Source organism: Herbaspirillum sp. GCM10030257 (assembly GCF_042666555.1).
In the GTDB taxonomy this organism is placed as follows: domain Bacteria; phylum Pseudomonadota; class Gammaproteobacteria; order Burkholderiales; family Burkholderiaceae_D; genus Noviherbaspirillum.
Window position 1 is genome coordinate 1 of record NZ_JBHTDH010000016.1, and the last position, 57,671, is coordinate 57,671.

Annotated in this window: 52 protein-coding genes and 1 rRNA gene (1 of these 53 running past the window's edge); 26 read left to right on the forward strand and 27 right to left on the reverse strand. The window is 56.4% G+C overall.

The window, feature by feature from the left end:
- Nucleotides 1-10: 10 nt before the first annotated feature.
- Nucleotides 11-123, forward strand: a 5S ribosomal RNA gene (gene rrf, locus ACFQUU_RS20615).
- Between the two features lie 279 nt (nt 124-402).
- Here rrf and ACFQUU_RS20620 read toward each other — a convergent pair.
- The 11 genes from ACFQUU_RS20620 to ACFQUU_RS20670 all read right to left on the reverse strand — a co-directional run bounded on the left by ACFQUU_RS20620 (nt 403) and on the right by ACFQUU_RS20670 (nt 10,865).
- A complete protein-coding gene (locus ACFQUU_RS20620; protein WP_382249999.1) occupies nt 403-987 on the reverse strand; it encodes a chromate transporter in 585 nt (194 codons plus the stop codon).
- Nucleotides 984-1,559: a chromate transporter gene (locus ACFQUU_RS20625; protein ID WP_382250000.1), complete on the reverse strand. Its 576-nt coding sequence runs from the start codon at nt 1,557-1,559 to the stop codon at nt 984-986. The genes ACFQUU_RS20620 and ACFQUU_RS20625 overlap by 4 nt, the downstream gene beginning before the upstream one ends.
- 389 nt (nt 1,560-1,948) lie before the next feature.
- The gene (locus ACFQUU_RS20630; protein WP_382250001.1) at nt 1,949-2,734 is read right to left on the reverse strand and encodes an SDR family NAD(P)-dependent oxidoreductase; all 786 of its coding nucleotides are present in this window, start codon (nt 2,732-2,734) and stop codon (nt 1,949-1,951) included.
- Between the two features lie 54 nt (nt 2,735-2,788).
- On the reverse strand, nt 2,789-4,447 hold the full coding sequence (locus ACFQUU_RS20635) for a long-chain fatty acid--CoA ligase (RefSeq protein WP_382250002.1): 1,659 nt from the start codon (nt 4,445-4,447) through the stop codon (nt 2,789-2,791).
- Between the two features lie 68 nt (nt 4,448-4,515).
- Complete coding sequence (locus tag ACFQUU_RS20640; RefSeq protein ID WP_382250080.1) at nt 4,516-5,289, reverse strand: SDR family oxidoreductase; 774 nt, start codon at nt 5,287-5,289, stop codon at nt 4,516-4,518.
- Nucleotides 5,290-5,652: 363 nt separating this feature from the next.
- A complete protein-coding gene (locus ACFQUU_RS20645) occupies nt 5,653-6,126 on the reverse strand; it encodes a VOC family protein (protein WP_382250003.1) in 474 nt (157 codons plus the stop codon).
- Nucleotides 6,127-6,198: 72 nt separating this feature from the next.
- Nucleotides 6,199-6,846, reverse strand: coding sequence for an SGNH/GDSL hydrolase family protein (locus ACFQUU_RS20650; protein WP_382250004.1), 648 nt, complete (start codon nt 6,844-6,846; stop codon nt 6,199-6,201).
- An 8-nt stretch (nt 6,847-6,854) separates the two neighbouring features.
- On the reverse strand, nt 6,855-7,907 hold the full coding sequence (locus ACFQUU_RS20655; RefSeq protein ID WP_382250005.1) for a VWA domain-containing protein: 1,053 nt from the start codon (nt 7,905-7,907) through the stop codon (nt 6,855-6,857).
- A complete protein-coding gene (locus tag ACFQUU_RS20660; protein WP_382250006.1) occupies nt 7,904-8,839 on the reverse strand; it encodes a DUF58 domain-containing protein in 936 nt (311 codons plus the stop codon). The genes ACFQUU_RS20655 and ACFQUU_RS20660 overlap by 4 nt, the downstream gene beginning before the upstream one ends.
- Nucleotides 8,814-9,830 carry an AAA family ATPase gene (locus ACFQUU_RS20665; protein ID WP_382250007.1) on the reverse strand — a complete coding sequence of 339 codons (1,017 nt, stop codon included), beginning with the start codon at nt 9,828-9,830 and terminating at the stop codon, nt 8,814-8,816. The genes ACFQUU_RS20660 and ACFQUU_RS20665 overlap by 26 nt, the downstream gene beginning before the upstream one ends.
- A gap of 39 nt (nt 9,831-9,869) precedes the next feature.
- Complete coding sequence (locus ACFQUU_RS20670) at nt 9,870-10,865, reverse strand: S1C family serine protease (RefSeq protein WP_382250081.1); 996 nt, start codon at nt 10,863-10,865, stop codon at nt 9,870-9,872.
- Between the two features lie 353 nt (nt 10,866-11,218).
- On the opposite strand from ACFQUU_RS20670, the gene ACFQUU_RS20675 reads away from it, so the two are divergent.
- Nucleotides 11,219-12,676 carry an aldehyde dehydrogenase family protein gene (locus tag ACFQUU_RS20675; RefSeq protein ID WP_382250008.1) on the forward strand — a complete coding sequence of 486 codons (1,458 nt, stop codon included), beginning with the start codon at nt 11,219-11,221 and terminating at the stop codon, nt 12,674-12,676.
- A 120-nt stretch (nt 12,677-12,796) separates the two neighbouring features.
- On the opposite strand, the gene ACFQUU_RS20680 is transcribed toward ACFQUU_RS20675, so the two are convergent.
- Together ACFQUU_RS20680 and ompR are read right to left on the reverse strand one after the other, a co-directional pair.
- Nucleotides 12,797-14,146 (reverse strand): ATP-binding protein, encoded by a 1,350-nt coding sequence (locus ACFQUU_RS20680; RefSeq protein ID WP_382250082.1) that lies wholly within the window; start codon nt 14,144-14,146, stop codon nt 12,797-12,799.
- Between the two features lie 12 nt (nt 14,147-14,158).
- Nucleotides 14,159-14,926 (reverse strand): two-component system response regulator OmpR, encoded by a 768-nt coding sequence (gene ompR, locus ACFQUU_RS20685; protein WP_382250009.1) that lies wholly within the window; start codon nt 14,924-14,926, stop codon nt 14,159-14,161.
- A gap of 192 nt (nt 14,927-15,118) precedes the next feature.
- Between ompR and ACFQUU_RS20690 the strand changes: the two genes are divergently transcribed.
- The gene (locus ACFQUU_RS20690; protein WP_382250010.1) at nt 15,119-15,478 is read left to right on the forward strand and encodes a hypothetical protein; all 360 of its coding nucleotides are present in this window, start codon (nt 15,119-15,121) and stop codon (nt 15,476-15,478) included.
- 259 nt (nt 15,479-15,737) lie between these two features.
- On the opposite strand, the gene ACFQUU_RS20695 is transcribed toward ACFQUU_RS20690, so the two are convergent.
- The 10 genes from ACFQUU_RS20695 to dapC form a co-directional block, all read right to left on the reverse strand.
- Nucleotides 15,738-16,577, reverse strand: a complete 840-nt coding sequence (locus ACFQUU_RS20695; RefSeq protein ID WP_382250011.1) for a Rossmann-like and DUF2520 domain-containing protein — start codon at nt 16,575-16,577, stop codon at nt 15,738-15,740.
- A complete protein-coding gene (locus ACFQUU_RS20700) occupies nt 16,577-17,158 on the reverse strand; it encodes a GNAT family N-acetyltransferase (RefSeq protein ID WP_382250012.1) in 582 nt (193 codons plus the stop codon). Before ACFQUU_RS20700 ends, ACFQUU_RS20695 begins: the two co-directional genes overlap by 1 nt.
- A gap of 19 nt (nt 17,159-17,177) precedes the next feature.
- Complete coding sequence (locus ACFQUU_RS20705) at nt 17,178-18,284, reverse strand: CaiB/BaiF CoA transferase family protein (protein WP_382250013.1); 1,107 nt, start codon at nt 18,282-18,284, stop codon at nt 17,178-17,180.
- A 95-nt stretch (nt 18,285-18,379) separates the two neighbouring features.
- On the reverse strand, nt 18,380-20,371 hold the full coding sequence (locus ACFQUU_RS20710; protein ID WP_382250014.1) for an ATP-binding cassette domain-containing protein: 1,992 nt from the start codon (nt 20,369-20,371) through the stop codon (nt 18,380-18,382).
- A complete protein-coding gene (gene prmB / locus ACFQUU_RS20715) occupies nt 20,368-21,258 on the reverse strand; it encodes a 50S ribosomal protein L3 N(5)-glutamine methyltransferase (RefSeq protein WP_382250015.1) in 891 nt (296 codons plus the stop codon). Before prmB ends, ACFQUU_RS20710 begins: the two co-directional genes overlap by 4 nt.
- Before the next feature lie 81 nt (nt 21,259-21,339).
- A complete protein-coding gene (gene dapE / locus ACFQUU_RS20720; RefSeq protein ID WP_382250016.1) occupies nt 21,340-22,467 on the reverse strand; it encodes a succinyl-diaminopimelate desuccinylase in 1,128 nt (375 codons plus the stop codon).
- Nucleotide 22,468: 1 nt separating this feature from the next.
- Nucleotides 22,469-22,825 carry an ArsC family reductase gene (locus ACFQUU_RS20725; RefSeq protein ID WP_382250017.1) on the reverse strand — a complete coding sequence of 119 codons (357 nt, stop codon included), beginning with the start codon at nt 22,823-22,825 and terminating at the stop codon, nt 22,469-22,471.
- Between the two features lie 27 nt (nt 22,826-22,852).
- Entirely contained in the window at nt 22,853-23,986 is a 1,134-nt protein-coding gene (locus tag ACFQUU_RS20730; RefSeq protein ID WP_382250018.1) for a PilT/PilU family type 4a pilus ATPase, read from the reverse strand.
- A 185-nt stretch (nt 23,987-24,171) separates the two neighbouring features.
- On the reverse strand, nt 24,172-24,999 hold the full coding sequence (gene dapD / locus ACFQUU_RS20735; RefSeq protein WP_382250019.1) for a 2,3,4,5-tetrahydropyridine-2,6-dicarboxylate N-succinyltransferase: 828 nt from the start codon (nt 24,997-24,999) through the stop codon (nt 24,172-24,174).
- 33 nt (nt 25,000-25,032) lie between these two features.
- Nucleotides 25,033-26,226 carry a succinyldiaminopimelate transaminase gene (gene dapC, locus ACFQUU_RS20740; protein ID WP_382250020.1) on the reverse strand — a complete coding sequence of 398 codons (1,194 nt, stop codon included), beginning with the start codon at nt 26,224-26,226 and terminating at the stop codon, nt 25,033-25,035.
- Between the two features lie 187 nt (nt 26,227-26,413).
- On the opposite strand from dapC, the gene smc reads away from it, so the two are divergent.
- Nucleotides 26,414-29,944, forward strand: a complete 3,531-nt coding sequence (gene smc, locus ACFQUU_RS20745; protein ID WP_382250021.1) for a chromosome segregation protein SMC — start codon at nt 26,414-26,416, stop codon at nt 29,942-29,944.
- A gap of 116 nt (nt 29,945-30,060) precedes the next feature.
- On the opposite strand, the gene ACFQUU_RS20750 is transcribed toward smc, so the two are convergent.
- Nucleotides 30,061-30,303, reverse strand: coding sequence for a hypothetical protein (locus ACFQUU_RS20750; protein WP_382250022.1), 243 nt, complete (start codon nt 30,301-30,303; stop codon nt 30,061-30,063).
- Nucleotides 30,304-30,883: 580 nt separating this feature from the next.
- Between ACFQUU_RS20750 and ACFQUU_RS20755 the strand changes: the two genes are divergently transcribed.
- The 6 genes from ACFQUU_RS20755 to ACFQUU_RS20780 all read left to right on the forward strand — a co-directional run bounded on the left by ACFQUU_RS20755 (nt 30,884) and on the right by ACFQUU_RS20780 (nt 37,497).
- The gene (locus tag ACFQUU_RS20755) at nt 30,884-31,999 is read left to right on the forward strand and encodes a cell division protein ZipA C-terminal FtsZ-binding domain-containing protein (protein WP_382250023.1); all 1,116 of its coding nucleotides are present in this window, start codon (nt 30,884-30,886) and stop codon (nt 31,997-31,999) included.
- Nucleotide 32,000: 1 nt separating this feature from the next.
- Nucleotides 32,001-34,103, forward strand: a complete 2,103-nt coding sequence (gene ligA, locus ACFQUU_RS20760) for an NAD-dependent DNA ligase LigA (protein WP_382250024.1) — start codon at nt 32,001-32,003, stop codon at nt 34,101-34,103.
- Between the two features lie 117 nt (nt 34,104-34,220).
- Nucleotides 34,221-34,757, forward strand: coding sequence for a peptide deformylase (gene def, locus ACFQUU_RS20765; RefSeq protein ID WP_382250025.1), 537 nt, complete (start codon nt 34,221-34,223; stop codon nt 34,755-34,757).
- 133 nt (nt 34,758-34,890) lie between these two features.
- On the forward strand, nt 34,891-35,508 hold the full coding sequence (locus tag ACFQUU_RS20770; RefSeq protein WP_382250026.1) for an NAD(P)H-dependent oxidoreductase: 618 nt from the start codon (nt 34,891-34,893) through the stop codon (nt 35,506-35,508).
- Complete coding sequence (kefC, locus tag ACFQUU_RS20775) at nt 35,498-37,300, forward strand: glutathione-regulated potassium-efflux system protein KefC (protein WP_382250027.1); 1,803 nt, start codon at nt 35,498-35,500, stop codon at nt 37,298-37,300. The genes ACFQUU_RS20770 and kefC overlap by 11 nt, the downstream gene beginning before the upstream one ends.
- Before the next feature lie 44 nt (nt 37,301-37,344).
- Nucleotides 37,345-37,497 carry a hypothetical protein gene (locus ACFQUU_RS20780; RefSeq protein ID WP_382250028.1) on the forward strand — a complete coding sequence of 51 codons (153 nt, stop codon included), beginning with the start codon at nt 37,345-37,347 and terminating at the stop codon, nt 37,495-37,497.
- Here ACFQUU_RS20780 and ACFQUU_RS20785 read toward each other — a convergent pair.
- Genes ACFQUU_RS20785 through map form a run of 3 tightly spaced genes read right to left on the reverse strand, consistent with a single transcriptional unit; the run spans nt 37,494 to nt 41,655 of the window.
- A complete protein-coding gene (locus ACFQUU_RS20785) occupies nt 37,494-38,240 on the reverse strand; it encodes a pseudouridine synthase (RefSeq protein ID WP_382250029.1) in 747 nt (248 codons plus the stop codon). The two genes, ACFQUU_RS20780 and ACFQUU_RS20785, sit on opposite strands and share 4 nt — an antisense overlap.
- Nucleotides 38,241-38,265: 25 nt before the next feature.
- Complete coding sequence (locus ACFQUU_RS20790) at nt 38,266-40,818, reverse strand: [protein-PII] uridylyltransferase (protein ID WP_382250030.1); 2,553 nt, start codon at nt 40,816-40,818, stop codon at nt 38,266-38,268.
- 3 nt (nt 40,819-40,821) lie between these two features.
- Nucleotides 40,822-41,655: a type I methionyl aminopeptidase gene (gene map, locus ACFQUU_RS20795; protein ID WP_382250031.1), complete on the reverse strand. Its 834-nt coding sequence runs from the start codon at nt 41,653-41,655 to the stop codon at nt 40,822-40,824.
- Nucleotides 41,656-41,926: 271 nt separating this feature from the next.
- On the opposite strand from map, the gene rpsB reads away from it, so the two are divergent.
- From rpsB to ACFQUU_RS20875, 16 genes are all read left to right on the forward strand, one after another.
- Complete coding sequence (rpsB, locus tag ACFQUU_RS20800) at nt 41,927-42,676, forward strand: 30S ribosomal protein S2 (protein ID WP_382250032.1); 750 nt, start codon at nt 41,927-41,929, stop codon at nt 42,674-42,676.
- Between the two features lie 126 nt (nt 42,677-42,802).
- Entirely contained in the window at nt 42,803-43,684 is an 882-nt protein-coding gene (gene tsf / locus ACFQUU_RS20805) for a translation elongation factor Ts (protein ID WP_382250033.1), read from the forward strand.
- Nucleotides 43,685-43,972: 288 nt separating this feature from the next.
- Nucleotides 43,973-44,689, forward strand: coding sequence for a UMP kinase (gene pyrH, locus ACFQUU_RS20810; protein WP_382250034.1), 717 nt, complete (start codon nt 43,973-43,975; stop codon nt 44,687-44,689).
- 42 nt (nt 44,690-44,731) lie between these two features.
- Nucleotides 44,732-45,292, forward strand: a complete 561-nt coding sequence (gene frr, locus ACFQUU_RS20815) for a ribosome recycling factor (protein ID WP_382250035.1) — start codon at nt 44,732-44,734, stop codon at nt 45,290-45,292.
- A 192-nt stretch (nt 45,293-45,484) separates the two neighbouring features.
- Nucleotides 45,485-46,243: a polyprenyl diphosphate synthase gene (uppS, locus tag ACFQUU_RS20820; protein ID WP_382250036.1), complete on the forward strand. Its 759-nt coding sequence runs from the start codon at nt 45,485-45,487 to the stop codon at nt 46,241-46,243.
- Nucleotides 46,243-47,061: a phosphatidate cytidylyltransferase gene (locus ACFQUU_RS20825; RefSeq protein ID WP_382250037.1), complete on the forward strand. Its 819-nt coding sequence runs from the start codon at nt 46,243-46,245 to the stop codon at nt 47,059-47,061. Before uppS ends, ACFQUU_RS20825 begins: the two co-directional genes overlap by 1 nt.
- 20 nt (nt 47,062-47,081) lie before the next feature.
- Nucleotides 47,082-48,251, forward strand: coding sequence for a 1-deoxy-D-xylulose-5-phosphate reductoisomerase (ispC, locus tag ACFQUU_RS20830; protein ID WP_382250038.1), 1,170 nt, complete (start codon nt 47,082-47,084; stop codon nt 48,249-48,251).
- Nucleotides 48,252-48,262: 11 nt separating this feature from the next.
- Nucleotides 48,263-49,633, forward strand: coding sequence for an RIP metalloprotease RseP (gene rseP, locus ACFQUU_RS20835; RefSeq protein WP_382250039.1), 1,371 nt, complete (start codon nt 48,263-48,265; stop codon nt 49,631-49,633).
- Between the two features lie 58 nt (nt 49,634-49,691).
- Nucleotides 49,692-52,031: an outer membrane protein assembly factor BamA gene (gene bamA / locus ACFQUU_RS20840; protein ID WP_382250040.1), complete on the forward strand. Its 2,340-nt coding sequence runs from the start codon at nt 49,692-49,694 to the stop codon at nt 52,029-52,031.
- 82 nt (nt 52,032-52,113) lie between these two features.
- Nucleotides 52,114-52,596 carry an OmpH family outer membrane protein gene (locus ACFQUU_RS20845; RefSeq protein WP_382250083.1) on the forward strand — a complete coding sequence of 161 codons (483 nt, stop codon included), beginning with the start codon at nt 52,114-52,116 and terminating at the stop codon, nt 52,594-52,596.
- 170 nt (nt 52,597-52,766) lie between these two features.
- The gene (gene lpxD, locus ACFQUU_RS20850) at nt 52,767-53,816 is read left to right on the forward strand and encodes a UDP-3-O-(3-hydroxymyristoyl)glucosamine N-acyltransferase (protein ID WP_382250041.1); all 1,050 of its coding nucleotides are present in this window, start codon (nt 52,767-52,769) and stop codon (nt 53,814-53,816) included.
- Nucleotides 53,816-54,286 carry a 3-hydroxyacyl-ACP dehydratase FabZ gene (gene fabZ, locus ACFQUU_RS20855; protein WP_382250042.1) on the forward strand — a complete coding sequence of 157 codons (471 nt, stop codon included), beginning with the start codon at nt 53,816-53,818 and terminating at the stop codon, nt 54,284-54,286. Before lpxD ends, fabZ begins: the two co-directional genes overlap by 1 nt.
- The gene (gene lpxA / locus ACFQUU_RS20860; protein ID WP_382250043.1) at nt 54,286-55,074 is read left to right on the forward strand and encodes an acyl-ACP--UDP-N-acetylglucosamine O-acyltransferase; all 789 of its coding nucleotides are present in this window, start codon (nt 54,286-54,288) and stop codon (nt 55,072-55,074) included. Before fabZ ends, lpxA begins: the two co-directional genes overlap by 1 nt.
- A 13-nt stretch (nt 55,075-55,087) precedes the next feature.
- Nucleotides 55,088-56,224 (forward strand): lipid-A-disaccharide synthase, encoded by a 1,137-nt coding sequence (gene lpxB / locus ACFQUU_RS20865; RefSeq protein ID WP_382250084.1) that lies wholly within the window; start codon nt 55,088-55,090, stop codon nt 56,222-56,224.
- Complete coding sequence (gene rnhB, locus ACFQUU_RS20870) at nt 56,221-56,844, forward strand: ribonuclease HII (RefSeq protein ID WP_382250044.1); 624 nt, start codon at nt 56,221-56,223, stop codon at nt 56,842-56,844. The genes lpxB and rnhB overlap by 4 nt, the downstream gene beginning before the upstream one ends.
- A 121-nt stretch (nt 56,845-56,965) precedes the next feature.
- A protein-coding gene (locus ACFQUU_RS20875) for a TrmH family RNA methyltransferase (protein ID WP_382250045.1) crosses the window boundary here: on the forward strand, nt 56,966-57,671 show its 5' portion. It continues 86 nt past the right edge of the window; 706 of the gene's 792 nt are visible here — the first part of the coding sequence; it begins with the start codon at nt 56,966-56,968; its stop codon lies off the right edge, out of view.

Below are 57,671 nucleotides of genomic sequence, written 5' to 3' on the forward strand. Positions count from 1 at the left end.
ACCAGTTATGCCTGATGACCATAGCGAGTTGGTCCCACCCCTTCCCATCCCGAACAGGACCGTGAAACGACTTCGCGCCGATGATAGTGCTGCAACCAGTGTGAAAGTAGGTAATCGTCAGGCTTGTGTTACCCAAAGCCCCAGCTCCAACGAGCTGGGGCTTTTTGCATTGCGCTTCAGCTTTTGCACTGCACCTTCGCAACTAGCTTTATCTCATTATCGCTTTTTCCCTTCTTCTTCCGCGTCTTTAGCCTAAAAAGATCTCTCATGTTCTCAGCGTTTGGCAGTTCGAACAAGGCGCAGTAATTCCAGCGAGGCAGAATCCGCCCATGGCAGGGCCGCACAACGCCCTACGGCAGCAAAGGCGGACAGCGGTGCATGTACGGAAAGTCCAAAGATGCTTCAAATAAAACCGAACCATCCAAGCAAAGCGCCGGCTGCTAGCAAGACGAGAAGATGAAGTCGCGTTTTCCAGATGATTAGCGCGGATACGAGCGAGACAATCCATAATTTCCACTGATCGTTACCTGCGCTATTTACACTGGCAAGCGTCCAGCTTGTTGCAAGTAGTAGTGCAATGACGATGGGAGCCATACCGGACTTAAACGCACGGACTGAACGGAGTTCGCGATTCCGATATCCCCATTGAGCTGCAAGGTAGGTCATCGTGGTACTCGGTAAAAGAATTCCTACCATGGTAATCACGACGCCTAGTAATGCAGTAGACAGCCCACCTGCATTCATACCGACATTCCAGCCCATCAATGCAACGAAAAGGACGTTTGGCCCAGGCGCTGCCTGCGCAATGGCAATCGATGCGTTGAACTGGCTAGCCGTAAGCCATTGATGTTCATCGACGAGAAAGCGATGCATTTCTGAAGTTGTGGAAATTGCTCCGCCAATCGACAGTAAGGACAAGAGCATGTACTGTCCAAACAGACTGAGCCAATCCATTAACTCAAGATGAAGTGATGGGGGCAAGTTCATGGATTCATCTTTCGATAGGTCAGAAAGCAGGTAAGACTTCCCAAGACAGGTAAAACGGCGACCAAGGGGAAGCGCAGTAAAGCAACGGCGATAAAGCCAAGGAGACAAAAAGCGATCACAAGCCCTCTGCCAAGAGGATGATTTTTAAGTGTGGTGGCCAGTTTTAGGCCGGTGGCGCCGATTAAACCAGCCGCTACGGCACCCATTCCACGTAGTGCGCCAGCAATCTCGGGATTGTCGGCGAACTGGTCATAAATGACTGCAAGAACTAGCAAAAGCAGAAGAGGGACAAGAATCATTCCGCCCAAGGCGGCGAGTGCGCCGCGTAAACCAAAATAGCGGCCACCGATCACGAGTGCGAGGTTGACGACGTTCGGTCCGGGCATGATCTGTGCGACTGCCCATTCCTCAATAAACTCCTCTCTCGTCAGCCAACGCTTGCGTTCCACAAGATTTTGTTGGATCACTGCCAATACTCCGCCAAACCCCTGTAATGCGATAAAGGTAAAGGAAAGGAAAAGGTCGGACGACGACTTGGGCTGATTGCGAGTCACAGAATCTTTTGGAGGCATGATGATGCGGCGAAGAGGCCGTAATTGCGAGTATCCTTCATTCTAATCAAACGTCGCTCCTCGCTCGAGCCTTCAATTTCCAACCGACGCTTTCAAAAGCGCCATATCCATTATGGCTCCGTTCTATTCTTAATCAGAAGCATCTATAAGAGTCGCAATCGCCGGTAGGATATCGAAAGAATGCCGATCGCAGTTAAGCGATAAGAGACACCGGTTCATGTGCTTCGGTATCTCGAAACACATTTATGATGTTGTTGCTTTGTTGCCCTACTGATTGGTTACGGAAGGTGGTGCATCATCGGCAGGCAATTACATACATCGACTGCCGATGACGCACCACAGTCATATCCAAAGATGGTGGAACTACGCTGAAGGCTGCAAGGCGTTAATCAGACTTTCATACCCGGCAAATTCAAGGAGGCGGTGTTCCCACCATCGACCGGCAGCGCTTGCCCGGTCACATAACTGGCATCGTCACTGGCGAGAAAAGCGATCACTGCCGCGACCTCTTCGGGGCGCCCATAACGACGCAGTTCGCAGCGAGAGCCTAACTTGTCTTCCTTGTTAACAGCGCGCGCCCGTTCAAACACAGGCGCAGTCATTCCTGTTTCGATCAGACCGGGACAAACCGCATTGACGCGTACATTCCATTGGCCGAGGTCGCAAGCGGTAGTCATCGTCAGGTTGATCACCGCTGCTTTCGATGCGCTGTATGCGTTGCCGCCAGCACCGGAGCGAACGCCTGCTACGGATGCCGTATTGACGATAGCGCCACCGCGCTGTTCACACATGATGCGCGCGGCGTATTTGGTGAAATGGACAGCGCCCATGACATTCACAGCAAGGATTTGCTGCCAGACGCTGGTATCGGTATCTGTAATTGCAGAGTAGTCACCGCCGGAAATGCCGGCGTTATTGCACATGGCATCAATGCGTCCGAAGCGGGTGAAAACATCGCTCACACAAGCCTGCACTTCTTTCTCGCGGGAGATGTCGAGCGCGCGCGACCAGACCTTTGACGTATCAGGCAGTTGAGCTGCCAATTCGGCAAGGCCGGCATCGTTGCGGTCGACCAGTGCTACACAGGCACCTTCACGCGCTAAACGGAGTGCGGTCGCGCGACCAATACCGCTTGCGGCACCGGTGATAATGGCTACCTTGTTTTCAAAACGCATGTTGTCTCCTGTCCCAGATGATTTTCTATTTACAGGCCTGTGAGTGATTTGTTTTCAGGCAGCATTTTCCTTCTCCTGCAATTCACGCCACTGAATCTTCCCCGTCGACGACTTGGGCAAGGATTCGGCAAACTGCACGATGCGCGGACTCTTGTAGGCGGCCATATTTTGATGTGCCCATTCGACAATGTCTTGCTCGCTCACCTTGCCACGGAAGGCTTCGCGCAAGACGATCACTGCTTTCACTGTCTCGCCACGTTTGGGATCGCGGGTGCCGATTACACAGGCCTCCTGTATCGCCGGGTGCTGATACATCAGGGCTTCAACTTCAGCAGGCCATACCTTGAAACCCGATGCATTGATCATGCGCTTGAGGCGGTCGACCATGAAGAAGTAACCGTCTTCATCGGTCATGGCCAGATCGCCGGTCCGCAGGAAACGCTTGCCGTCGATCTCGACGAAAGCCTCGCGCGTACCTTCCGGGTGATTCCAGTAACCCAGCATGACGTTGGGCGCATTGACGACGATTTCACCGACCTCGCCGGGCGGCAATTCATGAAAGTCCGATGGATCGACAACCCGTGCGTCAACATCGAAGAGCGGCACGCCGAGGCACTGCTTCTTCGGTCTCTGCGGCGGATTGATATGGGTTGCAGCAATCGTTTCCGACATGCCGTAACCTTCAACGTAAGGCACACCGAATATATCGTTTAATTTTTGTGCAACCGCCTCCGGCATTGCTGCACCTCCACCACGTACGCCTCTAATACTCGAAAGGTCGTATTCACCGATCTTTGGGTTGGCGAGCAAGTCAACCACCATGGTTGAAATCACTTGCAGCGAGGTCACGCGATAACGCTGTATGCATTCCGCCGCGACTTCCCGATCCCAGCGCGGCAGCAACACAATCGTGCTGCCGAGATAGAGTGGGCCGCTCATGCTTCCCTGCATACCGGTGACATGGAAAAACGGCAGTACGGATAGCAAAGTCGCGTCTTGTTGCGTGCCAAACCACTGCATGCTTGCCACCACGCTATACATGACGCTGCGATGTGTGTGCATGCAGCCTTTGGGATTGCCAGTGGTGCCCGATGTATAAGGCATGACGCACAGATCGTCCGGGCCAGTCGTCAGCGGACCAGGCCGCAGATTTTTTGCGAGCATATCCGACCAAAGCGTTACGCCTTTGCCAGTGATAGGTTCACGCGAGGCACTGACAAACTCCGGCATCCGCAGATCGGTAGGACGCTTCAGGTAATCGGAATAGGCGGCCAGGATAACTTGCTCTAGTCCGTCACCGAGCAGCGGAGCTATCTGTGCATACAGATCCTGAGGTACGATCGCCGTGGTTGCGCCGGTATCGGACACGTAGTGACGCAACTCGCTGGTACGATTCATGGGATTGACAGGAACAACGACGGCGTTCGCCCGCAAGATACCGTAGTAGGCAAGAATAAACTGTGGGCTGTTCTGCAGGTAGAGCAACACGCGATCGCCTTGCTTTACCTTGCACTCCTGCTGCAGGAAACCGGCAATGCGCTCCGTCTCATCGCGGAATTCCGCAAAGGTGATTGGCGTATCGTAAAACAGGATATATGGTTTATCGGGGAAACGTGTCGCAGACACTTCCACGTTATAGTAAAGATTGGTCTGCGGCACCGTCAGGTGTTTCGGCAGGGTGCTTGGCCAGAATGCCAGATGGCGGTCGGACATGGTGTTCTTCAATAAACAGTTAATGCGGCGTGATGCAGGATGGCGAGGCTCGGCGTGATCGCTTCCACTTACACCGCACTGATGCCGCCATCCACAGCAATGGCCTGGCCGGTGATATGGCGTGACGCTTCCGAGGCGAGAAATACGACGACGCCTTTCAGGTCTTCGTCACCGCCGATACGATGCAGGGGTGCTCGTGCAATGACGGACTCAGCAACCTTCTCCAGCAAGCCAGCCGACATCTTGGAAGGGAAAAAGCCAGGGCAGATCGCATTCACATTGATATTGTACTTTCCCCATTCGGACGCGAGAGAGCGAGTGAAGTTGACGACGGCACCTTTTGATGTGTGGTACGCGATCGTGTTGACGTTGACGGCGCTGCCACGTAATCCGGCGACAGAAGCAATGTTGAGTATCTTGCCGGACTTTCTCGGGATCATGCTGCGCTTCGCGACTTCACGTGCCACAAAAAACAAAGAATCGACATTCAACCCCAACACCTTGCGCCATGCTTCGTCGGGGTACTCTTCAGCAGGTGCGCTCCAGGTTGCGCCAGCATTGTTCACCAGGATGTCGATGGCGCCAAAACGCTGCATGACCTGATCCACCATGCCAGGAATCTGGCCGGAGTTAGACAAGTCGTTGACGACAGTCAGCACTTCATATCCCATCTGCTCAAGATGAGACTTTGCCTCGGCTAATTCATCCGCTTTGCGCGCTGTCAGAGCGAGCTTGCATCCCATTTCACCGAGCGCTTCAGCCATCTGCAATCCCAGCCCGCGAGAACCACCGGTAATCAAGGCGATACGACCTTCAAGGCTGAATAATTGCTTGACGCTCATCATGTGTCTCCTGGGAAATTTGCAAAACGTACTTTGTATGGAACATGGTGGTGCAATTGCGAACTGGCTGTGTTGTCACTACTCGTTCTTATACGTTTGTAGAACTAAGCAACTTAGGAAATACAGCAAGGGCTTACCATTAAACTGTTCTGCATAGCGAAACAATGTTCTGATTTTAATTATCGTAACAGCCCAGCTGGCGGCTGTAAAGAGAACCAATTGAGTTCCACTTGGCGCGGAAATGCCGAACTTTTCGCAGGAAAACCCCGATCTTTCCTAGACTAAATAAAAATGGAAACTACATGGTTTGATACCGAGCAACAGATCGGAACGAAGTTTCGCATATCGAAACCTTATCTCTAGCTAACCCTTTTCGATCGTTTTAGGTTCTTCCCTTTCAAGCAGTTTGTCCCAATTGTCATGGCGTTCACGGCGCTCCTGCCTGTAGTTGGTGATTTCAAGGCGCAGCCCATCCGGATCGGAGAAAAACGTCGCCCAATAATCAGGCGCATATTCCGGAAAGTGTTTTGCCGGATGTGCGTCCACTCCGGCTTCCTTCAACGCTTTAGCCGCATTGATAACATCGTCGATTGAATTAACACGCAGACAAAGATGATGTACACCGGGCGCGTAGTTATCATGTTTCCGTGCAGTCCGCGCCGGACGCAGCACATAGCCGAAATGTCGATTGAAATACTGAATGTGCGGATCACCTTTCAGCGTGAATGAGTTTTTATGGAAACCCAGCGTCGTCATTGCCCGGTCGTAAAACAGTTCTGAGCGCCGCAAGTCGGAAACAGCGATGTAGATATGGTCTAGTCCAGCAACCTCAAACATGGGCATTCCTCCTGAAGAATTGGCAAGCCATGATACCGTGACGGACAACGCAGTTTCTGGATGAACTTTCCTTCAAGCCGGTCCCTGGAGCGACGCCAGGAGTGGCGTAATGATCTGCGCCAGGTCGATCGCCATCACCTGGTACACATCCGCTGTCGGATGTACGCCATCTGGAATACTGGTACCCCCCTTTTCCCGTAGCAAACGCTGCACGAGACTGTATGCATCCGACAGCGGTAGCTGCAACTCATGGGCTACCTCACGGATGACGCGTGCACTGGCCGCCACTCCGCGATCAAGCTCAGTACCAGTAATAGTAGGGTTTGGTGTCTGCAGCACGACTGTCTTGCCGGCATGCAGAGCGGTGATCGTCAACTCTTGTAGTGCCTGCTTGAAGTCCGCCGGCGATTCCCCGTTGTACGGCTCGTTAATTCCACGGTTCAGTACGATGATGGATGCTCGGCTATTCTGCATCTGGCGACGCCACGGGTGCATATGCTTGCCGTCACTGCCTGTAAGCAATTGGCGCGCCGTGGTTGCCGGGACACCCTCATTGACAACGCAAGTATGAGGCAGCAGCCGCTGTAAAAAAGTAGGAATATCCTGTCCATAGGGCAAACCCCAGCCGGTCATGGTTGATTCGCCATAGGCCGCGATAACGATTACCCGAGCTGCAAAGGACTTCGCACCATGGTCGCGGAGTCCTTCGTCGTGCGGCATTGCAGGAGTCACAGAATGCGGTTAAACCACAGCATTGACAGCATCGCTGATAGTAACGCAAAGAATGCGGCGACCGCTGCAAACAGCGCCGTGATTTCGGTTTCCTTGCGCTCCAGCGTCAGCTTGGAGTTGAGCATTTTGTATACCTTGGCCAGGTCGTCCGCGGTGCCGGCATAGAAATATTCCGCTCCGGTCGAGGTGGCGATTTTTTTCAGTGAGTCTTCATCAAGCCGCACATGCATGGACCAGCCCTCGCCGGCAACGACTTCTCCTTCGATTGTGCCGATACCTACCGTAAACACACGAACACCGCGCTCCGCTGCCATCTTGGAGGATTCGATGGGATCCGGACCGGTCGTGGTCTGACCATCAGTCAACAGAATGATCGCCGCCGAGGTGTACGACCCTGGTTGGACGGGTTTGACGTCCGCGCGCCTTTCCTTTGATCTCTCACCAATGGCACGTGCCTCGCTGTAGTCTTTTTCTGCAGGACGTGGGTCGGACGAGTTGAGATTGAACTCGATCTCGGGAAAGATAGCTTTCAACGAGACCAAAATTCCACTGCCTATCGCGGTAGCACGTTGCAACTGGATGCGATCAATCGCGGCAAGAATGTCTTGCCGGTTTTCCGTGGGTGGTTGGGTCAATGCCGCAGTGCCGGCGAAGGTAACAACGCCTACTCGCGTATTGCGTGGCTGCTGCTCGACGAAGCCACGCACTGCAGCCTGTGCCGCTGCAATACGGGTTGGCGTCACATCGCTTGCACGCATGCTGCCCGATACATCAATGGCAAGAATGACGGTCTCATATTGCGACGGCAAGGTGACGAGGGCAGCCGGGCGTGCTACGGCTAGCAACATTACCGTCAAGGCGACCAAAAACAGCAAGGGTGGCAAATGGCGACGGAGCTGCTGCGAGCGTCCCATTGCTTCCTTGACGGTAGAGAGACCAGCATAACGTACCGCATGCTTCTTTTTCCTGCGAAGCATCAGCCAGTACGTAACTATGAGTAGTGGCACACATAACAGGAACCACAGGAAACCAGGCCAGATAAAAGTCATCTTCGCCCCATATGCATCGGCAGCGAGCCTCCCGCCATCAGGCGACTACGGCCCTTGCGCAGTTCGGAAAATCGGACTAGCGCGTCCACTACCATGTCTTCAGTCGACAGTTCAAGCACATCGACTCCGGCATTGGCAAATGCTTCATGCAAGGCTTCCTCGCGCCGTGTTACAGCAGCGCTGAAGCGTGAGCGGAAAGCGTGATCGTGCGTATCCACCAATAGCTGTTCATCGGTCTCCGAATCCTGCATGGTCAGCAGGCCGAGATCGGGTAACTCCATTTCGAGAGGATCGTACAAGCGCATGGCAAGTACGTCGTGCCGCTGCGTTAACATGGCCAGGGCTTTTTCCCAGCCAGGCTGGGAGATGAAGTCGGAAATCACAAACACCAGTGATCGCCTTTTCATGACTTGCGCCGATGTCTTCAGCAAATCCTCCAACCGCGTCGCTCCGGAATGCACCAGCCGGTCGCGTGCCATCATCCTGTGAAGGATTTGCAATACATGGCGTCTGCCGCTGCCGGACGGAATCACCGTGTCCACGCTGCCTCCATAAAACAGGGCGCCAACGCGGTTTCCATGCCTTGTCAACATGCTCGACAGCAAGCCCACCACTTCAGCCGCCTGCGAACGCTTGGTCACCTCTTGCGATCCGAAATCTTCGGAAGCGCTCAGATCGAGCAAAAACCAGGCGGTGACATCCCGTTCTTCATAATACTCCCGCACATAGGGAGTCTGCATGCGCGCGGTGACGTTCCAGTCTATATGTCTTACATCGTCTTCATAATGGTATTCGCGCAAGTCGGCCAGATCCATGCCGAGTCCACGAAACAGGGTGTGGTAATCCCCATGCAACATCCCGTCGAGCTGACGTAACACTGTCAACTCGATGCGGCGGAGAACGGCTTCAGGCGTTGGCGTCAACTCGGACATGGGTTTCAAGCATCCTTTCAGGAGCGGGTATGTGTTTCATGATGCGACGGATGATGTGATCAGGTGTAATCGCATCCGCCAGTGCTTCATAAGAAAGCGCAAGCCGATGGCGCAAGACATCCGGTACCAGGTCGCTGACGTCTTCAGGTCGTACATGGTTTCGGCCACGCAGGAGCGCAAGTGCACGTGCACCTTCAACCAGGTAGATCGATGCACGAGGGCTGGCGCCGCATGTCAGGTAGTGCGCCAGATTGGGAACGTTGTAGCGGTCCGGATCACGTGTGGCCGCGACCAGTCGCACGGCATAGTGAACCAGAGAAGGATCCACATAGCATTCGCGACATTGCTGCTGCAGGCGTGCCAGTTGCTCGGTGCTGGTCACCGCCGCAATGTCGGGGGCAGGGCCGGTCACGCGATTCACGATGACGAATTCTTCTTCCTCGGTTGGGTAGTCGACCAGCACTTTCATCATGAAGCGGTCGACCTGGGCCTCTGGAAGTGGATAAGTACCTTCTGTTTCGATTGGGTTCTGCGTTGCCATGACCAGGAAAGGCATCGGCACCCTATGCGTATCGCCGGCGATCGTTACCTGTCCTTCCTGCATGACTTCCAGCAATGCGCTCTGTACCTTGGCTGGCGCACGATTGATTTCGTCGGCAAGGATCAGGTTGGCAAAAACCGGTCCGAGCGATGTCGTGAATTCGCCGGATTTCTGATTGTAGATACGGGTGCCAATCAGGTCCGCAGGCACCAGGTCCGGGGTGAACTGAATACGCTTGAAGCTCCCCTGTATGGTGCGCGCCAGCGTTTTGACGGTCAGCGTCTTGGCTAGTCCAGGCACACCTTCCACTAGCAGATGGCCGCGTGCAAGAATTGCCACCAGTACCCGTTCCAGAAAATGATCCTGGCCGACCACAATGCGCTTGACCTCGTAGAGCACCTGCTCCATCTGGCGTGATACTTCGGTACTGACCTTGTCTCTGTCTTCCATGAGCTCCTGCCTGTTCAATATGAATGGTTCGTTACGGTTTCAGAATGGTGCTTCACCTGCAGCAGCTGCGGCGGTTTCAATCGGGACAGCGAAACCGATCCCAATAAACGACCCTTGTGGGTTCGGGCTCAAGATTGCGGTAACGATACCGACCACCTCGCCATTCATGGTGATCAGCGGGCCACCCGAGTTGCCCGGATTGGCCGCTGCATCGAACTGAATCAGGTTCGCAAGCACCCGTTTTTCGTCTTCGGAGTGATAACTGCGCTTGAGACCCGAAACAATGCCGGACGATGCGGACGGACCGATGTTGAATGGAAATCCCACCGCAACCACCTTGTCGCCCACGGCAAGCCCTTGTGTCGAGCGCAAGGTTGCAGGAATTAAATCGTCAGGTATGGTGGTGGCCTGCAATACTGCAAGATCGTTTTCAGGTTGCCTTTGTAAAATCACGGCATCGGACTTGGTGCCGTCAGCAAAGTCGATCTGGATTTTATTATCGCCTTCCACCACATGCAGATTGGTCAGGATGATGCCGCGGTCAACGATAACGACTCCTGTACCTACCCCCAGGGCTTTAGCCGGCGTCGTTTCCTTTTGACTTCCGCCAACTTGCGTGATACGCACCACAGAGGGGCGTATGCGTGCAAAGGCTTTTGCTTCTGGTGATGGCAGAATGTTCCGGTCCAGCGTGTGCATGACGGCAGCGTCGATGTCTTTCTGTGTCAGCTTCCGCTCGACCGGACGCAGTTCGGTGTACCCGTAAAACAGCAGGGCGCTTAGCAAAACAGAGGTGAATACCAGTAACAGCCGCTCATGTCTGCTGGCTAGCATGCGAATTCTGTTAAAACGACGCGGGCGCATTGCAGAATCGGAGGCGGTCGAAGCCGCCGGTGAAACAGGCGGATGCGCCTGGTCCGAAGACGGAGGCGCTTGTGAATGCAATTGCGATGCAGGACGGCCCGGTGCGGCGGACGCGGCCGTATCGACGCGACGAGTCCGGGATGACTTGCTGTAAAGGGGATTCTTTTTCATCTGGTGCCCATCGCCTGCGGCCACCTTCTCCTGGACTGGCATGTCGCACGCCACGACGGCGGACAACAGCAGACTGTGTGTAACCGTGTTTCGTAGACGCCGGCACGGGGAATTTGTTTCGTCGTGACGGCACTTGTAACGAATTTATACCGGCGAAAAATACATCATTTGTCTCAACGCAAAAGAACCGGTCGGATACATATCGAACAAAGCCGATTGCGAAATCGATGCCATAGGGAACTGAGAGGAATCGACCAACGCGAAACCACTCCGCCACCTGCAAGCTGCGGCATCCCATGTAACAATAAGCCCGACGAACGTAGCGTGTCATATAAATCAAATGGAGACGGATCATGCAAGAGTGGAATAATTTTTATATCAATGGCAAATGGACTGCCCCATCCGGCAAGGGAAAAATCGACGTCATCAATGCATCGACCGAAGAGGTAATGGCGACTATTCCTGAAGGCGACGAGCACGACGCCGATGCAGCAGTCACTGCAGCGCGGGCAGCGTTCGATCACTGGAGCAATACGCCACCCGCTGAACGCGGCGCCTTGCTGAAAAAAGTGCAGGAAGGCATGAAGGCGCGTAGCGATGAACTTGCGAAAGTCATTGCCGCGGAAGTCGGCATGCCGCTCAAGCTGGCCGGGCTGATACAGGTTGGATCACCGATTGCGAACTTTGGCTATTACGCCAAAATGGCCAGCGAATTCCAATGGTCGGAAACCACCGGCAACTCGCGCGTGGTACGCGAGCCGGTCGGGGTGGTAGCTTGCATTACACCCTGGAACTATCCTCTCCATCAGATTGCAGCGAAAGTAGCCGCAGCCCTGGCTGCAGGGTGCACCGTGGTTCTCAAGCCCTCGGAAGTGGCACCCGTGAATGCTTTCATCCTGGCCGAAGTTATCGACGCCGCAGGTTTACCGCCCGGCGTTTTCAATTTGATTAGCGGTACCGGCCCGGTCGCGGGTGAAGCCCTGGTTCGCCACCCGGACGTCGATATGGTGTCGTTCACCGGGTCAACGCGGGCCGGCAAACGTATTTCCGAGGTCGCGGCGGCCACCGTCAAACGCGTCGCGCTGGAGCTCGGCGGGAAATCCGCCTCCGTGATCCTCGATGATGCGGACCTTCCCACGGCAGTGAAAGGAACCATCAATGCCTGCTTCCTTAATAGCGGCCAGACCTGTTCGGCCCACACGCGCATGCTGGTGCCGGAATCGCGGTATGAAGAAGTGGCAAAGCTTGCTGTGGAAGCGGCATCGGCGTTTACCGTTGGCGATCCGTTTGGCGGCAGCGCAAAACTGGGGCCACTGATTTCCGAAGCGCAGCGCGAACGCGTACGCAATTACATTCGCAAGGGAATGGAAGAGGGAGCGGAATTGCTGTGCGGCGGCCCCGATGCACCGGCAGATCTACCGAAGGGATATTACGTCAAGCCGACTGTATTCGGCCGCGTGAAACCCGACAGTACGATCGCACAGGAGGAAATCTTCGGACCGGTCTTGTCGATCATTACCTACCGCGACGAAGAAGAGGCGGTGCGTATCGCCAACGGAACTCCATATGGCCTGGCTGGGGGCGTATGGGCGGGGTCGGACGAGCGCGCCCAGCAGTTGGCGAAGCGCTTACGTACCGGCCAGGTCGATATCAACGGTGGCGGCTTTAACCTGTTCGCTCCTTTTGGCGGGTACAAGCAATCTGGACGCGGACGTGAAATGGGGCCATACGGCATGGAAGAATTTCTGGAATACAAATCGCTGCAGTTCAAGCCTAACGCACCGGCCTTGGCCCCGACGGCGCCTTACTGAAATGGTAAGCGGTGCGCATCATTCGTACCGATGCACACCGCATTCGTCATTTCCAGGCGTTGAGGGCTAAGGGCTGACAGCGAAGGCCAGGCGAATCACCTTGGCCTCACTTCGACGACATCATAGTATCCCGGTGACCGGAATCGTTATGCGGATCCGAAGGCCGCCAGTCGGATTGTTCGAGAGCTTCATGAGCCCATGATGGCGTCGTACGATACGGTCCACAATCGCCAGCCCAAGCCCGGCACCGTTGGCTTGCCCGCGCGCAGTGTCAAGTCGCGTAAACGGGCGCAGCAGCCTTTCCATTTCCTCTTCGGGCACTCCCGGCCCACGGTCGGCAATTTCGATGACAGCCATGCTTGCCTGGGCCTTGCAGGCGATGTCAATGCACGTCAGGTCGCTCTCCGGTGTCTTGCCATAGCGTCGGGCGTTTTCGATCAGGTTGTTGACGACCCGGCGCAGGTCAGTCACGTTGCCGAAAACATTGACGTCATCGGCAATGCTGGATGTCACCTTCACGTCGGGTAGGCGTTCGGCTTCATGTGCGCAATCGCGCAGGAGCGCGCTCAGGTCCACGCTTGCGACGGGAGACTTGTCGGAGGGCTTGGCATACTCAAGAAACTGGCCAATGATCTCGTCCATCTGTGCGAGATCCGACTGCATGCCCTGGCGGGCATCATCCGGTAATTTTGCCATTTCCAGTTCGAGCTGCATGCGTGCCAGCGGTGTGCGGAGATCATGCGAAATACCTGCCAGGATTACCGCGCGATCCGATTCGACACGGTCAAGATCGGCCACCATCTGATTGAAGCTGCGATTGGCCTCGCGGATTTCCGCCGGGCCTCTTTCGGGGAGGGGGAGCGGCTTCTGTCCTTTCGCAATATAGCGTGTTGCGGTGGTGATACGCGCCAGTGGCTGATTGATCAGCCTCGAGATGAATACCGCACCAAACAGTGACAGCACCAGCGTCGTGGTGCCCAATCCGAGCCATTGGACGCTCGACACGCCTTCGATGCGCTCCCGGTCCAGGCGCAGCCAGTATTCATCCTCGTCGATCTTGAAGCTCACCCAGAAGCCTGCGACATCATTGACCCTGCCGGCAAACTTAGTGTCCTTGCCTAATCTCGCCTTGACACTTTCTTCCAGCACCGGCATCAGGCCACTATCAGGCGGCGGCTTGACCACATCAGTTTCTTCCAGCGGGTAAATCCGGATGCCTTCGTTGCTGGCGAGATCGAATAGCAATTCGCGACGCAAGTCCGGGGCAGAGTGGGTCAGGGCGGCACGGGTGATCGTTACGATGGAAATCACCTGTGCCGCCATTTGCTGAGCACGTGGCGTGCGTTCGACAATACGAAAGCTCGCCACCCAGGCCATGATGCTGACGGCAATCAGGAAAGCGAGCAGGAAGAAGGTACGCCAGAACAGGCCGCTTCTAAGCCAGTTAAGGCGGTTTCCGATAAGGGGAATCAAGGTCGGACGTTAGCGGGGTTGGCCTTCAGGAATGAAGACGTAACCCAGCCCCCAGACTGTCTGGATATAGATGGGATTGGAAGGATCGGGTTCGATCAACTTGCGCAGGCGCGAAATCTGTACGTCCAGGCTGCGGTCGAAGACCTCATATTCGCGGCCACGGGCCAGTTCCATCAACTTTTCCCGTGACAGTGGCTGGCGAGCATGGCGTGCAAACACCTTGAGCACGGAGAACTCGCCGGTCGTCAGCGAAATGGTTTCGCCGTTCTTCTTGAGGGTGCGCGTGCCCAGATCGAGGATGAAATCGCCGAACGTAAAGGTCTGCGGTGTTTCGGACGGCGCACCGGGAATTTCGTCCGGTCCCTTGCGACGCAGGACGGCATTGATGCGGGCCACCAGCTCGCGCGGATTGAATGGTTTGGGTAGATAGTCGTCGGCGCCCATCTCTAGTCCTACGATGCGGTCGACGTCTTCGCCTTTGGCTGTCAGCATGATGATCGGTGTCTGGTCTCCGGCACCACGCAGGCGGCGGCAGATCGAAAGTCCGTCTTCGCCTGGCAGCATCAGGTCGAGTACCAGAAGGTCATAGCGTTCGCGGATCCATAGCTTGTTCATCGCCTGGGCATTTTCCGCAGTGACGACATTAAAGCCCTGCTCAGCGAGATAGCGTCGCAGCAGGTCTCGCAAACGCAGGTCGTCATCGACCACAAGTATCTTGCCTTGATGGCCGTTGGGCATATGCCCGGGCGGATTCGTTGTCAGATTTGTCGTATTCATGGCGCTATGGTAACGTCAGAAAAAAAAGCGGGAATATGTCTGGCGCAAACCATTACAAAGTGTTACAAACTTTACCTTACATGGATTATCGCGCCGCACAAACAAGCATACACTGGGTTCATGGTTGCTAGCAGTGTATCCCGGATTGTGGGGTAACTTCTGCCAGTAACGATGACTAATCGGTTATCGACAATGCGACTCAAACTCCTTGGCACATTTCTTCTGTTGGCACTCGGCGCCGCGATCGCAATCGCCTCGCCCTCTGACAGTTGGCGCTCGGGACGCGAGATCGTGCGCGCTTTTCAGGTGCAGGGCGTGACGCAAGAACGCGGTGACTTTCGTCATCAGCAGGAGCAGGCCCAGCCCGATCGGCGCCGGAGCCGTGACGTCGCCGGCCAGGAAAGCAGCGGCTACGGCGGTCCTGCTGAAGGACGCGCTGGTGATGCCGCCGAAAACGCTCGCCGGCAAGGTCGGCTTAGTGCTGACGAGCGGCGTGCGCTGCGCCGTCAGATTGACGAGGTTGGTCACGATATTTACGGCCCAAAGCGCTAAGGCAAATTTTTTCGCTGTGGTCCACCTTGGTACACGCATTGCCTGCAACCCGCCTGCCTGAATCACTTCAATCTCCTCCCCAAGGTTTTGACCGCAGGGCAGCGCTGGCAACGATTGCCACGCAAGCCGTGACGGTCGCAAAAACAGAGCAGCTGGCGTTCTTGAGTAATTGAGTCACTGAATAATTGTTTTACGTGCATATCGCGTTCGGCTGTTTCGCGCAAGCAGGCGAATTCTTTTACTGCTCCAGGCGCCGGATTCAGGCTTTGTTGCGGCGTCGTGCGGCGATGTCGGCAGTCAGCTTTCCAAGTTGCTTGTAGAGAACGCCGTGTCGTTCGTCCCAAGCGTTGACGCTCCGGAATTGCCTGACGGCCGTTGCAATGTCTCCGCGTGCGATGGGGCCGGTGAGGGCTTGCGTCGTGCCGAGCCGAAATACCCCGTCGACCGTGCCGCGTACCAGCGGCTCCATCAATTGCAATGCGGTCTCTTCAGCGATGCCCGCTTTCACATATGCCTGCACGGCAACGTCGAGCACAGTGACCAGATAATTTGACGCAAATACCGCCGCAGCGTGATAAAGCGTTTTGAATTCCGGATCGATATGGACAATTTGTGCGCCAATGGATGTAAACGCCGCATTGAGAAGCTCCAGCGCTGCCATGTCCCCTTCGGCACCGCAATAGGTTCCCGTAAAGCTTTGCACGACTTCTGCCGGATCGGCAAAACTGCGGATAGGATGTAGGCTGGCAACCAACGCGCCGCACGCCGAGGCTGCCGCAAGGGCAGAGGAAGAAAGGGCACCGCTGCAGTGAAAAACAATATCGCCGTGGCGCAAAAGACCACTGGCGGCTAGGCTTTCACAAGCGGCTGCAATGTCGTCATCGGGCGTCCCGATCAGCCACACGTCTGCGGCCTGCAGTTCAGTTATCGCGGCAATCGGCACGCCGCCATGCATGAAGCTTGTCGCCTGGGCCGCACTGTGATGGCTGCGATTGAGCACTTGGCCAATCGTGAATGCGCCACAGTCATTCCAAAGCCGGCCAAGGGTCATGCCCAGCTTGCCGCAGCCGATGATATTTATGGTAGGTAAGATAGGCATTACAAGGCACTTCCATCGGCCATCACTCGCCGAACTACGGACCAATCCGTTTCCAGCAGCGAGTAGCAATTCAGGTCATGGAAACGGTTGCCCCAATAAGCCTGCTCGCGATGAATGCCTTCAAAGCGAAAACCCAGCCTTGTCGCAAGTCCGATCGATGACACATTGTCGGGGTGTGTTTCCGCCTGAACCCGGTGCAGACGCATCATGCTAAAGCCGTAGTCCAGCATGGCGGTAAGCGCTTCACGCATATATCCCTGGCGCTGGCAGTCGCGGGCGATCTCATAGCCAATGACACAATTCCGCCAGCTGCGATTCCAGCGGAATAGCCCGCAGGTGCCGATCAAGCGCCGGTCCTCGACGCGTTCGAGAGCCCAGCGAAAGCCGGTGCCGGCATCGTACCAGCTAGCAAACAGCTCTGCCAATTGCACTGCTTCGGCCGGCTCCTTGACCGGATCGACGCCATACCAGCGCATCCATTCCTGGTCTGAGTGAATCGCGAAGAGTGCAGGAGCGTCTGCCGGCGATATCTGCCGCAGACGCAGACGGTCAGTCAGCAATTCCGGAAAGAGTGTCAGCATGCGCACGGTTTTATCCCTGTCATGAATGGAATTTGACTGCAGGGCCAGTCGCCCAGTATTCACCTTCGGTCGGATGCTTGCTGCGTAACGCCATGCCACGTGCCTCGAACAGCGGATGCGACAAGGCCTCGTCGGTGCGCAGGACCGGGGTCACGCAACAGTCAGACTTGCTGAAACGCTCGGTCCAGGTGGCAAACGTTTCCTGAGAAAAGATGGCATCCAGTTCCTTGCGCACAGCCAGTGCATCAGCACCGCCAACTTCCTGTCCGAGGCTCCAATGACGGGACTTCAGATCCGGGCGGCCAAGTACCTCGCAGCAGCCTTCCCAGAATTTCAGTTCCAGCGCACCCACCGCCATGAAGCGGCCGTCGCTGGTGCGGTAAACGTTATAGCAAGGCACGCCGCCCGTGAGCAGATCCAGACCTGGATCCGCTGGTTTCCCGAAATTATTCACTGCGACTAAAGGCATGATGTTGTGCGCAAATACCGCGTCGGTCATCGACACGTCGACGAATCGTCCGGTCCCGCCACATTTAACGCCAACCAGTGCGGCCAGAATGCCCTGCACCGCGGCTTGCGCGCCGCCCAGCAAGTCGCCGACCTGGAGATTGCCCAAAGCGGGAAACCCGTCGCGCCCTACATTTTGTTCAAGGATGCCAGCCATGCCGATATAGTTGATGTCATGCCCGGCCAACTGTGCAAACGGGCCGTCTTTGCCGTAACCGGAAATTGCACACATGATCAGTCTGGGATTACGCTCCTTCAGGACATGCCATCCCACACCAAGCTTGTCCATCACGCCGGGCCGAAAGCTTTCGACCACCACGTCGGCTGTGGCGACCATGTCCAGGAACGCGGCACGGTCCTCTGCATTTTTCAAATCGAGGCGCAAGGAATGCTTGCCGCGATTGACCGCGACAAAAAATTGCGACACTTCGTTGCGCACCGGCCCCATGGTACGCGCGTAGTCACCCATACCCAGGTCTTCAATCTTGATGACTTCCGCACCCATGTCGGCAAGATGCATGGTCGCCATCGGCCCCGGCAGCAAGCGCGTTAAGTCCAGAACACGAATCCCGTGCAGGGGCTTGTCAATCGGCTGGGCAGAATGGCGTGCTGGCGACATGTGTCTCTTTCCGTCCTTTGCGGTTCTTTTCCTGGCTTGACCCGGTGCCCGTTGTGACGATGCCTATCCTATCGCGTCGCCGAACGGGCGGCATGTTATGCGGATAGCTGTTCGAGTGCGTCCTGCTGTTCCAGCCACTCCGTTTCCAGTTGTTCCAGTTCCTTTGCCAGATAGGCCTGGTCAAGGATCAATGCTTTCAACTCTTCCTTCTTTGCATCGTCGTAGATTGACGGATCGGCCAGCTTCGCATCGACTTCCGTCTTGCGCGCATTGAGCTTAGCCATCTGTTCGTCCAGACGCTTGATGCGCGATTCGATCGGTTTTTTCAGCGAAGACAGGCGCTGCCTTTCCTCGGCTTCCAAGCGCCTGCGCTCTTGCCGGTCTTCGCGGGATTCACGCGACTCAGAGCCAGTGATGCCAGCTTGCGAATTCGTACCGTCCGTCTTAACCGTTGCCGGCAACGTTACATCGGCCTTGCCCAGCTTGGTCTTGAACAGCCAGTCCTTGTAATCGTCGAGGTCGCCGTCGAAAGGTTGCAGCTTACCATCCGCCACAATCATGAACTCATCGGTGGTGGCTCGCAATAGGTGGCGATCGTGTGATACGAGTACTAGCGTGCCTTCGAATTGCGCAAGCGCCATAGTCAGTGCCTCGCGTGTTTCTAGATCCAAATGGTTGGTTGGTTCATCGAGCAGCAACAGGTTGGGACGCTGCCAGACAATCAGCGCCAGTGCCAGTCTGGCCTTTTCACCGCCAGAAAATGGAGCGATCTTGCTTGTCACCATTTCGCCACCAAAATTGAATCCACCGAGGAAGTTGCGCAACTCCTGTTCACGCGTGGTCGGCGCGATCTTGGCCAGGTGCCATAAGGGTGATTCATCATGCCGCAGCATTTCGACCTGATGCTGGGCGAAGTAGCCGATCGACAAACCTTTGCCAAGACGTACGTCTCCCTCAAGCTGCTTCAGTTCGCCGGCAATGGTTTTTACCATGGTTGATTTGCCGGCGCCGTTTACGCCAAGCAGGCCGATGCGCTGACCAGTTTGCAGGGAAAAATTGACCCCTCGCACGATGGGCTTCTCTGTGACCTCGTTGTCATTCTCGATTCGGTAACCGGCGACGACGTCTTCCATCACCAGCAAAGGATTCGGCGCACTCAGTGGCTCGCGAAACTCAAAGGAAAATTCCGCCGCGGCGCGCAACGGCGCTACTTCTTCCATCTTCGCCAGCATTTTCATGCGACTTTGCGCCTGTCTTGCCTTGGTCGCTTTCGCCTTGAAGCGGTCGATGAAGGATTGCAGATGGGCGCGCTGCCGTGACTGCTTTTCAGCGGCAGCCTGGGTCAGTGCCATGTGTGCGGCACGCTGGCGTTCGAAGGAAGAGTAGTTGCCCGAATAGCGCTTGAGCTTGCGCTCATCGATATGAACGATCACATTGACCACGCCATCGAGGAAATCGCGATCGTGGGAAATGATGATGAGCGTGCCTTCGTAGCGCTTGAGCCAGTCTTCCAGCCAGATGATTGCATCAAGGTCAAGGTGGTTGGTCGGTTCGTCAAGCAGTAACAGTTCGGAAGGACACATCAGCGCCTGGGCGAGATTCAGACGCATGCGCCAGCCGCCTGAAAAACTGGCGACAGGCTGCTGCATCTGATCAATGCTGAAGCCGAGACCTGTCAGCAGCTGCTCTGCACGCGAGCGCACGGTGTAGGCGTCGGCATCAGCGAGCGCAGCATGCAGCTCGCCAATTCGTGTGCCATCGCCATGGCTTTCCGGGCCGTTTTCCAGAGCAGCAAGTTCGGCTTCCAGTCGACGCAGGTCGGCGTCGCCGTCAATTGCGTATTCCAGCGCAGGACGATCGAGTGCGGGCGTTTCCTGGGCGACATAGGCCATGCGCCATTTCGCGGGATAGTCGACTTCGCCAAGATCGGCATGGAGTTCACCGCGCAGCATGGCAAACAGGCTGGACTTGCCCGCGCCGTTGGCGCCGATCAGGCCGATCTTGTCGCCCGGGTTCAAGGTCAGGTCGACATCTTCAAGCAGCGGCTTGATGCCTCGTGTGAGGCTGACATGCTGAAAACGTATCATTGCTTCTTCAATTGGTCTGCGGTCAACAGGAATACCATGTCGTCGCCTGCGCTGGTCGATACCCAGGTAAGCTCAAGTTCGGGAAACGCGGCTTCCGCGAAAGCGCGCTCATTACCGATTTCGACGATCAGGACACCGTTCTGGGTCAGTCGCTCCGCCGCGCCAGCGACGATCTTGCGCACCAGATCCATGCCATCGTCTCCGCCTGCCAGCGCAATTTGTGGTTCACGGCGATACTCTTCCGGCAGCTTGGACATCGAGCCGGCATTGACATATGGCGGGTTGGTGACAATCAGGTCGTACTTCTTTTTCGGTACGCTGTCATACAAGTCGGACTGAATAAGGCTGATGCGGTCTTCCAGTGCATAGTCGGCGACATTGCGCCGCGCCACTTCCAGCGCATCGGCCGAAATGTCGACCGCATCGACCTGGGCATTGGGGAAGGCATCGGCCAGCATGATCGGCAGGCAACCGGAACCGGTGCACAGTTCGAGAATGCTGGTCACCGATTCCGCATCCTCAACCCACGGTGAGAATTGTTCCGGAATCAGTTCGGCGATGAATGAGCGCGGCACGATGACGCGCTCGTCGACATAGAAACGATAGTCGCCCAGCCAGGCTTCATTGGTCAGGTAAGCAGCCGGCACGCGCTCACTGGTGCGGCGCTCGATGACCTGCAACACCTGCGTTGTTTCATTCGGCAACAAGTGAGCATCAAGGAAAGGTTCAAGCTTGTCGAGCGGTAGTTTGAGCGTATGCAAAATCAGATAGGCGGCTTCGTCGAAGGCGTTATTGCTGCCGTGGCCGAAAAACAGATTGGCGGTGTTGAACCGGGTAACGGCGTAACGCAACAGATCGCGAACGGTAGTGAAATTATTGGGTGTCATGTAGAAAGGGGGTTGAAGTGTTCGGTCATCCCGACGGGTATCGGGTATCAAAAACGGGTGCGATGAATGTGGAAAAGTTTGCTACAGCAGCAGGTTTTCCAGCGTACGCCGGTAAATGTTTTTCAGTGGATCAATGAAGCGCAGCTCGATGTTCTCGTCGATCTTGTGAATACTTTCGTTGGGTGGTCCAAACTCGATCACCTGCGGACAGATCTGCGCAATGAAACGGCCGTCCGACGTGCCGCCGGTCGTCGACAAATCCGCATCGACACCGGTCTCGCTCTTGATCGCATGTGTAATGGCTTTGCTGAGTTCGCCGCGCGGCGTCAGGAAGGGAAGTCCGCTGATGGTCCACTTGATGTCGTAGCCAAAATCGTATTTGTTCAGTATCTCATGTACACGCTTTTGCAGTCCTTCGATGGTACTTGCCGTTGAAAAGCGGAAATTGAAGTCGACCACGACCTCGCCGGGAATCACGTTGCCTGCGCCCGTGCCGCCGTGAATATTTGATACCTGCCAGGACGTGGGCAGATAGTACTCATTGCCTTCATCCCATTTTTCGGCAACCAATTCAGCTAGCGCCGGGGCGGCGAGGTGAATCGGATTCTTTGCAAGTTGCGGATAGGCAATATGACCTTGCACGCCCTTGATGATCAGCCTGCCTGACATCGAGCCGCGCCTGCCGTTCTTGATCACGTCACCCAGCGTGTCGCTCGAGGTGGGTTCGCCGATAACGCAATAGTCAAGCTGCTCGCCACGTGCCTTCAGCATGTTGCAGACGACGACGGTGCCGTCGGTTGCCGGTCCTTCTTCATCGCTGGTCAGCAGGAAGGCGATGGAGCCGCGATGTCCGGGATGGGCCTGCACGAATTCTTCGACTGCAATCGCCATCGCTGCAATCGATGTCTTCATGTCGGCGGCGCCACGCCCGAACAATCTGCCGTCACGGCGTGTCGGCGAGAACGGATGCGAAGTCCATTGTTCTGCCGGTCCGGTTGGCACGACATCGGTGTGTCCGGCAAAGACGATCAGTGGCTGGACATTGCCTTTGCGCGCCCAGAGATTGGTGACATTGCCTGACCTGATGGTTTCGCAACGGAAGCCGAGCGGCTCCAGGTGTGAAATCAAACGCTGCTGGCAGCCGTTGTCTTCCGGTGTCACGGACGATAACGCAATCAGCTCCTCGGTCAGCGCAAGCGTACGGCTCATGTCATGACCCGGCGAAGTGTTGCTGGTAGAGCGCGTCGGAAAAGCCGACATGTGCCGACTTGTCGTCGACCAACACGGGTCGCTTGATCACTGAAGGCGTTTCCAGCATCAGTGCGACGGCACTTCGGGCATCGATAATTGCGGCTTTGCGTTCTTCGGGCAGGCCGCGCCAGGTCGTGCCTTTGCGATTGACCAGCGTTTCCCAGGGTACGTATTTAAGCCAGCTGTGTACGATGTCCGCGTTCAGCCCTGCCTTCTTGAAATCATGAAAGGTATAAGAAACGCCGTTCTGATCAAGCCAGGTGCGCGCCTTCTTGACGGTATCGCAGTTGGGAATGCCGTAGAGAGTAATTGCCATTGAGTTGAAGGGTGAAAAGGTCAGAGGTCAGACATTAAGGGTGAATTCCGTAAAGGTCGGGCCGTCGTCCTTCTTTGGTTCCGGTTCAGGTTCCGGCGCCTTGCCTTGCGCGTTATTGATCAGCCAGTACAGGTTGGTCGCGGAGTCCGCATTGGCCAGCGCCTCTTCCTGCGTAATCACATCGTCCTGGATCAACTGCATCAGTGCCTGTTCAAAAGTCTGCGATCCCGGCGACATGCTTTTTTCGATCGCTTCCTTGATCTGGCTGATGTCGCCCTGTTCAATCAGCTCGGCAATATGGCGCGTATTGAGCAGCACTTCGACCGCCGCGCGGCGACCGCCATCCTTGGCGAGCACGAGTCGCTGGGACACTACCGCCTTGATCGTTGCCGCAAGATCCGGTAGCAGCGAAGGACGGTTTTCCAGTGGGTAGAAATTGATGATACGCGTCAGCGCCTGATAGCTGTTGTTTGCATGCAGGGTGGCGACGACAAGGTGGCCTGACTGCGCATAGGCTAGCGCCGCAGCCATGGTTTCCTTGTCACGGATTTCGCCGATCAGGATGCAGTCGGGCGCCTGGCGTAGCGCATTTTTCAACGCAACTTTCAGGCTTTCGGCATCGGTGCCGATCTCGCGCTGGTTGACGATGGATTTCTTGTTGGTGAACAGGAATTCAATCGGGTCTTCCAGCGTCAGGATATGGCCAGTCTTCTGGATATTGCGATGATCCAGCATCGCCGCGATCGTGGTCGACTTTCCGGAACCTGTCGCCCCTACCACCAGGATCAAGCCGCGCTTTTCCATGATGATATCGGCCAGCACCGGAGGGACGCTGAGGTCGGCAAGGCGGGGGATATCGCCCGGAATGTAGCGAAATACCGCGGAGAAGGTACCGCGCTGCCGAAATGCGGAGAGGCGGAAGCTACCCAGTCCGGAAACGGGAATACCCATATTGAGTTCGTTACGGGCTTCCAGTTCCTGCAATTGCGCGGTGGAGACGACTTCTGCAAGCAGCGACTTGATTGTCGCGTTGTCCATCTTCTGCTGATTGACCGGAAGAAGATGCCCATTGATCTTGATATGGATTGGCGAATTCACCGTGATGAACAGGTCCGATGCCTTTTTGTCCTTCATTAACTGGAACAAGCGATCCATCGCCATGTCGGCCTCCGTGCGGGGTGTGCGGAATTTGCGGGACAGGCGACCCTGTCCGCTGTTAAAGCGTTGAATCTGGTATGGCTTCCCCAAGTTGAGGGAAGCCTTGTCCTGTCTAACGGAATAACAAAATAACGAAAGCGGAGTGGGCTAACGTGATGCTCCGCTTTCGTGGTAAATCACTCAGGCCATCAGGCTTCGCGCAGCAGTTCGTTGATACCGGTCTTGGCGCGGGTCTTCGCATCCACGCGCTTGACGATAACGGCGCAGTACAGGCTGTATTTACCATCAGCGGATGGCAGGCTGCCCGACACGACAACCGAGCCGGACGGAATGCGGCCGTAACTCACTTCGCCGGTGGCGCGATCGTAAATCTTGGTCGACTGTCCGATGTAGACGCCCATCGAAATCACGGAGTTTTCTTCGACGATCACGCCTTCGACGATTTCCGAACGCGCGCCGATGAAGCAGTTGTCTTCGATGATGGTGGGATTGGCCTGCATTGGCTCAAGCACGCCGCCAATGCCGACGCCGCCCGACAAGTGAACGTTCTTGCCGATCTGTGCGCAGGAGCCGACGGTAGCCCAGGTATCGACCATGGTGCCTTCATCGACATAGGCGCCGATGTTGACGTAGGAAGGCATCAGCACAACGTTCTTGCCGATGAAGCTGCCACGGCGTGCCACTGCCGGCGGAACCACGCGGAAACCACCTTTGGCGAAATCTTCAGCGGTGTAATTGGCAAACTTGGTCGGGACCTTGTCATAGAACTGCATGTCGCCCCCGGCCGGCATCGGCACATTGTCTTCGAGGCGGAAAGACAGCAGGACGGCTTTTTTGATCCACTGGTTGACGACCCAGTTGCCGCTGTCTTTTTGGGCGACGCGCAAAGTACCCTGATTCAGTTGTTCAAGCACGTGCGCCACGGCATCGCGGACTTCGGCGGGAGCGGATTTCGGCGAAAAGTCGGCGCGGTTTTCCCATGCCTGGTCGATGATCTGTTGGAGTTGTTGAGTCATTTGGATCGCTTTTTACGTAAGTGAATCAGGAAATCAGGAAAGTTTCTGGGTAAATTCGACAATGCGGCGCGCCGCTTCCAGGCATTCCGACACTTCAGCCACCAGTGCCATGCGTACCCGGTTCTGTCCGGGGTTAATGCCGTGGGCATCGCGCGCAAGATAACTACCGGGCAACACGGTCACATTATATTCGGCATGCAAGCGCTTCGCGAACTCCGTATCGGACAACCTGGGCACCTTGGCCCACAGGTAAAAGCCGGCGTCCGGCAGTTGTACATCGAGCACTTCCTGCAGCAGCGGCGTGACATCATTGAACTTGGAGATGTACTTGGCACGGTTTTCCGCCACATGTTGTTCATCATTCCATGCCGCAATAGACGCAGACTGAATCGATGGACTCATCGCGCTGCCATGGTAGGTACGATAAAGCAGGAATTTCTTCATGATTTCGGCATCGCCGGCAACAAAGCCGGAACGCATGCCGGGCACGTTCGAACGCTTGGATAGGCTGGAAAAAGCGATCAGGCGGCGGAAATCCGACCGTCCCAATTGCTGTGCCGCTTCGAGGCCGCCCAGGGGGGCAACCGATTTGAAGTAAATCTCCGAATAGCATTCGTCAGCGGCGATCACGAAACCGTAACGATCTGACAATCCGAACAGTTCCTTCCAGTCTTCCAGCGTCAGTACTGCGCCGGTCGGGTTCCCGGGTGAGCATAAATACAATAACTGCACCCGCTCCCATACGTCGGCCGGGACGCTGCGGTAATCGGGCGCAAAGTTGCGTGCCGGGTCGGAATTGACAAAGTAGGGCTCGGCGCCGGCGAGGTAGGCTGCGCCTTCGTAGATCTGGTAGAACGGATTGGGGCACATTACCAGCGCACCGGGACGCGGATCAATGATGGTCTGCGCCAGCGCGAACAATGCTTCGCGTGAACCGTTGACCGGCAATACCTGCGTGGCTGCATCGACCTTCGGTAGTCCATAGCGGCGTTCCAGCCAGCCAGCGATGGCAGCACGCAAGCCCTCTGCACCGGTAGTCGACGGATAGCTTGCCAATCCGCCAAGATTGTCCGCCAGTGCATTCTGGATGAACGCAGGTGTCGGATGCTTGGGCTCGCCGATGCCAAGGCTGATCGGAGAATATGCGGAATTGGGCTGAATGCCTGCGAAAAGCTCGCGCAGCTTTTCGAAAGGATAAGGTTGTAATTTATTTAAGAGCGGATTCACGTGGGAGAGCTCGGCAAGGGATAGGGAATGCTAAAAGAAACAACGCGGCATTATACCGCCCGCCGTGTACTGCGCGCCCGCCACACCGGATGGAAAATGATGATCTGCGGACTTGAAATGATATGATAGGGCCCTTTCACGGGGGCTAACTCCGTTCTGGTTTAACTCGTCTGGAACAGTCGACAACGTGCGCCTAACTTCTCTTAAATTATCAGGATTCAAGTCCTTCGTGGATCCCACCAACTTCCAGGTTCCCGGTCAGTTGGTCGGTGTCGTCGGCCCGAACGGCTGCGGCAAGTCCAATATCATGGATGCGGTACGCTGGGTGTTGGGCGAGTCCAAGGCCTCCGAACTGCGGGGCGAATCGATGCAGGACGTCATTTTCAACGGATCGACCAGCCGCAAGCCGGCCGGTCGCGCATCCGTTGAACTCGTATTCGACAACAGCGACGGCCGTGCCGCAGGGCAATGGAGCCAGTATGCGGAAATCGCCGTCAAGCGTACGCTGACCCGCGACGGTACCTCGACCTATTACATCAATAACCAGGCAGTGCGTCGCCGCGACATTCAGGATATCTTCCTCGGCACCGGCCTTGGACCGCGTGCTTACGCGATCATCGGCCAGGGCATGATTTCGCGAATCATTGAAGCGCGCCCCGAAGACCTGCGGATCTTTCTCGAGGAAGCGGCTGGCGTGTCGAAGTACAAGGAACGCCGTCGTGAAACTGAAAACCGCCTGCAGGACACACGCGAAAACCTGACACGCGTTGAAGATATCCTGCGCGAACTGAACACCAACCTCGAAAAACTGGAGGCACAGGCGGCCGTCGCTCAGCGGTTCCGCGAGCTGCAGGCCGACCAGGACGAAAAGCAAAAGCTGCTCTGGCTGTTGCGCAAGAACGAGGCAAAAACCGAACAGGAAAAGTTCTTTCGCGACATCGAGAAAGCACAGACCGATCTGGAAGAGCAGACTGCCAAGCTGCGGCACATCGAGACCGAGCTCGAGCACATGCGGCAGGCACACTACGCCGCCGGCGACCGCATGCATACCGCGCAGGGCAACCTGTACCAGACCAACTCTGAAATCGGCAGCCTGGAAGCACAGATCAAATTCGTGATCGAATCGCGCAACCGCCTGCAAACCCAGCTCAATTCCCTGACCGCCCAACGTGACCAGTGGCAGCGCCAGAGCCAGCGGCAACAGGAAGAGCTGGAAGAAGCCGAGATGCACCTCGAAGAACACGGCATGCGCGTCGAACAGGCGCAGCAGGCCGCGCACAGCCAGAACGATCTGATTCCCGCGCTCGAACAGTCGTGGCGCGAGCTTCAGCTCAAGACCACGGAGTCGCGCGGCAAGATCATGCAGATCCAGCAGCAGATCGAGCTGGAATCGACGCATCAGCGCAATGCTTCCAACATCCTTGCCAATCTCGCCACACGCCGTGAGCGCCTGTCGCAGGAAAAGAGCGGCATGTCGATGCCGGATACCGCGCACCTGAGCAATCTCCGGATGCAGCTGGAAGAAAAGCAGGCTGCGCTGGAAGAAGCGCGTGAACATCTGGAAGCCGCACAGGAGCAGCAGCCCAAGCTGGAAGAAGAACGTCGTGTCGCCCAGCAGCAGGTGAACACTGAAACCGCCAACAATGCCCAACTCGAAGCACGCCTGAGCGCACTGAAGCAATTGCAGGAAAACGTGCAAACGCAAGGCAAGGTTCAGCCATGGCTGAAAAAGCATGAGCTTGGTGACTTGCCCCGCCTGTGGCAAAAGCTGCATATCGACCAGGGTTGGGAAACCGCGCTGGAGTCGGTGCTGCGTGAACGCACTTCGGCACTCGAAGTGTCCAACCTGGATTGGGCCAAGGCATTCTTCAACGATGCGCCGCCAGCCAAGCTGGCCTTGTTCACTCCGAATGAAACCGCTCAGCCAGCAGTCGGTGAAGCACCTGCCGGCCTCAAGCCTTTCATCAACTTGCTCCAGCTGAACGATCCGGGCCTGCGCGCCTTGATGCAGGACTGGCTGAGTAATGTATTTGTCGCGGACGATTTCAATGCCGCCTTTGTCGATCGTGCCAAGCTCCCGGTCGGTGGCTATTTCGTCACCCGTCAGGGCCATGTCGTCGGCAAGTCCAGCGTGCGTTTCTACGCATCGGATTCCGAGCAGGATGGCATGCTTGCGCGCCAGCAGGAAATTGAAAACATCACCAAGCAGCTGCGTGCGCAGCAGATGCTGGCCGACGAAGCGAAGTCACGTGCGGTTCGCGCGGATGCCGCGGTTTCGCAGGCGACACAGCGACTGCAGGAACTGCGCCAGCGCGTCACCACGCTGACGCAGGCGGTCCATGGCTTGCAGATCGACGTGATGAAGTTGTCCGAAGTACAGGAACGCTTCAACCAGCGCAGCACCCAGATCGAAACCGATCTGGCAGAAATCGCCGCACAGGAAGGCGAGCAGCAACAGGCCAAGGCGGAATCGGAAGCCAAGTTTGAACAACTCGACGTTGAGTTGGCAGAGCTGCAGGAAAGCCATGAAGACGGCCAGACCGCCTACCTTGCCAAGGAACAGCAGCTTAACGATGCACGTCAGCGACTGCGCGAGCTGGAACGTGCGGCGCAAGAAGCCGAGTTCGCCGAAAAGGCGCACCGCAACAAGATCGAAGAACTCAAGCGCGGCATTTCGACCGCGCTGGAACAGTCAGCACAGCTCTTTGCCAGCATGCAGCAGGGGAGCCTGGAACTGGAAAGTCTGGACGACCAGGCCGCGCAGGCCGGCCTGCAATCGCTGCTGGACAAGCGATCCGACCAGGAACGCGCGCTGGCTGATGCCCGTCATGAACTCGACCAGCTGACCCAGAAACTGCGGCATTCCGAAGAAGCGCGCATGCAGGCCGAACGCAGCCTGCAACCGCAGCGTGATCGCATCATGGAACTGCAGCTGAAGGAACAGGCGGCACGGCTTAATCAGGAACAGTATGCGCAGCAGCTCATCGAGGCGCAGGCCGACGAAGCCGCGTTGGCGGAAAAGCTGAACGCCGATATGCGGCCCTCTTACCTGCAGGGCGAGGTTACCCGTCTGACCAACGCGATCGCGGCACTAGGCGCGGTCAACCTGGCGGCACTGGACGAGCTTGCGCAGGCTTCGGAACGCAAGAATTTCCTGGACGCGCAGCACGCCGACCTGACCGAGGCAATCAACACGCTGGAAGACGCCATCAACAAGATCGACCGTGAAACCCGCGACTTGCTGCAAGACACCTTTGACAAGGTCAACAAGCACTTTGGCGAGTTGTTCCCGATCCTGTTCGGCGGTGGCCAGGCCAAACTGATCATGACCGGTGAAGAGATTCTCGACTCCGGCGTGCAAGTCATGGCGCAGCCGCCCGGCAAGAAAAACGCGACGATTCACCTGCTGTCCGGTGGTGAAAAGGCATTGACGGCGACTGCGCTGGTGTTCTCGATGTTCCAGCTGAATCCGGCACCGTTCTGCCTGCTGGACGAGGTCGATGCGCCGCTGGACGATGCGAACACCGAACGTTTCTGTAATATGGTCAAGCGCATGTCCTCGCAGACGCAGTTCCTGTTCATTTCGCATAACAAGATCGCAATGGAAATGGCCCAGCAACTGATCGGCGTCACCATGCAGGAGCAGGGCGTATCGCGGATCGTGGCGGTGGACATGGAGTCGGCTGCGAACTTTGCCAGCGAGGCGGAGGCAGCCTAACAAAGCATGTGAATGATGTCGGTGGACGCAAATGATCCTGAAGATGGTCAAGACCGGTACATTCGAAGACCAGATTGGCAGCCTGAAGGAGGGCATCCTTCAGGCAAGGATGCCCATCAGTTACGCGCCGAACGTGCCAAGGCGGCGCGCTTCTGGTAGTAGGCGACGTTCATTTGCGCTTCTTTGGCGCGCTGCTGCTCGACGTCGGCGCAGATCAGGTAGTGACGCTCCGCGCGTTGCAGCCACCAATGCTGAAGCGAACGCAGGATGGGGCTCAGCGACATCATGGCCAACTCTTGCAGTCTGAAGTCCTTTGCGCCGGAAAGCTCAGGTTTCGATTTGATTGTCTGTGTATTCATCGTTGCTCCTCGAATGCTGGTTGTCCCGTTTTCAGTCCGTCCCGACGCGCTGCGAAACGGTCGTGACATCGTGCTTGCTCCATGATCAACGTTCATGCGGTTCTCCATAATCGAAAGGATCTTGGTATGCTTCGTTCCTTTGGTACGCCAGATGGTGCGACACTGCGTTACGACCGTTTGAAGCTCCCGAATATGTCGCGCCGGAATAATTGTTATTCTTTATTTCGCGCACCTGCCGGGTATTGACGAGGGTCAACGGAGTGAACCCAGCCATTCGGCAATGATCAATGCCTCACGTACATTTTTTCCTGGAAGCACCAAAAATGATGCTTTACGAACATTTCGACACCTGATTACCTGCCTTGACAACTTTATGAGCGGACACTACCCTCAGTTCCTGTTTGCAAGGCAAATCGGCAGTCTGCATCGCGTACGCAATAAATTTTGCTCGCAGGCAATGTACCGGTGAGGCCAACTACTTTTTGTTCTTTGAAATGACCGAAACCATCTCGCAACTTGGCATTCCCGCGCATTCGCGGCAATGCCGTAAATGCGTCAAACATAACAAGGGCCATTGCGCATGACCGACCTCCAAGCAAGCCTGATGGCAATCGGTGGCACGATAGTCGTAGGCGTTATCAGCTATAACAAATGGCAGGAATACAAAGCCAAGAAGACGGTGCAACGCGCCTTTGCGTCCGAGCACGACGATGTGCTGATGAATCCGGGCGCGGCGACCGACGGCAGCCCCGAGACACGGCACGAGCCCACGCTGGCATCCGACAACGTAGTAACTACACCGTCGCCTGCCGCAGAATCGGCGATTGCCTCTTCTGCGGCTGTAGATAGTGTGTCCGCACTTGCGGAAGCGCCAGCCGAAGTGCCGGCACGCCCGCCGCAAAAAGAATTGCCGGTCGACGAACTGATTGATTGCGCGATCGCACTCGAACTCGGTGGCCCGGTGCGTGGCGAAAAAATCCTTCCCAAGTTGCAAACCTTGCGTCATGTCGGCAACAAGCCCGTGCATTTCATTGGGCAGCGTGAAGATGGCAACTGGGAAACCGTGGCCCATGGTGTTTTGTATTACGGCTTGTTTGCCGGGGTCCAGCTCGCTAACCGCAGCAGCGCACTCAATGAAATTGAGTATTCGGAACTGATTACGCGTCTTCGACAGATCGCGGACGACATTGATGCCGAGCTGGATGTGCCCGACATGGGCGCGGTCATGGCAAGTGCCCGTTCCCTGCATCAGTTTGTCGCCGAATACGATGCCCAGCTGAGCGTCAATATCCAGGCCAAGGGTGCACCGTGGGCAATTAATACCTTGCTGGCTGCGCTGGAACGTCAAGGATTTGACTTGCGTCCGGATGGCCGTCTGGTGATGCCCGACGGCGACGGCGGTGTGCTGTTCTCGTTGTCTACCAATGTCAGTCTGGCAGCGGAAACGACGACTCGCCTGACGCTGTTGCTGGATGTCCCTCGCGTCACTCCTTCGCACGACGGATTCGGGGCCATGATCGCTTGCGCGCGCATGCTCGCCGCCCGTCTCGACGGCGTGGTGGTCGATGATGGCAACCAGCCGCTGACCGATGCCGCGCTCGCCGAGATTGCCGAGCAGGTCGCCGCCTTCTACACCCATATGGAAGAGTCGAATATTCCAGCCGGTTCCGTTCGGGCCACGCGTTTGTTCAGCTGACATGCAAAATGATTTTTTCCCTGATTCGCAAGCGGGAGGCGTACACAAGCCCGAAGTGAATCACTGGCAGGAACGCGCTGCCTGGCTGAAGGCAGAACTCAACCGTCACAGCCATGCTTATTACGTGCTGGATAATCCGACGATTCCGGATGCGGAATACGACAAGATGTTCCGCGAACTGGTCGAGCTGGAGCAGGACCATCCAGACCTGGTGACATCGGACTCTCCGACGCAGCGCGTCGGCGGCAAGCCTTTACCGCAATTCGAGCAGGTCAGGCATGCGTTGCCAATGTTGTCGCTGAACAATGCGTTTGGCGAGGAAGATATCGTCTCCTTCGACCGTCGCGTGCGCGAAGGACTCAACACGACCGAGGACATTACCTACTCGACCGAACTGAAGTTCGACGGGTTGGCAATCAGCCTGCGTTATGAAAACGGTCACCTGGTCCAGGCCGCAACCCGGGGTGATGGTACGACCGGTGAAAACGTCACCGCCAATATCCGCACCGTTCGTGCAGTGCCGCTACGCCTCAATACCGATACGCCGCCGGCTGTGCTGGACGTGCGCGGGGAAGTGCTGATGTTCAAGGCCGACTTCGCGCGTCTCAACGAAAGGCAGCGTGAAGCGGGGCAGAAAGAATTTGCCAATCCGCGTAACGCCGCTGCCGGCAGTTTGCGGCAGCTCGACTCGCGCATCACTGCGCAGCGCACACTACGCTTCTTTGCTTACGGCATCGGCGTGCTGGAAGGGGCCGAGATGCCGGGCTCGCATTCCGCACTGCTCGACTGGTATGCAGCGATGGGACTGCCGGTATGCCGCGAGCGTGCGGTAGTCAAAGGTGCAAAGGGTTTGCTGGACTTCTTCCATTCAATCGCGGAAAAGCGTTGCGGGCTCGCGTACGATATCGACGGCGTTGTGTACAAGGTAGACCGGCTTGAGCACCAGCAGCGGCTTGGTTTCGTATCGCGCGCCCCACGTTTTGCCATCGCCCATAAATTTCCCGCCGAAGAAGCCATGACGGTCGTGCAGGATATCGGCGTGCAGGTGGGCCGTACCGGTGCGATTACGCCGGTTGCGCGTCTGGCGCCCGTCTTCGTTGGCGGTGTCACCGTCACCAATGCTACCCTGCATAACGAGGACGAGGTTAACCGGAAGGATATCCAGATCGGCGACACCGTCATCGTGCGCCGTGCCGGCGATGTGATTCCGGAAGTGGTGGCCTACGTGCCCGAACTCCGTCCGGACAATGTGCGGCGTTTTGTGATGCCGGCGACTTGCCCGGTCTGTGGCTCGCCCATCGTGCGTCCCGAAGAAGAAGCGGTCGCGCGCTGTTCCGGCGGCTGGATCAAATGCCCGGCACAACGCAAGGGCGGTTTGCTGCACTTCGTGTCGCGTCGCGCCCTGGACATTGAGGGCTTCGGCGAGCAACTGGTTGAACAGCTGGTCGACAAAAACATCATTACTACTGCTGCCGACTTGTACAAGCTCGGACTGACCGCACTTGCAGAACTTGATCGTATGGCGGACAAGTCGGCCCAGAACGTCCTGAAAGCCCTTGAAAAATCCAAGTCGACGACGCTGGCCCGCTTCATTTACGGCCTCGGCATCCGCCATGTAGGCGAAGCAACCGCCAAGGAACTGGCGCGTCATTTTGGCAATCTCGATGCCTTCCTGCGTGCTTCCGAAGAACAATTGCTCGAGGTCGCGGACATTGGACCTGTCGTAGCGCGTTCCATCGTCAGCTTTCTGTCGGACCCGCTCAATATTGAATTGATTGAACAGCTGCGTGCCGCCGGCATCCATTGGCCCGAATCCGAATCGGCTGCAGCGGTACCCAAGCCGTTCGCCGGCAAGACCTTTGTACTGACCGGCACACTGCCCAACATGACGCGCGATGAAGCCGCGGAGCGGATCGAGGCCGCAGGCGGTAAGGTGGCGGGTTCGGTGTCCAAGAAGACCAGTTATGTCGTCGCGGGCGAAGAGGCGGGAAGCAAGCTCGTCAAGGCACAGGAATTGGGCGTCACGATTCTGGACGAGCCCGGGTTGCTTGGTTTGCTGGATATGCAGCTACCAGAAGAGGAACAGCAGCAAGGGGAGCAGTGACTCGGCGATTAAGCGGCCGGTCAGCGCGAGCTGGATGTTCTGGCACTTTTTGAGAAGCGTGTAAAACGAAAAATAGTTGTATAACCTTGACGAGTACCGAAAGATCCGGAGACCGATATGGCTGTATATGACATCCTGAAAATGGGCGACCCACGCCTTCTGCAGCATGCTGAACCGGTTACTGAATTCGGTACGCCCCAATTGCTTGGTCTGGTCGAGGATATGTTCGAAACGATGCGTGCCGCAGATGGTGCAGGACTTGCCGCACCGCAGATCGGAGTCAACCTGCAGGTGGTGATCTTCGGCTTCAAGAAAAACGTCCGCTATCCTGACGCTGCGCCGGTCCCCGAGACTGTCCTCATCAATCCCGTGATCACGCCCTTGTCCTCAGACATGGAAGAAAACTGGGAAGGCTGCCTGTCGGTTCCCGGATTGCGTGGCATGGTGCCACGCTGGGCGCGGGTGCATTACGAAGGTTTCGATGAGCATGGCAACCTGATCAGCCGTGATGCCGAGGGCTTTCATGCACGCGTGGTGCAGCATGAATGCGATCACCTGATTGGCACGTTGTATCCCATGCGTATCAAGGATTTTTCCAAATTCGGTTTTATGGATGTCCTCTTTCCCGATATGAAAGCCAGCGACGACGATTGATCCGGATTTCCGCATTCACGCATCCAGAAAAGCAGTGGCGCCGAGTTTTGTTACCATGTCTGGCAATACTAGGGTCTTGAGGGAATAGCATGCACCTTGGCCGCCATCCATTGGTCCCATAAAACACAAAATAATGACATCGCCGCCGCGCATCCTGATTCTCTATGCCCATCCTTCCCACGGCACATCCCGGGTGAACCGGCGACTGCGCGAGCACGTGCAGGACCTTCCCAATGTCCGGGTGCATGATTTGTATGAAATGTATCCGGATTTTCATATCGACATTCCGCATGAACAACAGGCGCTTGAAGAGAGTGACCTGATCGTGCTGCAGCACCCGGTACAGTGGTACAGCATGCCTTCGCTGCTGAAGGAATGGATAGACGTCGTGTTCGAACACGGCTGGGCCTATGGCCATGACGGGCATGCCTTGCGCGGCAAGGACCTGATGCTGGTTGCCACGACTGGCGGAGCTGCGTCGGCTTATCAGCCGGACGGCTATCATCGCCGTACTTTCGATGCTTTCCTTCCACCCTACGAGCAGACCGCCCACCTGTGCGGCATGCGCTGGCTGCCGCCGCTTATCGTGCATGGCACGCGACGCGCCAGTGAAGAAGAGATGGCATCGCAAGTTAATTTCTATCGCGAGCGACTATCGACTTACCCCGCATGGTCAATGCACATCCAGACGCCCGCGGACCGCGACCCCATTGGGCCTCAACTGCAGCCAGGGAATCCAAATGACGCATAGCCTTCTGTTCAATGCCCTGATTTACCTGGCGGCTGCCGTTGTCGCTGTTCCGATCGCCAAGCGTTTCGGACTCGGAGCGGTCCTCGGTTACCTGATGGCAGGGGTGGCAATCGGACCATGGGGCTTAGGCCTGATCAGCGGTGTCGAAGACATCCTTCACTTCTCGGAATTCGGCGTCGTGCTCTTGCTGTTCCTGATCGGGCTGGAACTCGAACCCCGCCGCTTGTGGTCGCTTAGACGCTCGATATTCGGTTGGGGCGGAGCGCAGGTTGTGCTGGTGACCCTGGGGCTCTTCGCCGCCGGCTATGCGATCGGCGCGGATTGGAAAACCGCCCTGATTGCCGGACTGGGGCTGTCGCTGTCATCGACGGCGATTGCCCTGGCAACTCTGGACGAACGTCATTTGATGCCGACCGGGGCCGGTTCGGCATCGTTCTCGATTTTGCTGTTCCAGGATATTGCAGCGATTCCAATGATCGCCATCGTCCCCATGTTGGGCAGCGCCGCAGCAGGCGAAGGGGACGGCTGGATGACAGCACTCAAAGTTGCCGCCGTGCTGGGCGGCCTGGTGCTGGTCGGACGTTTCCTGATGGGCCCCTTGTTCAGGCTGATCGCCAAGGCCGACATTCGCGAGGTGTTTACGGCATTCGCCTTGCTTCTCGTGATTGCCATTGGCTTGCTCATGCAATCGGTCGGCATGTCGATGGCGCTGGGTAGCTTCCTGGCCGGCGTGTTGCTGGCAGATTCGGAATACCGGCACGCGCTGGAGACCGACCTTGAGCCATTCAAGGGACTGTTGCTTGGACTGTTCTTTATTGCAGTCGGCATGTCTATCGATTTCGGCGTTCTTCTGCGCCATCCCGGAACAGTGCTTGCACTGGTTGCCGGATTTCTCGCCATCAAATCGGCTGTTTTGTATGGGCTGAGCAAGCGCTTTGGCATATTGCCGGGACAGCAGCCCTTTTTTACCATCGTTCTGTCACAGGGCGGTGAATTTGCGTTTGTGATCTTTGGCGCCGCGGCAACCGCCAACGTGTTTTCCGATGACACCGCATCGATGCTGATGGTGGTGGTAGCGTTGTCGATGGTGGCAACGCCATTGCTTCTGGTGTTGCACGACAAATTCATCGCCCCGCGCTTTGAATCCGCCAACGAACGCCCCGACGATGAAATCGATGGTGAGGTGCAGCCTGTCATCATTGCCGGCTTCGGACGGTTCGGGCAGATCGTCGGACGTCTGCTGCGCGCAAATCATATCGGCATCACGGTGCTCGATCATGATCCGGACCAGATTGACTTGCTGCGCCGTTACGGATTGAAGGTGTATTACGGTGATGCGACACGCGTCGATTTATTGCGTGCCGCAGGATGCGAGAAGGCGAGGGCGCTCATCGTGGCAATCGACAACGTGGAAGATAGTCTCGCGCTGGTTGATGCGGTCAAAGAAGAGTTTCCGCATGTGCCCATCCTGGCCCGCGCAAGAAATGTCACGCATTACTATGACCTGATGGACAGGGGAGTTACCGTGATCGAGCGCGAAACCTTCGAAGCGGCGTTGCAGCTTGGCCGGCGCACTTTGCAGCAACTGGGATTCGGTGCGTACCAGGCGCGCCAGGCCGCGATGAAATTCCGCGCCCATAACCTGAAGACATTGCAGGCTGTTTATCCGTACTACAAGGATCAGGAACAAATGATTTCCATGGCTGCGCAGGCTCGCGAAGAACTTGAGAACATGTTTGCGCGGGATGCCGAAATCGTCACCGAAAACAAGGACAGCGGCTGGAAGCAATAACGCGTTAGAGCGCTTTCACCCTGACCGGGCCAGGCGAGGCTGAGGTGATTTGGCTGCGGAACAAGGCGCGCCGACGCGACATGGCGAGCCATGGCAAGGAGGCGCAACGCCGTGCCGCAGGCAAAGCATCCGGCATCGTCGGTACGGTCAGGGTGAAAGCGCTCTATAGGCAGATTCCCATGCGGGATCTGCTCTAAAACTTTTCGTCCGGGCGAAGATAGCGCCATTGTCCGGTCGGCAGATCGCCAAGCGTGACGCGCCCGATGCGCACGCGCTTGAGCCCGATGACCCGCAATCCCACCGCCTCGCACATGCGACGGATCTGACGTTTCTTGCCTTCGCGCAGGATGAAGCTCAGCTGGTCTTCGTTTTGCCAGCGTACCTTGGCCGGCAACAGCTTCTTGCCATCGAGAGACAAGCCATGGTTGAGTAGCTTGAGATCGGATTCGGGCAGACGACCGGGCTTGGAATATTGCACGCGCACCAGATATTCTTTCTCGATCGAAGTGTCTTCGCCAATCAGTTGTTTGGCAATGCGTCCATCTTGCGTCAGTACCAGCAAACCTACCGAGTCAATATCCAGACGCCCCGCAGGCACCAGACTGCGCAGCTGGCTTGGATGGAACTGTATGGGCGCCTTGTCTTCCTTCCAGCGCGACTCGGCATTCACCAGGGTCACCGCCGGTTTGTAGCCATCTTCCGCCTGCCCACTGACGAAACCCATCGGCTTGTTGATCAGCACCGTCACGCGACGTGCCTGTTCGGCACTGGCCTGGCGCTCAACGGTGATGCGCTGGTTGGGCAGCACCTTGCTGCCGAGTTCGGAGATGATCTTGCCATCGACACGGACCCAGCCGCGCGCAATCCATTCATCGGCTTCACGCCGGGAACACAGGCCAAGTTCAGACATGCGTTTGGAGAGGCGTACAGGTTCAGTCATCGGAAAATCGCAATAGAAAAAGGAATCAGACCCGCAGGGCGTCCAGCAGATCGCTTTCAAGCTGGATCTGGCTGCGGGCATTGTTGAGTGTAGGACCGTCGACAAGGAAGACGTCTTCCACGCGCTCGCCGAGCGTCATGATCTTGGCAGTATGCAGATTGACACGGTATCTGGCCAGCACATTTGCAATCGAGTACAACAAGCCATTGCGGTCATTGGCCGACACGGAGAGCAGGTAATACTGCCCCCGTTCGTCCGGACGCAAATCGACGGTAGGCGTAATCGGGAATGTGCGAGACAGGCGTGAAAGACGTCCCTTGGTTGGCGGCGGTAATGCTTCGCGCGTCTCCAGCAAACGGGTCAGCTCGTGCTCAACCAGGCTGATGATGTCACGATAGCTGTTGGCGAATGCCGGTTCAGTGACCAGGAACGTATCGAGTGCATAGCCATTGCGCGTGGTGTGGATCTTCGCATCCAGAATGCTGAAGTTCTTGCGGTCGAAATAGCTGCAGATCCGTGCGAACAGGTCCGGCTGATCTTTCACGTACACCGCGACCTGGACGCCTTCGCCGATCGGCGCGAGGCGGCACTTGACGACCGGCGTGGGACTATCCGTCTTGTTATAGAGCGAGCGTGTTTGCCAGGCGATGTCGGCAGCGTCATGCCGCAGGAAATACGCCACATCGAGCTGCTGCCATAACTTCTGGTGGGCATTCTCTGGCAGTCCATAGAGACGCAGTGTCTTGAGCGCAGCTTCCTGCCGGTTCTTCAGTTCATGGTCCGCGGACGGATCCTCGCCGCCGAGCACGCGCAGAGTCATGCGATACAGGTCTTCCAGCAGCTTGCCCTTCCAGGCATTCCAGACTTTTGGGCTGGTGCCGCGAATATCGGCCACCGTCAGGAGATACAGTGCGGTCAGATGGCGCTCGTCCTTCACCAGGTTGGCGAAGCCGCGGATCACGTCCGGATCCGAAAGGTCCTGCTTCTGCGCGACCTGCGACATGGAAAGATGATGCTCAACCAGGAACACCACCAGATTGGTATCTTCCTTCGTTAATCCATGATCCCGGCAGAAGCGTCGCGCATCGGCCATGCCCAGCCGGGAATGATCGCCGCCACGTCCCTTGGCGATGTCGTGGAACAGCGCAGCGATATACAGCAGCCACGGCTGCGCAAAGTTTGCCATCAGCTGACTGCAGAATGGATATTCGTGAGCATGCTCGGACATGGTGAAGCGGCGTACGTTGCGCACCACCATCAGGATGTGCTGATCCACGGTGTAGACATGAAACAAATCATGCTGCATCTGCCCGATGATGCGGCGGAAGTTCGGCAGATAGCGGCCCAGGATGCTAGTCTGGTTCATCCCGCGCAAGGCGTGGGTGATGCCCTTGGGCGCCTGAATAATCTTAAGAAACAGCGCACGGTTCGCAGGATCTCGGCGGAAGCTGCTGTCGATCCGGAAGCGGGCGTGCCACAGCGCACGCAAGGTGCGGGCGGTCATTCCCTGCAGTTCGGAATGCTGCGCCAGCAACAGGAATACTTCCAGCATCGCCGATGGCGTAGCTTCGAAGGTATCATCCTTCGCGATATCGATCAGGCCATTGAATTCATTGAAGCGCTCGTTGATGGGCAGGGGCGAACCGGGTTGCGGAAAGAGCTGTGCCTCGATGTTTTGCAGCAGGATGGTATTGAGCTGGGTGACTGCCTTTGCCGCCCAGTAATAGTGCTGCATCAGATATTCGCTGGCCCGGCGGGTTTCCGTGGTCTGGAAGCCGAAAGTTTCCGCGATCGGTGTCTGCACATCAAAAACCAGGCGGTCTTCGCGACGGCCGGTGTAGATATGCAGGCGGATACGGATATCCTTGAAGGCACGCTCCTTTTGCATCAGCTGACGCGCTTCGGTCGCGGTGATCAGGCCGCGCTCGGCAAGCTTGCGCCAGGAGTCGCCCAGTCCCGCCGCCTTGGCGACCCAAAGGATGACCTGCAGATCGCGCAGGCCACCGGGGCTTTCCTTGCAATTCGGCTCAAGGCTATACGGCGTATCTTCGTATTTGACGTGCCGTTGCCGCATTTCCAGGGTCTTCGCCTGAAAGAACGCCTGTGGATTGATGGCGGCATTGCAACGCTCGCGCAAAAATTGGAACAGCTTGCGGTTGCCGGTAATCAGGCGTGCTTCGAGCAAGCTTGTCTGTACCGTGATGTCGGCGGCGGACTCGGACAGGCATTCGTCGACCGTGCGAATACTGTGGCCGATCTCCAGTCCGATATCCCAGAACAGCTGGACCAGTTCTTCCAGCTTCGAACGCAGCGCTTCATCCGCCGGAGATTCCAGCAGAATCAGCACATCCACATCCGAATGCGGAAACAGCTCGCCACGGCCATAGCCGCCAACGGCAACCAGGGCCGCATTCGATGGTAAGCCGATCGTCTGACACGCATGGATCAGCGCGGCATCCACATTCTGGCGCAGGCGCACCAGCAGCTTTTCCGGCTTGCCTTCAGTCTGAAAGGCGACAATAGCCGCCTGGCGTTCGCTCTTGAGTTGCTCCTTGAGCGTCAACGCGAGAGTTGCCATTGATCAAGCTGTGACTGGGTTGGAACTGGCCACTTGTTGGATGAACGCCGGAGGCGCAGGCATGCCCGGCGATACGGTCAGGATTTCATATCCTGTTTCCGTCACGAGCACGGTATGTTCCCACTGCGCGGAAAGACTGCGATCCTTGGTCTTGATCGTCCAGCCATCACCCATTTCGCGAATGTCCCGCTTGCCGGCATTGATCATCGGTTCTACCGTGAAAATCATGCCGGGAACCAGTTTTTCCAGCGTGCCCGGACGGCCGTAATGTAAGACCTGCGGCTCCTCATGGAAAACCTTGCCGATGCCGTGACCGCAAAATTCACGAACGACACTGTAGCCGGCTTTTTCAGCATGCTGCTGGATGACAAAGCCGATGTCGCCAAGGTGTGCGTCCGGCTTGATCTTGGAAATGCCCAGCCACATGCATTCATAGGTAATCTCGGTCAGACGCTTGGCGAGGATCGACGGTTCGCCGACAAAGAACATGCGGCTGGTATCGCCGTGATACCCGTCCTTGATCACCGTGATATCGATGTTAAGTACATCGCCGTTCTTCAAAACCTTGTCACCCGGAATGCCATGGCAAATGACATCGTTGACCGAGGTGCAAATTGCCTTGGGATAAGGCGTATAACCGGGCGGACAATAATTCAGGGGAGCGGGAACGGTGCCTTGCACATTTGTCATGTACTCATGGCAAAGACGATCCAGTTCGCCGGTCGTGACACCTGGCTTGACATACGGAGCAATGTAATCAAGCACTTCGGCGGCAAGCCGGCCGGCAATGCGCATGCCCTTGATATCGTCTTCGGTTTTGATCGAGATGGAACCCATAGCTAGCCAAACTGCGCGGGGAAGCGCGAAAATAGTCAATATGAAATTATAGACGACCGCAGCCACCTTCGCCTAAAGGCAGGTACAGCGGCGCTTGAAATAATTCTGGAAGATGGGGTAGAATCTTGGGTTAGCTCGAAATGACTTCAAGGTAAATCGAGGTTAGATCGAGCTAAATTCTTTAAATCGCGAGTCCGGTCGCAAAGGGTGCCTTTGGCAGTAGTCTGCAGGGTAACTGACCGGATTCCAGACCCCAACCCTGGAGAAATTCATGTCCGTTACTATGCGCGAAATGCTGGAAGCCGGTGTCCACTTTGGTCACCAGACACGCTTCTGGAACCCAAAAATGGCTCCGTACATCTTCGGCCATCGCAACAAGATTCATATCGTCAATCTGGAAAAGACCCTGGGCATGTATCAGGAGGCGATGAAGTACATTCGCCAGCTGGCATCCAATCGTGGCACCATCCTTTTCGTCGGCACCAAGCGCCAGGCACGTGACATCGTCGCAGCCGAAGCGCAGCGCGCAGGCATGCCTTTCGTTGACCAGCGTTGGCTGGGCGGCATGCTGACCAACTTCAAGACCATCAAGACCTCCATCAAGCGCCTGAAAGACATGGAAGTCGCGATGGAAGACGGTTCGGTCGAGAAGCTGAGCAAGAAGGAAGGACTGATGTTCCAGCGCGAGATGGAAAAGCTGCAAAAGTCCATCGGCGGTATCAAGGACATGGGCGGTATTCCTGACGCGATCTTCGTGATCGACGTCGGATATCACAAGGGCGCAATCACCGAAGCTGCCAAGCTTGGCATTCCGGTCATTGGCGTTGTGGATACTAACCACTCCCCTGAAGGCGTCACTTACGTCATTCCTGGCAACGACGACTCCTCCAAGGCAATCACCCTGTACGCGCGTGGCGTGGCAGACGCGATCCTGGAAGGCCGTGCCAATGCAACCAATGATGTGCTCGAAGCCGTCAAGGGTGGTGCTGACGAATTCGTTGAGGTCAGCGAGCAGGCCTAAGCCCTGCGCCTGATGTGTCGGGCATTCTAAAAGGGGCAACAGTCGTTCGCCCCTTTTTTGTACCCGGCCTGAACGTATTGTGATTGAACGCGTCGCATAGACGCTTATTGAATTGAGGAGAATGACATGGCGGCAATTACCGCAGCGATGGTTGGCGAACTGCGCGCAAAGACAGACGCGCCGATGATGGAATGCAAAAAAGCACTGACAGAAGCTGAAGGCGATCTGGCCCGTGCTGAAGAAATCCTGCGTGTAAAGCTGGGCAGCAAGGCCTCCAAGGCAGCGTCCCGCATTACCGCTGAAGGCGTCGTGGCTGCTTACATTTCCGGCAACGTCGGTGCACTGATTGAAGTCAACTGCGAAACCGACTTCGTGACCAAGAATGACGATTTCATCGCGCTGGCAAACGTAGCAGCCAAGCTGGTGGCTGAAAACAATCCTGCTGACGTGGCTGCCCTGTCCGCATTGCCGCTTGATGGCAAGACCTTAGACGAAGTGCGCGCCGCACTGGTTGGCAAGATTGGCGAAAACATGTCGTTCCGCCGCTTCAAGCGCTATGAGACCGATGGCAAGCTGACTGCTTACCTGCACGGCACCCGTATTGGCGTAATGGTTGATTTCGCAGGCGCGGACGAGCAAGTCGGCAAAGATGTCGCGATGCATATCGCCGCGATGAAGCCGGTTGCCCTGTCGTCTAATGACGTTCCGGCCGACCTGATCGAAAAAGAGCGTTCGATCGCCACCCAGAAAGCAGCTGAATCCGGCAAGCCGGCTGACATCGTCGCAAAGATGGTTGAAGGCACCGTTCAGAAGTACCTGAAGGAAGTGTCGCTGTTTAACCAGCCGTTCGTAAAGAACGACAAGCAGACTGTCGAGCAGATGCTCAAGGCTGCAAACACGACTGTCAAGTCGTTCACCATGTTCGTCGTCGGCGAAGGCATCGAGAAGAAACAGGATGACTTCGCGGCCGAGGTGGCAGCCCAAGTCGCTGCCGCCAAGCAGGCATAAGAAAAAAGCGGGCCGAAAGGCCCGTTTTTATAGGCGAGCCGATATCATATTGCTCATCTGGCTATGTGCGCGAAGTTGCCGGGTCCCGTAAAGCCGTGAACAGCAGGAATCTGGAAAGTGTTCTCGACCAAATATTTCTAACTGGCATTGTTTATGCGCGATCCGTCATACCGCATACCGGCCGCCCGTATACCATCGCGTCTTGAGCCACACAACGGCTTTCTGATCTTGGTAGCAAAAGCACAATATATCCATCTTGAATCGGACAATTATTAGGAGTCCAAGTCCATGACAAAACCGGCTTACAAGCGCGTCCTCCTCAAACTCTCGGGGGAAGCGTTAATGGGCGACGATGCATATGGCATCAATCGCTCAACCATCGAGCGCATGGTGGCGGACGTGGCGGAAGTCGCCAAGCTGGGGGTAGAGCTGGCAATCGTGATTGGCGGTGGAAACATTTTTCGCGGCGTGGCGCCTGGCGCGCAAGGCATGGATCGTGCAACGGCCGATTACATGGGCATGCTGGCGACTGTCATGAATTCCCTTGCGCTGGCCGATGCCATGCGCCAGGTCGGAATCACCGCACGCGTCATGTCCGCCATCGCCATTGAGCAGGTGGTTGAGCCATACGTTCGCCCGAAGGCATTGCAATATCTTGAAGAAGGCAAAATCGTGGTATTTGCCGCCGGCACTGGTAATCCCTTCTTTACGACCGATACCGCAGCTGCCTTGCGCGGCTCTGAAATTGGAGCTGAAATCGTGTTGAAGGCTACCAAAGTCGACGGCGTGTACAGCGCGGATCCAAACAAGGATCGCAACGCAACCCGTTATTCGACCATCACCTTCGATGAAGCGATCGCCAAGCACTTGCAGGTCATGGATGCGACAGCATTTGCGCTATGTCGCGACCAGAAATTGCCGATCAAGGTATTTTCCATCGTCAAGCCGGGCGCCCTGAAAAACGTGATCATGGGCGAAGACGAGGGGACATTGGTCCACGTGTAATTCGAGTCTTACTCGTTGTAACTGGTAACAGAGGAGAGCAGCATGACAGTCGTTGACGTCAAAAAGAATGCCGAACAAAAAATGCAAAAGTCGATCGAGACGCTGAAAGCCGATCTCGCTAAGGTACGTACCGGTCGCGCCCATGTGGGAATTCTCGACCATGTGCAAGTCGACTACTACGGTACACCGACCCAGATCAGCCAAGTTGCCAACGTGACACTGATCGACGCGCGTACTATCGGCGTCCAGCCGTGGGAAAAGAAGATGGTTGCGGTGGTCGAGAAAGCCATCCGCGAGTCGGATCTCGGCTTGAACCCCTCGACTCAGGGCGACATGATCCGTGTCCCGACCCCTCCGCTGACGGAAGAACGCCGCAAGGAAATCGTCAAGCTCGTCAAAGGTGAAGGCGAAGACTCCAAGGTCGCTATTCGCAATATCCGCCGCGATTCGAATGAAGCACTAAAAAAATTGCTTAAGGACAAGGCCTGTTCTGAAGATGACGAGCGCCGCGCCCAGGACGATGTCCAGAAGCTGACTGATAAGTTTGTTGCTGAAGTAGACAAACTTATCGCTGAAAAGGAAAAAGAGCTTCTAACGGTGTAAATTTCTTCTCATTGGGCGTGATGGATTCATCTCTCAGCGCGCTCGATGAGCAAGAACAAAGTGAAGGCAACGCGCCTGGTGGTTGCCATTTAGCAAGGCGTGCTTCATATGGCGGTGTATAGTTTCACCAGGGCCATGTCCCTGATTGACTGAAAAACCACCACGACAACCCATTTTCGCTTAAGCCCTCACATGACCTATTTGAGCTCAACTCAAGCGGTACCCGAAGTTCTTCCTGTGCCACGCCATGTCGCCGTCATCATGGACGGAAATGGTCGATGGGCAACCAGGCGCTTCATGCCGCGCGTTGCTGGACACGCTAAGGGCGTTGAAGCGGTGCGCGCGATTGTCGAAGCCTGCGTTGAACGCGGCATCGAATACCTGACCCTGTTCGCCTTCAGTTCCGAGAACTGGCGCCGTCCGGCAGAGGAAGTGTCGCTGCTCATGCGGCTATTCGTCATGGCTCTAGAACGCGAAGTCGCAAAGATGCATGCCAATGGCATTCGCCTCAGAGTAGTCGGGGATCTCAGCCGATTTGACGACAAGCTTCGCCGACTGATCGCCAGCGCAGAGCGCAGGACCGCCCACAATACCCGGCTCACCGTTACTGTTTGTGCAAACTATGGCGGCCGCTGGGATATCATGCAGGCAATCGGGAAGATGGTCGCCCAACATCCGGGTGTAACCGATTTCTCTGAAGAGCAGCTTGCTCCGCATCTTGCCATGGCGTACGCACCAGAGCCGGATCTGTTTATTCGAACTGGCGGCGAAGAACGTATTTCGAATTTTCTTTTGTGGCAACTCGCTTATACTGAATTTTATTTTACGGAAACCTATTGGCCCGATTTTAATGCGGAAGAGCTTGATAAGGCGATCGACTCTTATCACCAACGGGAGCGTCGTTTCGGTCGAACCAGCGCCCAGGTCATCGAGCAGAAAAAGGCGTCGTAATGCTCAAAACACGCGTCATCACGGCGCTGGTATTGCTGGCGGTTCTGCTTATAGTATTGTTTTCGAAGTCATTTGTCCTTTTCTCTGTCGTGATAGCCGTCTTCTTCGCGGCCGCTGCGTGGGAGAGTTTTCGCTTGTTCCAAGTGCGCCAGGCCATTCCGGGAGCAGTCATCTGGACAGCAGCCTTCCTGTATCTGTTATTGAAAGGTGAATCCGAGTCCGCGCGTTTGCTCTTCATGCTGAGCGTCGCAATTTGGGTGATCCGTCTCATTCCTTCCCTTAAATTTGGTCTGCCACCGCTCGATGCATTGGGTAACCGTCTGCTGAACGGCATCTATGGAATTGCGATACTTGGTAGTTTCCTGGCGATCGCCGCCTTGTTTCAGCGCTCACCGGTATATCTCCTTTCCGTCATGGCGATTGTCTGGATTGCTGACATAGGCGCGTACTTTTCCGGTAAGGCGTTTGGAAAGCGCAAGCTCGCACCAACCATTTCTCCGGGAAAATCCTGGGAAGGCGCCATTGGTGGCTGGTTGGCGGTACTGATCATCACTGCTGCATCAACGTTCCACCCGCTGCTCGCCGATACGTTCGCTCCTCAGGTTCTGGCGCGTTGGGGCTGGGGTGGCTTCTTCGTTGTGATGACTTTGATGGTCGCGGCAAGTATCGTTGGCGACCTGTTTGAGTCACAGCTCAAGCGCCGCGCGGGGATGAAGGACAGCAGCAACCTGTTGCCTGGACATGGCGGCGTTCTTGACCGGATTGACGCCCTGATACCGACTCTGCCGCTTGCCGCGCTGCTCGGTACATGGTTATGAACACACATAGGTAAGGCAGTATGCAACGAATTACGATTCTCGGCGCCACCGGTTCCATCGGCGTGTCCACACTGGATGTCGTCGCACGCCATCCGGATCGTTACCGTGTCCATGCCTTGACCGCGCATCAGCGCGTGGACGAACTTGCCGACCAATGCGCGCAGTTCAAGCCTGATGTTGCCGTGGTTGGCACCGCTGCCGCCGCGGATCGCTTGGCAGGTCTGCTCAAGATAAAAGGTCTGCCGACCGCTGTAGAGTATGGAGAAGCTGCGCTCTGCCGCGTAGCAAGCAGTGCGGACTGCGATGCTGTCATGGCAGCGATCGTCGGTGCTGCGGGCTTGGCGCCGACCTTGGCGGCCGCCAAAGCCGGTAAAAAAGTACTATTGGCGAATAAGGAAGCGCTGGTGATGTCCGGCCGTTTGTTCATGGAGGCAATTGCCGCGAGCGGCGCAACCTTGCTGCCTATCGACAGTGAACATAATGCTATTTTTCAGTGCCTTCCTCAAGGCTATGGACGTGTGCCCGATAATCATGGTGTCGCCAAGGTATTGTTGACCGCATCCGGTGGTCCATTCCTTCATCGTGCGGTGGAAACGCTTGAAAACGTGACGCCAGAAGAGGCAGTCGCGCATCCAAACTGGGTGATGGGGCGCAAGATTTCGGTGGACTCGGCCACCATGATGAACAAGGGACTGGAAGTCATCGAAGCCCACTGGCTGTTCGGCGCACCGGCCAGCCAGATTGAAGTGGTCATTCACCCGCAAAGCGTAATCCATTCCATGGTGTCCTATGTCGACGGCTCCGTTCTCGCACAGCTCGGTAATCCAGACATGCGTACACCGATTGCCCATGCGCTGGCCTATCCGGAGCGGATCACTTCCGGGGTGACGGCAGTGGACCTCGTCAAAATCGGACAATTGGCGTTTCATCGTCCGGACTTTACGCGTTTCCCCTGCCTGCGGCTCGCCTATGAGGCCTTATCGGCTAGCGGCACCGCTCCGGCTATACTGAACGCGGCAAATGAAGTTGCTGTCCAAGCATTTTTAGATCGCAAGATCGGGTTTCGCGCAATTGATCGTGTCATTGACCAAGTCATGGAGCGATTGCCCCATGGCGAATTGTCCGATATCGCCGCGCTGCTCGAACAGGACCTCCGAGCACGGGAGGCGGCCCAGTCCTTTATTCAATAGGCAGTCCAGTTATGACTTTCCTGCAAACCGTGATCGCGTTCCTCGCGGCGCTCGCCGTATTGGTTGTTGTCCACGAACTTGGCCACTACTGGGTCGCCCGCTGGTGCGGCGTCAAAGTACTTCGTTTTTCGGTCGGCATGGGCAAAATCGTCTGGTCGCGACGTTTCGGACCCGACCAGACAGAGTGGGCAATCTCGATGCTGCCGTTTGGCGGCTATGTCAAAATGCTGGACGCCCGCGAGCAGGATGTGAGCACGCTTCCTCCCGCAGAATTGAAGCGGGAATTCACCAGTCAGTCTGTCTGGAAGCGTATTGCTATCGTCGCTGCCGGGCCACTTGCCAACTTTCTGCTGGCGATTGCCGTATTCGCCGGCCTGTACAGTTATGGCGTGCCAGAGCCCGCAACCCGCATCCGGGCGATGCCGGAATCCAGTGCAGCCTATCAGGCCGGTCTGCGTGGCGGCGAACTGATCACTGCTGTCAATGGAGAAACGGTTCGCGCGTGGTCTGACCTGCGCTGGAAGCTGACCCAGCTGGCGCTTGAAAAAGCCCCGGCAAGACTGGACGTTCAGCGACCGAATCCTGCATCCCCAAGTTCCACGTTTGTCGATACGGTCACTGTGCGCCTCGATGGGCTTGTCACAGAAGACCTGGAAGGCGACTTCCTGGCAAAGCTTGGGCTTGACTTGGCGCGACCCAAGCCCGTGCTCGGCAAAATCATGCCCGATGGCCCAGCGATGCAGGCTGGCCTGCGTGAGGGTGATCTGATTCACAAAGTCGGCGACATCACCGTCACTGACGGTCTTGCATTTGTCGAGCTGATACGCGCGTCTTCCGGCAAACCCTTGCAGATTACAGGTGTGCATGCGAACGGCCAGCCTTTCGACATTACCGTCACGCCGGAGTCCTATACAAAGGGCGACCAGACGGTTGGCCGTATCAAGGCCGAAGTCCCGCTGGCTCCGGAAATGGTCACCACCAGCGATGCGCCGGTTGCCGCTGTCGCCAAGGCGGTCGCAAAGACCTGGGATACAAGCGTCCTTACACTCAAAATGCTTGGTAAAATGCTCATCGGTGAAGTTTCCTGGAAGAATATTACCGGTCCCATCACCATCGCCGACTACGCCGGGCAGACGGCACGCATTGGCATCATCAGCTACCTTACGTTCATTGCGTTCATCAGCATCAGCCTGGGCGTAATGAACCTGCTTCCCATCCCGGTTTTAGACGGGGGGCTTTTACTGTATTATTCGCTGGAACTTTTGACCGGCCGGGCGCTTCCCGAGCGGGTTGGAGAAATAGCCCAGCGTGCAGGAGTGGGCATATTGATGACGTTGATGGCAGTTGCCGTCTTTAACGACATCGTACGGCTCATGTCCTGAGTTCCGGTCAGTTTGCCCGAGGGGGTGACGCGCTGGGACATTGAAAAAAAAGTAACCGATGAAATTACAATCCGAGCGTTTTTCCCAGTCCCTTTTCCCCCGTCGCCTCATTGCTATCGCTGCCTTTGCACTTTGCACTGGCAGCGCGTTGGCCGTTGCACCATTTACGGTCAAGGACATCCGTGTCGAAGGCATCCAGCGTACCGAAGCTGGCACCGTTTTCAGCTACCTTCCCGTGCGCGTTGGCGAGACCTATACCGATGAAAAAGGCGCTGCGGCCATCAAGGCGCTCTACGCAACTGGCTTCTTCAAGGACATCCGGATCGAAGTCGAAGGCGATGTCCTTGTAGTGATGGTCGAAGAGCGACCGGCAATTGCGGGTGTTGAATTTTCTGGGACCAAGGAATTTGACAAGGAAACGCTGACCAAGGCGCTGAAGGATATCGGCCTCGGTGAATCCCGCATCTATGACAAGGCGCTGGTCGATCGCGCCGAGCAGGAACTGAAGCGCCAATACTTGTCGCGCGGCCTGTATGGCGTGCAGATTACGACGACTGTCACTCCGATTGAGCGTAACCGGGTCAATATCAGCTTTGCCGTCGACGAAGGCGATGTTTCCCGCATCAGGCAAATCAATATTATTGGCAACAAGGCGTTTCCTGAAAAGGAACTACTTGGCTTGCTGAACTTGCGCACGCCGGGGTGGTTTACCTGGTACACGAAAGCGGACCAGTATTCCAAGCAAAAGCTGACAGGCGATATCGAATCGCTTCGCTCGTTCTATCTGAATCGTGGTTACCTCGAAATGCAGGTGGAATCCACGCAGGTGTCGATCACGCCGGACAAGAAAGACATCTACATCACCATCAATATCAACGAAGGTGAAAAGTACACGGTATCGGGCGTCAAACTCGAAGGCGAAATGTTCGGCCGCGAAGAAGAACTCCGTTCCCTGGTTCAGCTTAAGAGCGGCGACGTCTATTCGGGCGAAAAGCTCGCCGATAGCGTCAAGAAGATTTCGGAACGCTTGGGTAACTTCGGCTACGCCTTCGCCAACGTCAATGCCAACCCGGAAATCAATCGCGAAAAACGCGAAGTTAACTTCACTGTACTGATCGATCCCGGCAAGCGGGTCTATGTGCGACGCATCAACGTCGTGGGTAATACCAAGACCCGGGACGAAGTGGTACGCCGTGAATTCCGCCAGTTTGAAAATTCCTGGTACGACGGCGAAAAGATTCGCCTTTCCCGCGACCGCGTCGACCGTCTCGGTTATTTCCGTGAAGTCGGCATCGACACACCGGAAGTCCCCGGCACAACCGACCAGGTCGACGTCAACATGACCGTGGCCGAAAAGCCAACCGGCAACATCCTGCTCGGTGCTGGTTTTTCAAGCAGTGAAAAAGTCATGCTTACTGGTTCGATCCAGCAGCAGAATGCATTCGGCAGTGGCAACACGCTGGGTATTGACGTCAATACCAGCCGCCGTAATCGTACTATCGCAGTCTCCACCACGACGCCTTACTTTACGGATGAGGGTATCAGCCGAAGCTATGAAGTTTTCCTGCGTACCACCCGCCCTCCGGAAGTCAACACCGGCGACTACGTCGTAAAAACCACCGGCGGTAATGTCAAGTTCGGCGTGCCATTTTCCGAAGTTGATACGGTGTTCTTCGGCCTCGGCGTGGAAAAAACCGACGTGACGACCTATACCGGCGTGCCAGGCTTCAATGACAGCCCCGAGCTATATAAGCGTTATGTACAGGACTTCGGCAATGGTACGGAGGCAAGCACAACCAGCTTCCCGTTAACCGCCGCGTGGCAGCGCGATAGCCGCGACAGCGCACTGGTACCGACTGTTGGACGTTATCAGCGCGTCAACCTTGAAATTGCACCGGCTGGCAGCCTCCAGTATTACCGTGCTGTTTACCAGCACCAGTACTTCATGCCGTTGTTCAGCGCCGTGACGCTGGCGCTGAACGGAGAAGTCGACTACGGTCGCGGCCTGGGAGGCAAACGCTACCCGATTTTCAAGAACTTCTATGCGGGGGGTATCGGGTCGGTGCGAGGTTACGAAGGCTCCTCGCTTGGACCGAAGGCATCGAACGGCGACCCGCTCGGTGGTACTTCCCGTATCATTGCCAACGCGGAACTGCAATTCCCGTTCCCAGGGTCCGGCAATGACCGGACACTGCGTTGGTTCACCTTCTTTGATGCGGGTAATGTCTACGCCGAAGGTGCCAAGTTCGATGTGTCCGATCTGCGTTACTCGGTCGGTGCAGGTATCAGCTGGGTATCGCCTATCGGGCCGCTCAAGCTGAGCTACGGTATTCCGTTGAAGTCCCAGGCGGGCGACCGGAAGCAGAACTTCCAGTTCCAGCTTGGTACCGGCTTCTGACCGGCGGGTGGCATAATAGTAATTTGATTTGCGGAGAAAGACCTTGAAGTTTCCAATTACAAAATCGGTATCGGTCAAGTGCATGGCTCTGCTTGCAGCATTGATGCTGCCCCTCGCAAGCGTCCACGCACAGGACTCGCGCGTCGGCTTCGTCAGCACCGAACGCATCTTCCGCGAGGCGGCTCCTGCAAAAGCAGCCCAAGCCAAGATCGAACAGGAATTTTCACGCCGTGAAAAAGAACTGCAGGACATGGCGGCGCGCCTCAAGGGTATGTCTGACAAACTCGATAAGGACGCTGCGATCCTGACCGAATCCGATCGCGTCAAGCGACAGCGCGAACTGGCCGACCTCGACAAGGATTTCCAGCGCAAACAGCGCGAGTTTCGGGAAGACCTGAACCAGCGCCGTAATGAAGAGCTGGCCATTGTGCTGGAGCGTACCAACAAGGTGATCAAACAGATCGCCGAAGCCGAAAAATTCGATATCGTGTTCCAGGAGGCGGTGTATGCCAGCCCGCGTATCGACATTACCGATAAGGTGTTGAAGGCATTGAACGGTAAATAACGTCGTGGGCCTTTGGCGCTGGCCTGTATGCAAGCCAGCCAGACCTTCGCCATGACTGCCGCGCTTTAGCAATCTTCAGCGCAAGGCACGCCGACTCGGCACAAGCCACCTGGACAGGTCGCTTGTGCCGAATACTTTTATAGACGATCCAACATCTGAAGAGGGCCAGAATGAGCTATCGACTGGAACAATTGGTCGAACGCCTCGGAGGTCAACTGATTGGCAAGCCCGAGGTAGTGATATCCGGTATCGCTCCGCTTGATGCGGCGGCAGCGTCTCATATCACCTTCCTGTCAAATCCCAAGCTTCGCGCCCTCGCTGCACAAACTGAAGCGGCTGCGCTGATATTGTCGCCTGCCGATGATGCGGTGGTCAGCACGACCTATGGCGGTGCAAGGATTGTGACTAGCAATCCCTACGCGTACTTCGCGCGTGTTGCACAGTTGTTCGCCGAACAGCAGGCGATTCCCGCACCTCCCGGCATTCATCCCACCGCCAGCGTTCATCCCGATGCCCAAATAGCAATGGATGCGAGCATCGGGCCACACGTGACGGTCGAGGCGGGCGCGGTCATCCAATCAGGTGCAGTCATCGACGCTGGATGTTTCATCGGGCGCAACGCGAAAATCGGCGAAGGTACGCACTTCTATGCCAACGTAAGCTTCCATTCGAGCTGCGAAATCGGCAGTAATGGCATTATTCATTCCGGCGCGGTCATTGGCGCGGATGGCTTTGGCTTTGCCAAGGAACATGGCGCCTGGATCAAGATTCCGCAGACCGGCAGGGTGGTTATCGGCAATGACGTCGAAATCGGCGCCAACACCACGATCGATCGTGGTGCGCTGGCCGATACCGTGATCGAAGACGACGTCAAGCTCGACAATCAGATCCAGATCGCCCACAACTGCCATATTGGCGCCCACACGGCCATGGCAGGCTGCGTCGGAGTGGCCGGCAGCGCGAAAATTGGCAAAAACTGCACTTTTGGTGGAGCCGCCATGATCCTCGGCCACCTCACCATTGCCGACGACGTGCATATTTCGTCTGGCAGCCTGGTGTCGCGTTCCATTATGGAATCGGGCCAGTACACCGGCTTCTATCCACTGGCAAAAAATGCCGATTGGGAAAAATCCGCCGCCATCGTGCGCAATCTCGGGTCGATGCGTGAGAAAATTCGCGAGCTCGAAAAAACGATCAAACTGCTCACTGAAAAAAAGTAATGAAAACGCTCGATATCACCCAAATCAAACAATATCTTCCACACCGCTATCCGTTGTTGCTGGTGGATCGGGTGCTGGACTGGGAATCCGGCAAATCGATCACTGCAATCAAGAACGTGACTGTCAACGAAGAGTTCTTCAATGGACACTTTCCGCACAAACCGGTAATGCCCGGTGTTCTGATGATCGAGGCACTCGCCCAAACCGCGGCTCTGTTGTCCTTTTTGACCATGGGACAGAAACCGGATGACAACAGCGTGGTCTATTTCGTCGGTATCGACGGCGCGCGCTTCAAGCGGCCGGTCGAGCCGGGCGATCAGCTCAAGATGCAAGTCGAGATTCTGCGCACGGCGCGTGGTATCTGGAAATACAAGGCACAAGGTCTGGTCGATGGACAGATCGCTGTGGAAGCGGAACTGATGTGCACCATGCGTAGCGCCACCGACGCGAGCCAGCCAGCGGGGCAGTAATGACAACAATCCATCCAACCGCAATCGTTGACGCGAAAGCGGAACTCGACGATTCGGTCGCGATTGGCGCTTATTCCATCATCGGGCCGAACGTCAAAATCGGCGCGCGGACCAAAGTGGGGCCGCATGTCGTGATCGACGGCCATACCACGATCGGAACGGATAACGTATTCTTCCAGTTTTCCTCGATCGGCGGGCCGCCACAGGACAAGAAGTATGCAGGCGAGCCGACCCGGCTGGAAATCGGTGACCGCAATACGATTCGCGAATTTTGCACCTTCAACCTTGGTACCGCCCAGGATGAAGGCGTGACGACGCTGGGCAATGACAACCTGATGCTGGCCTATGTGCATCTTGCTCACGATTGCCGTGTCGGTAACAACACCGTGTTTTCCAACAACGCGTCGCTTGCCGGGCATGTGCATGTCGGTGACTGGGTGATCATGAGCGGCTTCGCGGCGGTGCACCAGTTTTGCAAGATCGGCGACCATGCCTTTGTCGGCATGAACACTAGCCTGACTCAGGACGTACCGCCTTATGTTCTGTTGTCCGGGAATCCGGCGCAGCCGCACGGTATCAATATCGAAGGGCTCAAGCGCCGCGGCTTCAGTCGTGAACAAATCAACGATTTGCGCAATGCCTACAAGCTGCTCTACAAATCCGGCCTCACATTGGATGAAGCCAAGACAGCACTTGCCGCGGCGGAAGCTGCATCACCCGCATCTGCCGAACAGCTTCGATTGATGCGCACTTTCCTGGACAATAGTACCCGTGGCATCGTCCGCTAAGCTATCGATCGCCATGGTGGCCGGCGAAAGTTCCGGCGACCTGCTGGCCAGCCGGTTGTTATCCGGGCTGCGGCCGCAGTTGCCAGATGCCGATATCTACGGCATCGGCGGCAAACGCATGGCGGAGTACGGTTTTCGCAGTGAATGGCCAATGGAAAAGCTTTCGGTGCGCGGGCTGTTTGAAGTCCTTGCGCATTACCGGGAAATCAAGGGCATCCAGAATGCACTGCGTGACAAGCTGCTGGCCGAGAAGCCCGCCGCATTCATCGGTGTCGACGCGCCCGATTTCAATTTTGGCCTGGAAGCCCAACTCAAGCAGGCCGGCATTCCGACCATGCATTTCATCAGCCCGTCGATCTGGGCCTGGCGTGGCGGGCGTATCAAGAAGATTGCCCGCGCCGTTTCACACATGCTGGTGGTCTTTCCCTTTGAGGAAGAGATCTATCGCAAGGCAGGCATTCCCGTCAGCTATGTCGGTTATCCGCTCGCCGAAGTGATTCCCATGGAACCCGACGTCGCTGCGGCCCGTGCCGAGCTCGGCCTGCCTGCGGATGCGCAAGTCGTCGCCATCTTGCCCGGAAGCCGGATGTCGGAACTCAAGTTCAACACCGTTGCCTTCATCGAGGCTGCACGCCTGATGGTCCAGCGAAATCCTTCGCTACGCATCGTTGTACCCATGGCCGGCGAACGTCAGCAGGCATACTTTTCCGAATTGATTGCCAAGGCTGGCCTCAAGGATGTGCCGCTTCAAATCCTGCCAGGTAAATCGCACACCGCGATGGCCGCTGCCGATGCCGTGCTGGTTGCTTCCGGGACTGCGACTTTGGAAGTGGCACTGTTCAAGAAACCCATGGTCATTGGCTATAAAATGATGCGTGCATCCTGGGAAGTACTGCGTCATATGGGCTACCAGCCTTGGGTAGGATTGCCGAACATCCTGGCGCAGGAATTCCTGGTGCCGGAACTGCTGCAGGATGCAGCGACACCGACCGCCCTGGCCGATGCCCTGTCAGTGCAGTTGCATGATGCAACGCATCGCGCACGCCTTTACCAGAGATTCACCGAGATGCATCACTCACTGCTGCGCGACACTGCGAAGGAAAGCGCGCAAGCGGTGCTGGAACTGATAGGCCGTAAGGTGGCAATATGAAAAAAATAGCACCAAGCCTGGCGCTTTTTGATTATGAAGGCGAACTTGTATGCGGCGTGGACGAGGCCGGCAGGGGACCGCTTGCGGGTGCTGTGTATGCCGCCGCTGTCATCCTCGATCCGGCAAGACCGATTGAGGGATTACGCGATTCCAAAAAGTTGTCCGAAGCAAAACGGCAGGCCCTTGCAGAGGAAATCAAGCAAAGCGCCATGGCATGGTCGATCGCATTCTGCACCGAAAGCGAAATCGATGAGATCAACATCCTGCAAGCGTCGATGCTAGCCATGCGCCGCGCTGTTGAAGGGCTGAAGACCGCACCGACGCTTGCGCTGATTGACGGCAACCGTTGCCCGGTGATGCAGGTCCGTTCTGAAGCCATCGTCAAGGGCGATGACAAGGTGCCGGCAATTTCCGCTGCTTCCATCCTCGCCAAGACTGCACGCGATGCCGCGCTGCTGCAATTGCACCAGCAATATCCAGTGTATGGTTTCGACCAGCACAAGGGTTATCCGACGGCACTGCACCTTGAGCGTCTGCGCATGCATGGCGTATCCCCGGTGCACCGTAAGAGCTATGGCCCTGTACGTGAAATGCTTGAACTGAGAACCGCCGCTTCCTAGACAGATTTCGGATTGGTGTGCGTCAAAGCTGACCCGGTCAACAGTACACCGATAGGAAATTTGCTTTATAACGTACGACGAGTAGGGTGCTTGCACCGAAACAACGAGACACGCTGTTCGCATGAAAACCATTACCTCCCGGGATAACCCGCTCTTCAAGGAGCTGAAACTACTGGCGACCAGTTCGCAGGCGCGGCGCAAGGCCGGACGCAGCCTGCTTGATGGCGTACACCTGTGCCAGACTTACCTTGAACAGGTCGGTATGCCGCCTTTATGCGTAGTGGGTGAAGGTTCTGTCATGCTTCCTGAAGTCACCGCCATCGTCGAGCGTTGCGAAGCAGGACGGGTGCAGTGCGTGGTGTTCCCCGACGCCTTGTACAACACGCTGAGTCAGGTTGAAAACGGCATCGGCCTGCTGTTTGTGGTGGATACGCCGCAGACCGCCGTGCCTGGAAAGCTCGCAAGGCCCGCGGTGCTGCTCGATAATCTTCAAGACCCCGGCAATCTGGGTTCCATTCTTAGGAGTGCGGCGGCTGCCGGAATGGAAGAGGTATTCTGCAGTAAGGGTACTGCGTTTGCGTGGTCGCCGAAAGTGTTACGCGCCGGTATGGGAGCGCATTTTGCACTGCGCATTTTTGAGAACGTCGACCTGCAGACTCTGGTCGCCTCTGCGCAGATTCCCGTACTTGCCACCAGTTCCCACGCCAGTCGACGGGTATATGACCTCGATCTCAGTCAGCCAGTAGCGTGGCTGTTTGGTCATGAGGGCCAGGGGGTATCGGAATCCTTGCTTGCAGCTGCGAGCGAGAAGGTATCGATTCCGCATC

Bases quoted from the DNA above. Each gene is read 5' to 3' on its own strand.
- ACFQUU_RS20645 (WP_382250003.1), bottom strand. From the start codon at position 6,126: ATGTTTGAGGTTGCTGGACTAGACCATATCTACATCGCTGTTTCCGAC.
- ACFQUU_RS20690 (WP_382250010.1), top strand. From the start codon at position 15,119: ATGCGACTCAAACTCCTTGGCACATTTCTTCTGTTGGCACTCGGCGCC.
- ACFQUU_RS20845 (WP_382250083.1), top strand. From the start codon at position 52,114: ATGGCTCTGCTTGCAGCATTGATGCTGCCCCTCGCAAGCGTCCACGCA.
- pyrH (WP_382250034.1), top strand. From the start codon at position 43,973: ATGACAAAACCGGCTTACAAGCGCGTCCTCCTCAAACTCTCGGGGGAA.
- uppS (WP_382250036.1), top strand. From the start codon at position 45,485: ATGACCTATTTGAGCTCAACTCAAGCGGTACCCGAAGTTCTTCCTGTG.
- ACFQUU_RS20750 (WP_382250022.1), bottom strand. From the start codon at position 30,303: ATGAATACACAGACAATCAAATCGAAACCTGAGCTTTCCGGCGCAAAG.
- prmB (WP_382250015.1), bottom strand. From the start codon at position 21,258: ATGACACCCAATAATTTCACTACCGTTCGCGATCTGTTGCGTTACGCC.
- ACFQUU_RS20755 (WP_382250023.1), top strand. From the start codon at position 30,884: ATGACCGACCTCCAAGCAAGCCTGATGGCAATCGGTGGCACGATAGTC.
- ACFQUU_RS20650 (WP_382250004.1), bottom strand. From the start codon at position 6,846: ATGCCGCACGACGAAGGACTCCGCGACCATGGTGCGAAGTCCTTTGCA.
- fabZ (WP_382250042.1), top strand. From the start codon at position 53,816: ATGAAAACGCTCGATATCACCCAAATCAAACAATATCTTCCACACCGC.
- dapD (WP_382250019.1), bottom strand. From the start codon at position 24,999: ATGACTCAACAACTCCAACAGATCATCGACCAGGCATGGGAAAACCGC.
- ACFQUU_RS20700 (WP_382250012.1), bottom strand. From the start codon at position 17,158: ATGCTGACACTCTTTCCGGAATTGCTGACTGACCGTCTGCGTCTGCGG.
- ACFQUU_RS20630 (WP_382250001.1), bottom strand. From the start codon at position 2,734: ATGCGTTTTGAAAACAAGGTAGCCATTATCACCGGTGCCGCAAGCGGT.
- ACFQUU_RS20695 (WP_382250011.1), bottom strand. From the start codon at position 16,577: ATGCCTATCTTACCTACCATAAATATCATCGGCTGCGGCAAGCTGGGC.
- ACFQUU_RS20710 (WP_382250014.1), bottom strand. From the start codon at position 20,371: ATGATACGTTTTCAGCATGTCAGCCTCACACGAGGCATCAAGCCGCTG.
- ACFQUU_RS20625 (WP_382250000.1), bottom strand. From the start codon at position 1,559: ATGCCTCCAAAAGATTCTGTGACTCGCAATCAGCCCAAGTCGTCGTCC.
- lpxD (WP_382250041.1), top strand. From the start codon at position 52,767: ATGAGCTATCGACTGGAACAATTGGTCGAACGCCTCGGAGGTCAACTG.
- dapE (WP_382250016.1), bottom strand. From the start codon at position 22,467: ATGAGCCGTACGCTTGCGCTGACCGAGGAGCTGATTGCGTTATCGTCC.
- ACFQUU_RS20705 (WP_382250013.1), bottom strand. From the start codon at position 18,284: ATGTCGCCAGCACGCCATTCTGCCCAGCCGATTGACAAGCCCCTGCAC.
- rseP (WP_382250039.1), top strand. From the start codon at position 48,263: ATGACTTTCCTGCAAACCGTGATCGCGTTCCTCGCGGCGCTCGCCGTA.
- ACFQUU_RS20640 (WP_382250080.1), bottom strand. From the start codon at position 5,289: ATGAGCGTCAAGCAATTATTCAGCCTTGAAGGTCGTATCGCCTTGATT.
- ACFQUU_RS20620 (WP_382249999.1), bottom strand. From the start codon at position 987: ATGAACTTGCCCCCATCACTTCATCTTGAGTTAATGGATTGGCTCAGT.
- ACFQUU_RS20730 (WP_382250018.1), bottom strand. From the start codon at position 23,986: ATGGCGATGGATCGCTTGTTCCAGTTAATGAAGGACAAAAAGGCATCG.
- ligA (WP_382250024.1), top strand. From the start codon at position 32,001: ATGCAAAATGATTTTTTCCCTGATTCGCAAGCGGGAGGCGTACACAAG.
- ACFQUU_RS20725 (WP_382250017.1), bottom strand. From the start codon at position 22,825: ATGGCAATTACTCTCTACGGCATTCCCAACTGCGATACCGTCAAGAAG.
- lpxB (WP_382250084.1), top strand. From the start codon at position 55,088: ATGGTGGCCGGCGAAAGTTCCGGCGACCTGCTGGCCAGCCGGTTGTTA.
- ispC (WP_382250038.1), top strand. From the start codon at position 47,082: ATGCAACGAATTACGATTCTCGGCGCCACCGGTTCCATCGGCGTGTCC.
- ompR (WP_382250009.1), bottom strand. From the start codon at position 14,926: ATGAATACGACAAATCTGACAACGAATCCGCCCGGGCATATGCCCAAC.
- bamA (WP_382250040.1), top strand. From the start codon at position 49,692: ATGAAATTACAATCCGAGCGTTTTTCCCAGTCCCTTTTCCCCCGTCGC.
- ACFQUU_RS20825 (WP_382250037.1), top strand. From the start codon at position 46,243: ATGCTCAAAACACGCGTCATCACGGCGCTGGTATTGCTGGCGGTTCTG.
- ACFQUU_RS20660 (WP_382250006.1), bottom strand. From the start codon at position 8,839: ATGTCCGAGTTGACGCCAACGCCTGAAGCCGTTCTCCGCCGCATCGAG.
- ACFQUU_RS20770 (WP_382250026.1), top strand. From the start codon at position 34,891: ATGACATCGCCGCCGCGCATCCTGATTCTCTATGCCCATCCTTCCCAC.
- def (WP_382250025.1), top strand. From the start codon at position 34,221: ATGGCTGTATATGACATCCTGAAAATGGGCGACCCACGCCTTCTGCAG.
- ACFQUU_RS20790 (WP_382250030.1), bottom strand. From the start codon at position 40,818: ATGGCAACTCTCGCGTTGACGCTCAAGGAGCAACTCAAGAGCGAACGC.
- tsf (WP_382250033.1), top strand. From the start codon at position 42,803: ATGGCGGCAATTACCGCAGCGATGGTTGGCGAACTGCGCGCAAAGACA.
- kefC (WP_382250027.1), top strand. From the start codon at position 35,498: ATGACGCATAGCCTTCTGTTCAATGCCCTGATTTACCTGGCGGCTGCC.
- ACFQUU_RS20670 (WP_382250081.1), bottom strand. From the start codon at position 10,865: ATGAAAAAGAATCCCCTTTACAGCAAGTCATCCCGGACTCGTCGCGTC.
- ACFQUU_RS20665 (WP_382250007.1), bottom strand. From the start codon at position 9,830: ATGGAAGACAGAGACAAGGTCAGTACCGAAGTATCACGCCAGATGGAG.
- rnhB (WP_382250044.1), top strand. From the start codon at position 56,221: ATGAAAAAAATAGCACCAAGCCTGGCGCTTTTTGATTATGAAGGCGAA.
- ACFQUU_RS20635 (WP_382250002.1), bottom strand. From the start codon at position 4,447: ATGTCCGACCGCCATCTGGCATTCTGGCCAAGCACCCTGCCGAAACAC.
- map (WP_382250031.1), bottom strand. From the start codon at position 41,655: ATGGGTTCCATCTCGATCAAAACCGAAGACGATATCAAGGGCATGCGC.
- ACFQUU_RS20655 (WP_382250005.1), bottom strand. From the start codon at position 7,907: ATGACTTTTATCTGGCCTGGTTTCCTGTGGTTCCTGTTATGTGTGCCA.
- lpxA (WP_382250043.1), top strand. From the start codon at position 54,286: ATGACAACAATCCATCCAACCGCAATCGTTGACGCGAAAGCGGAACTC.
- rpsB (WP_382250032.1), top strand. From the start codon at position 41,927: ATGTCCGTTACTATGCGCGAAATGCTGGAAGCCGGTGTCCACTTTGGT.
- ACFQUU_RS20675 (WP_382250008.1), top strand. From the start codon at position 11,219: ATGCAAGAGTGGAATAATTTTTATATCAATGGCAAATGGACTGCCCCA.
- frr (WP_382250035.1), top strand. From the start codon at position 44,732: ATGACAGTCGTTGACGTCAAAAAGAATGCCGAACAAAAAATGCAAAAG.
- ACFQUU_RS20785 (WP_382250029.1), bottom strand. From the start codon at position 38,240: ATGACTGAACCTGTACGCCTCTCCAAACGCATGTCTGAACTTGGCCTG.